The organism is Serratia sp. 201, from assembly GCF_037027545.1.
Classification (GTDB): domain Bacteria; phylum Pseudomonadota; class Gammaproteobacteria; order Enterobacterales; family Enterobacteriaceae; genus Serratia; species Serratia bockelmannii.
In genome coordinates this window covers 457,975-513,324 of the sequence record NZ_JAXCHC010000003.1, presented here as the reverse complement: position 1 = coordinate 513,324, position 55,350 = coordinate 457,975, and the positions used below count along the sequence as shown (strand labels likewise).

Sequence of the window (55,350 nt, the reverse complement as noted above, 5' to 3'; positions counted from 1 at the left end):
CGGCGCTCAGATAGAAACCGATCAGCCCGCTGCAGGCGATGCTGGCCGCCAGATAAGCGAGAGCGAATCCCAGGTGTTCGGAGAAGGCCAGCAAAATCAGGTAGAACAACACCAGCGCCGCGCCGACCAGCAGGTACTGAATCGGGTGCACCCGCAGCCCGGTCAGGGTTTCGAACAGGAAAAACGCCATAAACGTCAGCCCGATAAACAGCAGCGCGTATTTGACCGCGCGCTCGGTCAGCTGATAGTGATCGACCGGTTCGACCAGGCTGGCGCTGAAGGCCGGCAGCTTGTCCTCGTCGATAATGGCATCGTCGTAATAGAACGCACTGTTGATGTTGTTGGCAAACCAGGTGCTGCGCCAGCGAGCGCTAAACCCTTGCTCCGTCACCTTGCGTTCGTCCGGCAGGAAGTTGCCGAGGAAATTCGGGTGCGGCCAGTTGCTTTGCAGCTGCAGCTCGCTGCTGCGCCCCAGCGGCACCAGCGACAGGCTACTGGTGCCCGCCAACGTCAGGGTGAAGTCGGCGTTCAGCCCCTCTTTTTGTTGCAGCATCGCCAGCGTCAGCGGGGCGTGGATCCCCTGGCGCAACGAGCCCACGCCGGTGCCCGGCTCAAACGCCACCGGCTGCGGCATTGCCAGCGGGGAAATGCGCTTGATGCCGCGAGAGTCGCTCAGCGCCACCAGCAGGAACGGCTGGCCGACGGTCACGTTGGCGCGTTGCAAATCCGTCAGCTCCGGCTGGCCGAAACGCACCTTGAAGTTCAGCGGCCCCTGGTAAACCTGCGTCTGATAAATGCCCAACTTGCGCACCTCCACATTCGGTGCGCCCTGTACCTGAAGCGACTCCGGCAGCAAATAGCGGTAATGCTGCACCCGCTGCACTACCGTTTGTCCTTTCTCGTCTTTCTTCTCTTCGCGTTCGACATAGGGAATGACAATCAACGGACCGAGCACGCGCTGCGCCCCGCTGGTGCTTTCGCTCACCTGCCCGACCACGCTTTGCCGATAGCCGCTGCGTTCGTCGATCACGCTCATCAGCTGGGCGATGGGGATCAACATCACCACCATCAATCCCAGCAGCGTGGTTATTTTCCAGAAAAGTACCGATTTCATCATGCTCGCTCCTCGTAGGTAATAAGGCCACGATAAAACCCGCAGGTGAAATCAGAATGTGGTTATGTGAAGGGAAGGTGAAGTCACAGCGATAACATGAAAGTCGCTTCCACCCCGTGCGGCCGGCGGTTGCGCAGGTGAATGCCGCCATGATGCAGACGGGCGACTTCCTGCACGAAGTTCAGGCCCAGCCCGCTGCTTTTCGGCCGTTCGGCGCGCGGCAGCGAATAAAAACGTTCGAACACTTTATCGAGGGCGTAGTCAGGAATGCCGCTGCCGTCGTCACAGACGCTGATGCAGTAATGCTGTTCCCGCCGTTCGCCTCGCACGCTGACGCACCCGCCCGACGGGGTAAAGTCGATCGCGTTGTCCAGCAGGTTGGTCAACGCCTGGCTGATCAGCAACGCATCGCCGTTCAGCGTCACCTCCGCCAACGCCTCCAGTTGCAATCTGACGCCGCGCTGCATCGCCTGCGCCTCTTTGCCCGCCATCGTCTGGCTGACCAGCGCCGCGATCGCGATGGGCGCGGTCTCCATGTCTGGCCGGCTCTCCAGCCGCGCCTGCACCAGCAGTTTGTCCACCAGCTGCTGGATGCGTGCGCTTTGCTGCTCGATGTTGGTGAGAAAACGCCGGGCGGTATCCGGCGGTGGCAGCTCCTGCAACAGCTCCGCCGCGCCCCTGATCGCCGCCAGTGGGCTTTTCAGCTCATGCGTCAGGGTATGTGCATACTGTTCGATATAAGCTTTACCTTCCAGCTTCAGTCGCATGCTCTCCAACGCCTGCGCCAGCTGCGTCAATTCCCGCCCGCCCACTTTGGGCAGCGGCGCGCTTTCCCCTTGCGCCACCCCGTCGGCATAACGCACCAGCCGGCCTATCGAACGGTTGATCCACCAGACGAATACCACGCCGATCAGCAACGCAATCCCCAGCAGCAACGCGCCGGCCCATAGAATGCGCCGTTCGCTGCGTTTGATCACCGGCGCCATGGTGCTGTTGGGTTTGCCCACGGTGAGCACGCCGATAATACGCCCTTGTTCTATCACCGGCGCGGCCACATACATCACCGAACTGTTTTCATCTTCTGGATCGCTACGGGTGCTGCGGGCGCCGTACTGGCCGCGCAGCGTCCGATAAACGTCATTCCAGCGCGAGTAGTCTTGCCCCTGCGCGCGGCCGGCAGAATCGAAAATGACCCGGCCCTGGGCATCGGTAAGATAGACGTGGTATTCACTGCGATCCTTGCGGATGCCGGAGATATTGGCGCCGATCGGCCGCTGGTTCAGCTGCGTGAACGCCTGCGCCAGTTGGCCATGCGCCGCATCGCCGCGCTGCATGTCCTGACGGGCGATTTGCGCCAACAGGTTGGCGGTGTCCACCAGCGTGCCTTCGGTAGCGCGCCGCACGCCGGGCTTCACTTCCTGGACGAAAATGCTCAGCACGAAGTACCCGGCCACCGCCACGATCAGAAAATATCCCAGCAGCAGGCGCAGGCCAATTTTCATGGCTGGCGGCTCACGCTGTAGCCCAATCCGCGGTGGGTGTGGATGGGCGGCTCACCGGGCTCAACCGCACGCAGCTTGGCGCGCAGCGTCTTGATGTGGGTATCGACGGTGCGATCCAGGCTTTCTTCCGCCTGCGCCCAAACGCTTTCCATCAGTTGCTGCCGCGAGAACACCCGTCCAGGCGCCAACAACAGCGTCTTCAGCAGCAAGTATTCGTAACGGGTCAGCGGCAGCGGCCGCTGATGGTAGGAGATGGTGGCCGCGTCTTCGTCAAGCGTGAAAGCGCCGAAATGGTAGCGCGCGCTCTGTTGCAGGCGCTGCTGCTTATGCAGGCGGCGCAAAATGGTGCGCACCCGGGCGCTGACCTCGCGAGGGGAGAACGGCTTGGCGACATAGTCGTCGGCGCCGATCTCCAGCCCGATCAGGCGATCCACTTCATCACTGCGGGCGGTAAGAAACAGAATCGGCAGGTCAGCCGCCTGAGCCAGCAGGCGGCGACACAATTCAAAACCGTTGATATCCGGCAAACCGACATCGAGGATAGCGAGCGCGGGCGCGCCTTGCGCCAGCGCCTGCAACGCCGGTTCCGCACGTTCGAACCAGCGTACTTCGAAGCCTTCGCTCTCCAGCGTGTAAACCAGCGTATCGGCAATGCTGGGTTCATCCTCCACCAACCAGAGCACGGGTTTCATCAGGGTTCCTCGCCGTTACCCGCCGGCGGATACAGCAACAGCTGCCGCAGGTGGCGCCACTCCTCTTTGCTCATGCAGTCGGAAGCCAGCCACAGCCGGCGGCGCTTTTTGCCTTCCATCGGCTGCAGCGTCAGCAGCAGGCCGTAGCCCGGCATCCAGGGCTTTTTCGCCAGCCGCCATTCTCGGCCGTGCCAGCTGAAACGCCGGTCCGCCAGCAGCCGCAGCTCGCCCTGCACTGCGGCGATGCGCTTCTGGCTACGAATGCACTGAAACACCACCAGCGTCAGCAGCACCAGCCAAAGCGGGCCATAACCTTCCGGCCAGGGCGAAATCAGGATCAGCAAGATCAGAACGCCATGAGTCAACAGGGAAAAAAGCTGGGTGCGCCAGGAAATGCGGATATCACATCGCCACTGGGCCACGGTCTTTATTTCGCGTTTGGATCAGGGTCACCATTCTCTGCAGCTCGCCGTCCTGCGGCGCGCCATGATTCATCAGCCAGTTGAACAGATCGGGATCGTCACACTCCAGCAGGCGGATAAACAGCGCCTTGTCCGCGTCATTCAGGCTGTCGTATTCGTATTCGAAGAACGGCATGATGGAGATGTCCAGCTCGCGCATGCCACGACGGCAAGCCCAGTGAATACGTGCTTTGTTGTTAATATCCATGTTGTTATGACTCACCTCTTTTCAGCGCGGCAGCGCCAGCGCAGGGTTCAAATGACACACTGTATGGCAACGCCGTCGCAATATAATTCCATCAGCCGGGGATCTGTCTGCAAGGGTGCCCTGGCCGCAAGCCTATAGAGTAACAATTTGACATACACGCCGGGAAGGCGCTTTGCTGCGGAAAACGTAATAAAGCGCAAAATGCCAAAAAAAGCGCCCCCCGGTCCCACGGCGCGAATAACAGTTTGCAAAGCCCGCCGCCTCTTTTACCATGGGTTCAATACCCTTCAGGTAAGCTAAACGTTGAGCAGGAACTTACTATGGCGCATAACATTCCATTCCCACCCCGTCAGCCCTCCGCTTCCACCCATCTCCCCCTGACGCTGATCTCGCTGGAAGATTGGGCGCTGGTGACGTTGAACGGGCCGGACACAGTGAAATATCTTCAGGGCCAGGTGACGGCGGACATCGACGCGCTGGCGGCCGATCAGCACGTGCTGTGCGCCCACTGTGACGCCAAGGGCAAAATGTGGAGCAACCTGCGTCTGTTCCACCGTGGCGAAGGCTTCGCCTATCTGGAACGCCGCAGCGTGCTGGACAGCCAGCTGGCTGAAATCAAAAAATACGCGGTGTTCTCCAAAGTCACTATCGCCGCCGATAATGACGCGGTGTTGCTGGGCGTCGCCGGTTTCCAGGCGCGCGCCGCGCTGACGGGCCTGTTCGCCACGTTGCCGGACGCTGAGCACCCGGTGGTGCAGGACGGCGAGACCACGATTCTGCACTTCGCTACGCCGGCGGAACGTTTTCTGCTGGTGACCCGCGCCGCCGTGGCCGAACAGCTGATCGGCAAGCTGCATGACCAGGCAGAGCTGAATGACAGCAGCCAATGGCTGGCGCTGGAGATCGAAGCCGGTTATCCGGTTATCGACGCTGCCAACAGCGCACAGCTGATCCCGCAGGCTACCAACCTGCAGGCGCTGGAAGGCATCAGCTTCAGCAAGGGCTGCTATACCGGTCAGGAGATGGTGGCGCGCGCCAAATTCCGCGGTGCCAACAAGCGGGCGCTCTACTGGCTGGAAGGTAAAGCGGCCCGCGCCCCGCAGGCGGCGGAAGATCTGGAGCTCCAACTGGGTGAAAACTGGCGCCGCACCGGCACCGTATTGGCGTCGAGCCAACTGGCCGACGGCACGCTGTGGGTACAGGTGGTGATGAACAACGATTTGGATGCCGACAGCCAGCTGCGGGTGCGCGACGATGCCGCCAGCCAACTGGCGATCAAACCGTTGCCCTACTCGCTGGCCGAAGAGAAATAATCCGTCGGCCGCAGGCGCCCTGCCTGCGGCCATCTTCATTACTCGTCCAATTCCCCGTCGCGCTGCACCAGATAAATCAGCACCAGAATGATGGTGACGAAGAAGCGAAACGCATCCGGCACGCCGTTCCACTGCTTCGACATCCACATGCCAAACCACTCGCCCCCAATCGACATAAAGCCGACCTGCCAGGTAAGGAAGCCCAGCGTCAGCCCCACTACCGCCAGCTTTTTCCGACCGTTAAAGGCGTGCGCAGGCAGTTTCAGGCCGCCCAACAAACGCAGGCCGCCAATCCAGCACAGCAGCGCGGTCAGGCTTTCCAGCGCGATGATGAAAATATAACCGGCGTGATGCAGCCACGGCGTCTGTATCGAGCGGTATCCGATGGTGGCGTCGGGGAAAATCGTGTCCATCATAAAGACGTGGCGCACGAAGGCGAAGTTGGAACCGTAGTCGGTGATGTTGCCGAAGGCGACCAGCGAAGCGAACAAGGCGATAGCGCAGACCAGCAGCGCTTTGGATAAGCGAACGATCATCTTGGTGAGTCCTGAACAGAGGTTAAAGAAACGGTATGCGGGCTCAGAAATGAAGGAACGGGCTTGCTGGATACCCGAAAGAAGCAAGCGCCTCTTTTTTAAAACAAAAGAGGCGCCAGTTCAATACGTATTCATACGTAGCGGGAACGCTTAGACGTAGAGGTAGATCGCCATGAAATGGCAGGCGCTGCCGCCGAGCACGAAGGCGTGCCAGATGGCGTGGCCAAAGCGAATGCGCTTGGAGGCGTAGAAAATCACGCCCAGGGTATAGACCACCCCGCCGATCGCCAGCAGCGTGACGCCGCCGGCCTCCAGCCGCGTAACCAACTGATAAATTACGATCAGCGACAGCCAGCCCATCGTCAGGTAGGTCACCAGCGACAGGGCTTCAAAACGGTGGGCGAAGGCCAGCTTGAACAGCACGCCGAGCAGCGCCAATCCCCAGATTACCGCCATCAGGCCCTTCGCCAGCGGCGAATCCAGCCCCACGAGTAAAAACGGGGTATAAGTGCCGGCAATCAGGAGATAAATGGCACAGTGGTCAAATTTTTTCAGCCAATGCTTGGCCTTCTGATGCGGGATCGCATGGTAGAGCGTGGAAGCGAGAAACAGCAGGATCATGCTGCCGCCGTACAGGCTGTAACTGGTGATGGCCGTCGCATCGGCGCCGGTATTCACCGCCTGCACCAACAGCAATACCAGGCCGACGATGCCGAACACCAGCCCGATGCCGTGGCTGATGCTGTTGGCGATCTCTTCCGCCCACGGATAAGCCGCGGCGACAATCTTATTGCTCCCGGCTTTCACTACGTCCGTTTTCCCCATAACGCGCAACCCCTCAAAATGCCCTGCTTTGTTCGAAATTAACGCAAAGCAGCTTAACTGAGAATAATTCCAGTGTACACGTGTACGCTAAAATAAAAATGTGAACGCGTGTAACCATCGAAATCCCCCGCCCGGTGGTCTACAATCGTCAGGCTTCAACCCACCCACCTTGAGGTTTACACCATGTCATCCGCTGTACCCGCGTTAGATTTCGGCTCAATGACCCAAGTCATCCAATTCCTGATGGAAATCGATAAGTTGAAAGGTGTTCAACGCCGCACCAAAGTGCTGGGCACCCAGCGCCAGGAAAACTCCGCCGAACACAGTTGGCACTTCGCCATCGCCGCCATGAGCCTGGCGCCCTACGCCGGTGATGACGTAGACATTCAGCGCGTGATCCAGATGGCGCTGCTGCATGACATCGTAGAAATCGACGCCGGCGACGTGCTGGTCTACGATCTGGCGGCCCGCGCAGCGATCCACGATCAGGAAGTGGCGGCGGCACGTCGTCTGTTCGGCATGTTGCCGGAGGCTCAGCGCGAGTATTTCACCGCTTTATGGCAGGAGTATGAAGATGGCGAAAGCGCCGATGCACGCTTCGCTCTGCTGCTGGATCGCACCATGCCGATGCTGATGAACCTGCACAATGAAGGCCAGAGCTGGGTGGAAAACGGCATCAGCCTGGAGCAGGTGCTGGCGCGCAATGCATCGATCGCCGACGTACACCCCGAGCTGTGGCACCATATGGAGCAACACCTGCGGGATGCGCAGCGCAAAGGCTGGTTGAAGTAAGGGACCGGGCTGCCGCTTCTTGGCCGCAGCCCGTCTTCGTCAAGCGAACGCCTGCTGGCGTTCCAACGCCTCCTCATAGCTCGGCATCGATCCCGCCGCCCCGGCCCGTTCCACGCAGACCGATGCGTAGGCGGCGGCAAAGCGCACCGCATCGGCTAACGGCACCTGATTTGCCAGCTGCGCCGCCAGGGCGCCGTTAAACGCATCGCCCGCGCCGGTGGTGTCTTTCGGCTGCGCCGGAAACGCCGGGATCAGCTCGCTGTTTTCCCCGTCCGAGAACAACGCCCCCTGCGTGCCCAACGTCACGATCAGCAAACGAATGCCCTTAGCGTGCAACACCTGCGCCGCCTGGCGCGCCGAAGCCACATCGCGCACCGGCACGCCGGTCAGCAACGTGCACTCGGTGGCGTTGGGCGTCAGCAGATCGACCTGCGCCAACAGGCTGTCCGGCACCGGCTGAAACGGCGCCGGGTTGAGTATGATGAACGTTTGCGCTTCGCGGGCGATGGCGATCACCTGCTCAATCGCCGGCAGGTTGTTCTCCAACTGGGTCAACAGAATATCCGCCGCGGCGATCGCCGGGCGGCACTGGCGCACCTCGTCTTCGCTGACCGTCAGGTTGGCGCCGGGATCGACGGCGATCATATTCTCCGCCTCCTCGCCGGCAACATAGATAAGCGCATTGCCGGTCGGGCAATCGCCGGTCGAAAACAGCGTCACCGCATCGAAACCGGCGGCGGCGAGGTGGCGCCGGGCGAAGGTGCCGAAGTCGTCGCGCCCCACCTTGCCGATATAATGCACCCGCGCCCCGGCGCGCAGCGCGGCGGTGGCCTGGTTGGCGCCCTTACCGCCCGCGCCCATCATGCTGTTGCGGGCGATCAGCGATTCACCGGGCTGCGGAAAGCGCGCCATGCCGGCGACGATATCTAGGTTGAACGAACCGAACACGCAGACTTTGCCTTTCATTGCGGGTACTCCCTGCTCAATTGGAGGTGGCGCCGGGCGGCCAGGCAGGCGCCTTTGCTGCCGGTTTCATCGGTCAGGCGGCTGACGGAGATCGCCAGCCCCTGCGCCGGCTGCGGCCCGCGTAAATGACGGCGGATCTCTTGCTCAAGGTGCGCCAACGGGAAACCGCTCATGGCGATCACGCCGCCGCCCAGGATCAGCCGCTGGGGATCGAGCACGTTCATTTCGATGGCGATGGTCTGCGCCAATCGTTCGACGAAGCGCCGCAGATCCGGATGATCGCCGTGGCGCTCAAACAGCCGGTCGAACGGCGTTTGTGCCGCGTTGGCGCGCGCCCAGCCGGTCAGCCAATGGCCGGAGGTCAAACTCTCGACGCAGCCCCGTTTACCGCACGGGCACTCGCCCTGATGGCCGGGCCAGGGAATGTGCCCCAGCTCGCCGGCGGCGCCGTGCGCCCCGTGATAAAAGTCGCCGTTCAGCCACAGGCTGTTGCCCATGCCGGTGCCCAGATACAGCCCCACCGCCACCTGCGGCAGCGCCGGCAGCTGCTGCAAATCCCACCACAGCAGATGGTTGACGTCCTTGTCCATTCGCACCGGCAACGCCAACAAATCGGCCAACAGCGCCGCCACCGGCTGGGCGTCCAGCGCCGGGATAAACGGCAGCGACAGCACCCGCGAGCGATCGCGACTGAGGATCCCCGGCAGCCCCAGCATCACCTGCGCCACCTGACGATCCTCGCAATGCCCGGCGATCAGGCGGCCCAACGCCGCCAGCGGATCGGCCTGCTGCGCCCAGTCGGCGGTCGCTATCTTGCGGTACCCGCTGAACTCGCCGTCATCATTCATCAACAACAGGCGGGTATTGGTGCCGCCGACGTCAACGCCAAGAAAATGCCGCATCATGTCCCCCGCCTCAGGCCGCCTGCCGCATTTGATCCAGCATTTTTTCCCATGCCGTCTCCAGATCCGGATCGAGGTTGAACAACCCGGAGCTGCCGACGATCAACACCTCCGCGCCGGCGCCCATCAGATCGCGGTAGGTCCGCTGATTGCAGGATCCGTCGATCTCGATCAGATAGCGCAGATTTTGCTGGCGTTTCAGATCGCGCAACTGACGGATCTTTTCCAGCATTTCGGGAATGAACGGCTGCCCGGCATAGCCCGGATCGACGGTCATCACGGTGACCTTGTCCAGCAGGTGAAGGTAGTGGCGGATAAACTCCACCGGCGTGGCCGGGTTCAGCACCACCCCCACTTTTTTGCCCAGCGCGCGGATTTGATTGATCACCCGAAACGCGTCGCGGTTGATGGTTTCGGCGTGCGGGCAGATAAAGTCCGCGCCGGCGCGGGCGATCGGGTCGATGAAATCGGTCGGGTTCTCCACCATCAGATGCACATCCAGCAACAACGGGGTGTGCGGGCGGATCTGTTCGATAAAGAACGGCGACAGCGTGATGTTTTTAACGTAGTGCCCGTCCATGATGTCGATATGCAGCATATCGGCGCGGCGATTCAGCACCGCCAATTGCTGGCGGATATCCATCAGGTTCATGCACATCAGTGAAGGTGAAATCTGGTATTTCATTAGCGTTATCCTGCGCAAAAGGGAAAAGGGATCAGTGGCCCGCCGCGGTTCTGGCCTGGGCCGCGCTGCGGCGCATCGCCCGCCGCTGCCGATAGCGATGCCGGAAAAACTTCATCGCCAGCACCGCGATCAGCACCGCGCCCCACATCGCCAGACTGAAATGCGGGCTGACGTTCATCAGGTTCAAACCGGTCGCGATCACCTGCAGCACGATCAGCGCCAATACCACGCCGCTGACCCGACCAAAACCGCCGAATGGATCGGTGCCACCCAGAATGATCGCCAGCACCGTCAGCAGCAGGTAAGAGTCGCCGTAGCCCATGCGCGCCGAGTTGAAGCGCGCCATCATCACCAGCCCGGCAATGACGCACAGCAGGCTGGAGAGGGTGTAAATGGCGATCAGTACTCGATGGGTATTCACGCCGCTGAAGTGGGTAGCGTTGATGTTGCTGCCGCTCATGTAGATGCATTTGCCGAGCCGGGTTTTCTGCAAGAACAGCGCCAGCAACGCGGCGACCACCAGGAAGATCCACAGCGGTACCGGCACGCCCAGCACGCTCTCAGCGCCGATAAACCGCACGATCTCCGGCATGCCGCTTAGGGCCGCGCCGCGCGTCAGGTAGATGCCGATACCGTTGACCGTGGTCATGGTGGCCAGCGTCACCAGAATCGGATGTGCACCGACGTACGCCACCAGTGCGCCGGTCGCCGCGCCGATAAGCCCGGCCAACAGCATCGCCGCCGCCAGTGCCAACACCAGCCACAGCGCCTGCAAGCCCAGCCCGGCGTCCGCCGGCAGATAGCTGATGAACAGCCAGGCCATCAGCAGGCTGGTCAGGTTGGCGCTGGCGATAATGCACAGGTTCAGGCCGCCGCTGAGGATCGGGATGAACATCGCCAGCGTCAGCAGGCCCAGCTCCGGCAACTGGAAGGCCACGCTGGTGAAGGTGGCGCCGCTGAAGAAGCGCCCCGGCATCAGCAGGCTGAAGGCCAGCACCACCGCCAACAGCAAGGCCAGCAAACCGACGGCGGCCCCGTCTGGACGAAATTTCAGGTTGTTGCCCATCAGGTGCTCCTCAGGCGAAACCGACGTCGGTTTCTTTGCGTTTCTTGTAGTGAGTGACGGTGATCGCCGCGACGATCACCAGACCGATCACCACGTTCATGAAGTAGCTGGACACGCCGATCAGGTTGAGGCCGTTTTTCAGCACGCCGATCAGGAACACGCCCATCAGCGTGCCGACAACGCTGCCCTTGCCGCCGTTCAGGCTGGCGCCGCCCAGCACCGCCGCCGCCAGCACGTCGAGCTCGCCGCCCACCAGCGCGTTGGGCACCACCTCCCCCATGCGGTACACCTGCACCAGGCCGCCGATCGCCGCCATCGCGCCCAGATAGCCATAGGCGAACAGATGCAGCAGGCCGACGCGGATGCCGATGCGCCGCGCCGATTCCGCATCGCCACCGACGGCAAACAGCTGGCGCCCGAGGTGCGTTTTGTTCAGCAGCAGCCAAGTCAACAGCGCCACCGCCAGCATCACCAGCGTCGGCAAACCGAGCTGATAGCTCTGCTCACCCAGTTGGAACGGCAGCACGCTGCGCGGCAGCGTCCACCAGTCCGGCAAGGCGTACAGACTGCGGCCGTTGGTCAGCCACATCAGCATGCCGAACAAGAACGCCTGCATGCTGATGGTGACAATGATCGAGACGATGCGAAGGCAGTAGATCAGCAGCGCGTTGACCATGCCCAGCGCGGCGCCGATCGCCAACGCCAGCAAAATGCTGCCCGCCGGGCTGGCCAGGCCGTAATGCGTCGCCAGCGTGGCGATCAGGTACTGCACCACCGAGGCGACTGCGGCGAAGGAGATATCGATGCCGCCGGTCACCAGCACCACGAACAGGCCGAGGGCGAAAATGCCGCTCACCGCGTAGCTTTCACTAAGATCGAGCAGGTTCTGCACCGTCAAAAACCGATCGCTGAGCAGCGAAAAGACGATGACCGTCAGCAGCAGTACCCAGGCCAGATAGCCTTCGTTGCCGCGCGGTTTCAGACTGAATCTACGCATTGACCGCCTCCGCCAGCTGCTGCTGGCTCACCTGCCCCGGCAGGTATTCGCCGATCACGCTGCCGCCGCTGAAGTGCAGCACCCGATCGCAGTTGTAATACACCTCCGGCACTTCATCGGAGATCAGCAGAATGGCGATCCCTTCCTGCGCCAACAGATGGATCAGTTGGTAGATGCTGGCCTTGGCGCCAACGTCGACGCCAACGGTCGGCGAATCGAGGATCAGGATCCGCGGCTGGGTCAGCACCCACTTGGCCAGCACGATCTTTTGCTGATTACCGCCAGACAGCGTCGAAACCGCCTGATCCGGATCCGCCACCCGCACGCCGAGTTTGGCAATCCACTCCGCGACGATGCGATTCTTGCGGTAATCGTCGATCAGGCGAAAACGCCCGCGCAGCTTATCGAGAATGGTCAGCACCGCGTTATCCGCCACCGACTGTTGCTGCACCAGCCCCAGCGTCAGGCGATCCTCCGAGACGTAACCGATGCCGGCCTTGATGGCGTCCTCATGGCCGCGAAAGCGTACCGGTTTGCTGTCGAGATAAAGCTTGCCGCTGTCCGGGCGGGTCATGCCGAACAGGCTCAGCGCCAGCTCGGTACGCCCGGAGCCGAGCAGTCCGCACAGCCCGAGCACCTCGCCCTGATGCAGGCGGAAGCTCACGTCCTGATACTGCCCGGCGCGGCTGAGACGATCCGCCTCCAGCATCACCCGGTCCTTATTCATGCTCGGTGACTTCAGGCGATAATCCAGCTTCAAGCCGGTCATCAACTCGGTCAGGCGATCGCCGGTGATCTCCGCCGCCGGCCAGGTGCCGATCTTGTTGCCATCGCGGATCACCGTGACGCGATCCGAGATCTCCAGCACCTCGTCCAGCCGGTGGCTGACGAACACCACGCAGATGCCTTTCGCTTTCAGGTAATCCACCGTGCGCAGTAGCTGATTGACCTCGGTGCGGGTCAGTGAGGCGGTCGGTTCATCCATGATCACCAGCCGCGCTTCCGCCACCAGCGCGCGACAGATTGCCACCTGCTGGCGCTGGGCAATCGGCAGCTCCGCCACCCGTTTGTCGAGATCGAGATTAAAACTCAGCTCCTGCAGCAGGCGCTCGGCGGTGCGCCGCAGCCGCGCCGGCCGGTGCCACCCCAACAGCCCGCGCAGGTTGTGCTCGAAGGCGATGTTTTCCGCCACCGTCAGGTTGGGAAACAGCGACAGATCCTGATAGATCACCTGAATGCCGAAGGCGCGCGCCTGATCCGGCGACAGCCGGCCGAAGGTTTGCCCATCGAGGGTAATGCGGCTGCCGTCATCCGGTTGATACACACCGGCGATCGCCTTGATCAGCGTGCTCTTGCCGCAGCCGTTAGTACCGGCCAGGCAGTGCACCTCCCCCGGCATCAGCGCCAGTGAGATATCGTTCAGCGCTCGCTGCCCGCCAAAAGTCATCGACAGCTGTTGCAACGAGATCAGCGGTGCACCCTGCGTTGCCGTATTGCCGGAAATCGCCATGATTACAGCCCCATTTTCACCAGCTTCGGCAGGTTTTGCTTATCCAGGCTTTCGGTGGCGTTGCCGAGAATGGTGTGCTGCTGCGCATCCACCTGCACCTTGCCCATGCCCTCGATGGTCATGCCATCGGTGATTTTTTCTCCTTTGTGCATCATGTCGGCGATGCGCACGAACACTTCGCCGGCCACCATCGGATTCCAGATATAACCGCCCTTGATGGCGCCGCGATTGACCAGCGAAGCGCCCTGGCCTGGGCTGAACGGCCCAATGACGCAGATATCGTTGCTTTTGCCGCGGTTGAGCACCGCGCGCCCGGCGCCGATCGGCCCCTGCGAACCGAACGCCAGCACGCCTTTCAGATCGGGATATTTGGCCATCAGATCGTTGGTAGTGCGCACACTGTCATCCAGCGATTCCCCCACGCCGAACTTGTCGCCCACCAGCTGCATGTTCGGGTAGTGCTGCTTCTGGTAGTTGATGGCCGAGTCCGACCAGGTGATGTGCAGCGGCACCGTCAGGCTGCCGACATACACCGCATACTTGCCCTGCTCTTTCATGCAGGCGGCCAGCGCTTTCATGTGGTTGACCCCGTGCTGCGAGGCGTCCACCAGCTCAAAATCCCAGTCGGCGTACTTCTGTCCGGGAGATTCGTGCACGATCACCTTGATGCCCGCCTCCTGCGCGCGCTTGAGCACCGGCTCCAGCACCCGGGCGTCGTTCGGCACCACGCCGATGATGTCCACCTTCTGCGCGATCAGATCTTCGATGGCGCGCACCTGCAGCGCCGGATCCGCCGCCGTCGGCCCGACCATCCAGGCGTCGATGCCGCGTTTGGCGCTCTCGCTTTTGATGCCGGCCTCCATGGCGTTGAACCAGGGAATGCCGCCGATCTTCACCACCACGCCCATTTTCAGCTTGTCCGCCGCCTGCGCGGAGACCGACAGCAGCAGCGAGGCAAACAGACCGACCAGTACGGATTTTTTCATTGTTCTCTCTCCACAAGTGTTGGCTGTAATAAAAGGTTTTCGTTGTTGTTATCGCGCCGCCCTTTTCGCGGCGGGTGAAACTTCAATCACATCGACGTTGTTCCAGGCCAATTCCTGACGAAACTCGTCGTCGCCAAGCCTGTCGGTGATCAGCGTATCTATTTCCCGGTAATGGCAAATGCGAGCGAACGAGCGGCGGCCGAACTTGTTGCTGTCCACCAGCAGGAACTTGCGCTCCGAGGCCAGCAGCATCTGTTGCTTCAGCCGCGCATGGTGCTCATTGCTCTCGCGGATGCCGCCGTCCTGGCAAATGCCGTGACAGGAGAAAAACAGCTTGTTGATCACGAACTCTTTCAGCATCTGCTCCGCCAGCACGCCGATAAAATCCTCGTACTTGGCGGAATACTCGCCCCCCAGCCCGATGGTGCGCACGTTGGCCTTGCAGGCCAGCGTCTGGATGATGTGCAGCGAGTTGGTCAGCACCACCAGCGAAATATCCGGCAGCTGGCGCGCCAAAAACCAACTGGTGGAGCTGCTGTCCAGCAACAGGCAATCCCCCGGCGCGATAAACCCCAGCGCGCGTTTGGCGATACGCGTCTTCTGCTCCGGCGACTCATTGCTGCGCTGGCGGAAGGACTCTCCCTGGTCTATCTCGGCGGGCACATAGGTTTTTTCCACCGCCGGCGGCTCGACGAACACCGCGCCGCCGTGGCTGCGCAGCAGCAGGCCGCGCCGTTCAAGCAGGGCCAGATCACGCCGCGCCGTCTCGATAGAGATCTGGCACAGCTGCGCCACCTCCTGCACCATCACGCGGCCGCGCTGGCTCAAGACTTCGGTAATAAAGCGATGACGTTCTACAGGCAGCATGTTTCTTTTCTCCTCCACGACGATGATTACGATATCGATTTGCCGCGCCGCGTTTTGCGCGCAGACGCAAAGCGCATCGCCCCGCGGTCGGTCAACGATCGCGCTGTGATAGTTGTCAAAAAAATCGGGAAGGAAATGAAATGAATAATTACGAAAGTGTGGAGTAACAGACAGTTATGATGCGCGAGCGCCTGAGGCAGACAGGAGAGAAACGGTAAACGGTCACAATTCCACGTTCCGCAGCATGACCGTTAATGACCGTTTGTGTGGTTTTGACCGAGCGCCGGCCCCAAAGTAGCCCGGCGTTCTATTTACAGCGGCTTATGCGCCGTTTCCCGCGCCGCCCATATCGCCCAAAGTGTGATAAGCAGAGCCAACGCAACATAGGCGGAAATCGCCAGCGTGCTGTCGTAAGATTTAAACAGAGAAGTGATGATCAGCGGGGCAAAGCCGCCACCGATAATCCCCGCCAAGGTATAGGCTAACGAAGAGCCGGCATAACGCACCCGTGTCGGGAACTGTTCCGTGATGAATGCCGCCTGTGGCCCATACATCGCCGCATGGATCAACAGCCCAATCACCACAGCCATGCAGATCAACACCGGTTGACTGCTGTCGAGCAGGACGAAGAACGCAAACGCCCACACTATCGCCGCCAATGCACCGCCGATATACACCGGACGACGGCCGAAGCGATCCGACAATGCGCCAAACAGCGGTACTGCGACGGCGTTGCCTATCGCCCCCAGCATGGTGGCACCCAGCGCCAGCGGGCGCGGCAGATTCAGCACGGTGGTGACGTAGGTCAACGTGAACACGACCACCAACGCATAGAGCACGTCAGAGCCGATACGCGATCCGCCGGCGATCAGCAGCGGACGCATGTGCTGCGTGAAGACTTCGCGCACCGGCGACTGCGTAACATCTTTCGACGCCTCCAGTTGCAAAAATGCCGGCGTCTCACCCACACCCCGACGCAGCCACAAACCGAAGATGACCAGCACCAGACTCAGCAGGAACGGAATCCGCCAGCCCCATTGCTGAAAATCGTCCGCCGACATCGCCAACGTCACCAGCGTAATGAGGCCTGTGCCGATCAACGAACCGCAGGACGGCCCTACCTGAGCAAAGGACGCGTTGCGCCCGCGCTGATGCGGCTTACCGTGTTCCATCGACAACAGTACCGCACCCGCCCATTCTCCGCCCAGCGCAATGCCCTGAATAAAGCGCAGCGTCACCAGCAGCAGTGGGCTCCAAATCCCCCAGCTAGCGTAGCCGGGCAGCAATCCCATCAACGCCGTGGTCACGCCCATGATCACCAGCGTGGTGACCAGTACAAAGCGCCGTCCCAACACATCGCCAAGGTGGCCGAATACGATGCCACCGATCGGCCGGGAAACATAGCCCACCGCGTAAGTGGAGAAAGCCAGAATCGTGCCCACCAGCGGATCGAACGATGGGAAGAATACATGGTTGAAAATCAACGCGGCCATGATGTTGTAGACGGTGAAATCGTACCATTCCAGCGCCGTACCGATCGAGCTGGCCGCCGCAAGTTTGCCGGTATTGGGCGTTGCGGCGGCACTTTCTGCGGCCGGTGCGGCAACCTGTGCCGTTTCAGTGGTGTATGCATTCATGATGTCAGCTCCTGTGCAGTCAGTTGCCAGCCAAGGGCATAATGCCAGGCATCGGCGGCGGGCATGTTCAGCGCTTCAGCGGCCTGCTCGCTTAAACGCAGGCCGGCTTCGGCGTCGCTGCTTTCGATCAATAGCATCGGCAACATTCGGCGGTTTTCTCGCGATTCTTTCGGCAGCGGGGAACTGAGTTCGGCATCCGGCGTCAACAGGCTGCTGCGCACGAATCCAGGCTGTTCAGCCAGCTGCGCGCCCAGTTGCAAGATGCGGGCATGCAGCGCTTCCGATGCCACCGACGGCAGCACGAAGATACAGAGATGACTGCCGCACCCTTGGCCAGTGACCGCCTCCACCGCACACACTCTGCGCATTGGATCTCGCATTTTCTCCAGGCTCGCCACCGACCATGGCGTTTGGTGTTGAAACGCGGCGCGATAGGCTTCGGAGGTAAAACTGGCCAACGATTCGGTTTTATACAACCCCAAATATTGACGCCCCCCCTGCAATGCCCGATAGCGTGTGCCGGATAAAAAGCCGGGCACCCGCACTCGCTCCTCCACATGTTCGCGGTCATACCAGCGATTAAAATCCGCATCATCCTGCGTGGCGACATCCGTCGCGACAAACAGCATTCCGTTCTGGGAATCGTTCATGAATATTCTCCTGGTCATCTCAAAAGGCAGGCCTGCGCCCACCGGAAAATCACGCGTCGGCGAGGCAGCGCTCGATCGCCAGCGCCCACCCCAACAACACCTCATCACGCATCGGCAACCCAGCCAGCATCAGTCCGACCGGCGCCTCTCCAGGCTGTTGGCAAGGCAAGGACAACGCGCAACCGTCGAGGAAATTGATGATCGCGGGATTGCGCAGCATCAGTCCGTTGCAACGGAAGTAGGCATCATCCGCCGCCAGCTCGCCGATAGTTGGCGCAATCAGCGGCACGGTCGGCATCAGCAAAGCGTCAAAACTCTGCAGCGCCGCCGTAACTCGCCGCTGCCAGTCGGCACGTTGTCGCTGCAACAGCTGCAGCTCAGCATCGCCCAAGGATGCACCGCGGCGAATGCGCGACAGCACCCTTGGGTCATAGCCATCGGCCCGTTCAGCGATCAACGCTTGATGCCAGCGCCAGGACTCCAGCGCGGTGAAACCGCCATCGGCATTGATCGCCGCCAGCTCGGCGAACGCCGTGGCGGGGATCAATTCAATACGTGCGCCTGCCTGACTCAGGCATTGCAGGCTGCGCTGGAACGCCCCGGCAACTTCCGGCTGCAGTTCATCCAGCACCACCGCTTGCGGCACGGCAAAATGCGCCTGCGCCAACGTTTTTTGCGGCACCCGCAGCGGACAGTCGGCAATCAGTGCATCCAGCGCAATACAGCTGGCGACGTCATGAGCGATCACGCCGATCGAATCCAGCGAAGGCGACAGCGGCAGTAAGCCAGCGTCATTGATGCGCCGTGCAGTGGGTTTATAACCGGTCAACCCGCACAGCGCGGCGGGAATGCGTACCGACCCGCCGGTATCGCTGCCAATCGCGCCCAGGCACATGCCGTCGGCCACCGCCACCGCCGCACCGGAAGAGGAGCCGCCGGGAATGCGCGCCGCCTGGCGCTCCCAAGGATTGGCCGGCGTCCCGTAATGCGGATTGATGCCCAGACCGGAATAGGCGAACTCCGTCATCGTCGTTTTGCCAACCACCACCGCGCCGGCTTGCAACAGCCGTTCCACTACCGCAGCGTGTTTTTCAGCGGCTGGCGCGTCCGCTAATACGCGCGAACCGGCCGTGGTCACCTCACCGGCCACGTCAAACAGATCCTTGACCGAGATCGGCACGCCATCCAGCGCCGACAGAGGCGAGCCGGCGGCGCGTCGCCGATCGGAGGCCTGCGCTTGCCGTTGCGCCCACTCGGTGTATGTTCGCGTAAACGCGCGCCCCCCCTCTCCCCGCTCATCGACGATCTGCGCCAAAGCGGCGGTGGTGAGTTGCACTGCGGTGAACTCACCGCTAGCCAGCCCGGCGGTGGCCTGCATCAAAGTCAGCTTTTTCATTACGCCACCACCGGCAGTTCGATGCTGCGGTAGCGATGACTGATGGTTCGCCCGAGCACGTCGTCCACCAGTTCCATGCGAAACTCGCCAGCCGGTCGAATGCCGCCGATCGCCGCCACCGTGCCGCAAGTCATCGCCAACCCGTCGGGCGTTTGCGGCTGCGCCAGCCCGCACTCCGGCGGCTGCATACCGGTGAAGTAACGTTCCAGCAAATCACCGGGCGTACGCAACGCGGCAAGGCAGCCCTGTTGATACAATCGCCATTCGCCCTCTTCCCTGATCCACGAACGCAAGATCAAACTGTCCCAATGTTCCAACACCTCCTGGAGCGGCCAGGCGGCTCGCGCCACCGGTTTAACGCAAATCTGTTTCGACAGCGCCACGCTGTGCGCTTCGAGTTGACGATCGGTGTGATCGGACGCCAATGACACGAACAGTTCGCCGCGGTGGGCAAAAATCAGCGGTTCCACTTCGCCGGACGTCGCGTTGCCAATGACTTCAATGGTCTCTTGCTGGCTCAACTGATTGGCGGCAACGCGGTAAAACAGGGGAATTGCACTGGGCTGGGGCACGCCCAGCTCGGCCAATTCACGAATATGGTGCAAGATCGCCTCGCGATCGCGTCCGGTCCAACCGGCGATCACCAGATGATCAATCTCAACATTCAACGTCGCCGCGCCGCAGGATTCAGGTAAAGTGAAGGTCAGTCTCATGGCAGTTTCGCCCCTTTTGTTAAAACACTGTGAAATTTCACTATATCTTTAGTTACCAAATAAGCGATTTCCATGCCATGTTTTTGTGTACTATGTCTAAAAACTTTCTTCTTGCAGGAGCAAAACGTGAAGACTGTTGACGCAGAAAGCCCGCAGCGCCCGATGACGGAAGAAGCCGGCGTGTCACTGAACGAGCTGGCCTACCGGCGTTTCAAACAGGCGCTGGTCACACTCAGCTACAAGCCGGGCGAATATCTCAATACCGCGCAGGTGATGAACGACCTGGATATGGGGAGAACGCCGATCAATCAGGCAATCCACCGCTTGGCCAACGAGGGGTTATTGCAGGTCATCCCGCGCAAGGGCGTGATGGTTTCACCGTTGTCGATGGACGATGCGTTGGAATTGATCGAAGTAAGGCTGGCTAACGAGATGCTGTGTATGCGGCTGGCAAGCCAGAAGATTACCGAGAGGCAGATAGCAACGCTGACCGAACTCAATCGGCAAATCGAAGCCGCGAGCCAGGAGCGAGATAGGGTGCGCATGATGACACTCGATCATGAATTTCACCAGGAACTGGCGCAGATCGCCGGCAATAACATGCTGGCGGATATCCTGAGTGTACTGCACGCCAGGGCGCAGCGTTTTTGGGCCAGCACCCTGTCGCGGGAAGGGCATATGCGCGAAGTGATCGACGAACACCGGGCAATTATCGCCGCGCTGGCCGCACAAGACAGCGCCGCCGCCGCCGAGGCCGCGCAGGCGCATATCCTGTCATTCCGCACTGCGCTGCTGCACGACGGGTAACCCCGCGGCGCAGGATATTACCGGGAATAGTTATGATGACCCTGTTCTGCCGATGAGCAGGAGATAAACGGTAAACGGTCACATTTCACGCTCCGCGGAATGACCGTTTTTATAGTTTTGATCGAGCTCCATCGAGAGGTGGCCGACGTTGGTAGGCGTTGCCTTAAAAAACAGCAAAAAAATCCGGTGAGAACCTCACCGGACCGTTACCCGTCTGACACGACTTATTCCTCGTGCTCATGCTCTTTCAACATCGCCTCACGCAACACGGCGTTCAGGCGTTTCTGATAGCCTTTGCCTGGCCGCTGAAGCCAAGCCAACACATCCGCATCGATTCGGATGGTTTTTGATACTTTCATCGGCTTATAAAAACGCCCCTGAACCGCAGTCTGCCACGTTTCTTCCCCCAGCGCCGGCGCATCGGCATAATCGATGTCCTCGTCCGGCAACGCATTCAGTGAAGCAATTTGCGCTTTCTGCTCCTCCGTCAACGGCGGGAGTACGCTATGGGCCAGATTTTTGGCGGAATTTTTGCGCTTCATATCTTCCCCTCTCTTTGGCATCGGCCTTGCGTGCTGAAATGATACGCACGATCTCGACGGTATCGCCTTCGACATCCGTTTCGATCGTCGTATGTGCCACCAGCAACAGCAAACAGGATCCGACCATACCGATCGTTTGCCAACGTTCTTCTCCATCCTCGATCCTTTCCAGCACAGCCAAATGGTTGGGATCCAGAAAAACCCGTTGCGCTATCTCAAAACTGACACGGTGTTTACGCTGGTTGCTGTGATTTTTATCCTGATTCCATTCAAAATAAACATACATTTTTGTAACTACATTTTGATTGTTATTTAATCAAAATACACTCCACACGACGGGATGTCAAAAACCCCCTCATGCATTCAACGCCCGCCTGCTGCCTCGATAAAAGTACCGGTCACGTAAGACGCAGCGTCAGACAGCAGCCAAGCGATCGCCTCCGCCACTTCCTGCGGCTGCCCGCCGCGCTGCATCGGTAAACTGTCCTTCACGCGATCCACCCGGCCGGGCTCGCCGCCGCTGGCGTGCATCTCGGTATAGATGAATCCGGGCCGTACGCCGTTGACGCGGATGCCCTGCGCCGCCACCTCGCGCGATAACCCGATGGTCAGGGTATCGACGGCGCCTTTCGAGGCGGCGTAATCGACGTATTCTCCCGCGGCCCCCAACCGGGACGCCGCGGAGGAAACGTTGACGATAGCGCCGCCCTGCCCGCCATGGCGCTGCGCCATGCGTTTCACCGCCTCGCGGCAACACAGGAAGTAACCGGTGACGTTGGTGCCGAGCACCTGATTGATGCGCTCGGCGGTCAACTGTTCAATGTTCGCCTGCTGGAACAGAATGCCGGCGTTGTTGACCAGCGCGCTGAGCGTGCCCAGCCCGGCATCCAGCGCCCTGAACATCGCCATCACCTGCGCTTCATCGGCCACGTCGGCCTGCAGCGCCAGCGCCTTACCGCCCTGCGCCTCGATCTCCGCCACCACCTGGCGCGCCGCATTTTCGTCACGCAGGTAATTCACACCCACCGCATAGCCCTGCCGGGCCAGCAGCAAGGCGGTCGCGCGGCCAATCCCCCGGCTTGCGCCGGTCACCAATGCCACTTTCGTCATACTGTTTTTTCTCTGGTTAGCGATATCAACACAGCGGCCTGCGCGCAGGCGCCCCGTATGCCCGTCAGAGTATAGAACGGCTCCCTAAAAACCGCTTCAAAGCTGAGCCAGGCGGCGCAGCTGCTTTTTAATGCGCGACTTGGCGCAGCCGTAAGCATCCGTCGCCGCCGCCTGATGCACCCGCTGCAAAGCGGAAGCATGATGGCCGCCGTGGCTATGGCTCTGCGCATCGCCGCGAAAAGACAACAGCAACAGAACGAGCAGCGTCGCCACGCCTACATACATCAGCCGCCGCGAGGCGCCCGCGTTCGGGAAACCTTCAGTCTGCATGTTTTGCTCCCCCAGCCATAATTTCGAATGGCAGCAAAATAACTGAAATTCCCCCCCGCTCCCTTAACGCGAGATTAAAGCCAGATTAAGGTTTGCTTAAGAACGCGCAGGCAGAGCGGTTTTCCCCGTTGTCTTCCCGTCAGCGTTATAGTTAGATAAGCGCGACTCAAGGCTCTCAGCGGAAATAACGTGAACATACTGTTGGTGGAAGACGACCTGCAATTAGGCAAGGCGCTGTGCCGCGCATTGGAGCTGGCCGGCTTTAATTTGTGCTGGGTGCGCCTGCTCACCGACGCGGAAAATAAACTTTCACCCGGCGGGTTCGATTTGATGCTGTTGGATCTCACGCTGCCGGACGGCGACGGTTTGCAGAAGCTGATCGCTTGGCGCGCCGCCGGGCAAAATATTCCGATCATCATCCTGACCGCTCGCGACCGCATTGAAAGCTTGGTGAACAGCCTCGACTCCGGCGCGGACGACTTTCTGGCCAAACCCTTTGCGCTGCCCGAACTCATCTCGCGCGTCAAAGCGGTTAACCGGCGCATGGCGGGCTTCGCTTCTCAAACCTGGAGCCTCGGCGCGCTGTATCTCGATCCGGTCAACCATCAGGTCATGCTGGATAACGAACTGCTGATGCTGTCGAAAAAAGAGTATCACCTGCTGCACGAACTGATGCGCTGCGCCGGCACCGTGGTGCGCAAAGCGGTGTTGGAACAGCGGCTGTTCGGCCACGGCGACAGCGACAGCGTGGAAAGTAACTCGCTGGAAGTGCACATGCATAATTTACGGCGCAAAATCGGTAAAGAAAGAGTGATTACCGTACGCGGCATTGGCTATTTGCTGAAGAAAGAGTAGCGGAATGATCGGTTTCAAATCCTTCTTTATGCGTACCATTATTTTTCAGGTGCTGGCCATTTTATTATTGTGGGGGATCCTCGTCGCCTGGGTGAAATATTGGTATTACCCCGACATGGAGAAATATTTCGATAACCAGCAACGCATCGTCGCTGCAGGCATCGCCAATATTCTCGACGAAACCGGCACTGACAATATCGATTACCGCGGCATCATCAAGACCATTGAAGGCATGTACATTGATTCCATCAATAACGGCATGCAGGATGAAATCGACTATCACCCGCTGTTTGTGGTTTACGATCGGGACAGCCGGGTGCTTTACAGTTCGCAAACGCAGGGAGAACCGCTGCGCCTGCCGCCTTCGGTGCTGTCCGGCTCCGTCAATTACGCCGGTGCCAACTGGCATCTCGCCGGCAGCTGGAGCGAAAAGCACCAGTACCGGGTGATCGTCGGCGAATCGTTCAACGATCGCACCACGCTGTTCGGCAACCCGGCGGAGAGCACCGCCGTACCGCTGCTGGGCATTCTGGCAGCCATCATCGTTACCTTGCTGTTCACCGCCTATTTCAGCCTGCGGCCGCTGCGCCAGATCGCCCGCACCATCTCCGATCGCCAGCCTGGCAACCTGTCGCCGATCAACGTCAGCGAGCAGTATCAGGAAATCCGGCCGGTGGTGGTGGAGGTCAACAAGCTGATGGCGCGCATCGACGCCGCCAATCAGCGCGAGAAGCGCTTTATGGCCGATGCGGCGCACGAGCTGCGCACGCCGATCGCCGCCGTGCTGGCACAGCTGCACCTGCTGACCCAGGTCGGCGAGCAGCAGGAGCGCCGGGAGATCATCGGCGACATGCAGCAAGGGCTAGATCGCGCGGCATCGCTGTCGCGCCAGCTGATCAACCTGGCCAAGCTGGAGGCGGAAGATTTTCCACTGAAAATTGAGGCGGTGGACATCTACGCAGAGATCGGCAAATGCATCGCGCAGCACGTCCCCTATGCGCTGGAAAAGGATGTGGAACTCTCGCTCGACGGCAGCGAGGACGTGGTGGTGAGTACCGATCGCCATGCGCTGATCGCCATCTTCACCAACCTGCTGGACAATGCGCTCAAGTACGCGCCCCCCGGCAGCCGTATCGAAGCCAATATCCGCTCGCTGGCGCCGCTCGGCTGCTATATTACGTTGCGCGACAACGGCCCGGGGGTGAGCGAAGAACACCGTTCCCGCCTGTTTGAGCGCTTTTACCGCGTGCCCGGCACGCAGCAAACCGGCAGCGGGCTCGGCTTGGCCATCGCCCGAAACCTGGCCGACAAAATCGGCGCGCAGCTGCGCGTCACCGAAGGCCTTGACGATCGCGGCATCGGCTTCATCATCGATTTGCCGGAAAGTTATCGGCCGCAGACTGAGAGGGAACAACGACCATGATCGCCCCTGTTCTGCTGCAACGGCAGCAACTCGACCGGCTATGGGATATCGACCGCAGCGAAATTATCGACACTCTGTATCGCCTGCAGGACGGCAAGCTGCAAGCCTACCCGGACTACTACGACGTGCGCGGCTGGGATCCGCACGATCGGGAAACCTATACGCCGATCCACGAAGCCTGCTTCGATCGCGGCGGCGCGTTCTTCGCGCTGTTCGAAGGCGAGGAGATCGTGGCAGCGGCGGCGCTGGACACCGAACCGCGCGGCCCACAGCGGGATCTGCGCCAGCTGCTGTTCTTTTACGTCAGCGCGCACAAACGCGGCCAGGGGTTAGGCAAGCAGCTGTTCCAACTCTGCCTGCGTCAGGCGGCGCAAGACGGCGCCGCCGGGCTGTATGTCTCCTCCATTCCCAACAAAAGCACCGTAGACTTCTATCTGGCGCAGGGTTGCCGGCTCATCGAACAACCGGATACCGAATTGTTCGCCCGTGAGCCGGAAGACATTCATCTGGTCTGCCCTTGCCGCTAGCGGCCGGGGTTAACGGGCGATGCGCATCACCGAACGCACGTCGCTTTTCTTGTTCAGATCCCACACCTCGGCGATCTCCGCCAACGCGTGCTCCTGCGTCTCGATAGTGAGCGCTCCGGTCGCCGCCAGCGCCAAAATCTCGATCGCGTAGCGCTGCATCTCCGGGATCGGCGGGAAGTTGCCGGTGCCGCTGCCGAGGATCTGCAGCTGGTTGCTGCGCAGCACCGCCGCCGGCAGCCGGATGTCCGGCGCGGCCATCGAACCGACGTTGACCAGGCGAATGCCGCGTCCGCCGGCGTAAGACGAGAGATCGTGATTATTGAGCGTCGCGAGCAGCGCTTCGGTCGCCGGCCCCCAGATGTAATCGACGATCACCTGATAACCGCCCGGCCCCGCCGCTGCCGCGAAGGCCTGCGTCAGCGCCTCGCCCTGCAGGCTCAGATCCACCGTGGCATCCACGCCCAATGCCTCCAGCACGCTCAGCCGACGGCCGGCGGCAACGATACGCCCAGCCCCTGCCTGACGCGCCGCGGCAACCGCCAGTTTGCCTGAGGTGCCGGTGGCGCCGATGATCAGCACCGTTTCACCGGGCTGCAGATCCGCTCGCCAGCGCAACGGCAGCCAGGCGGCGAAGGCCGGATTGATCAGCGCTGCCGCCGTGGCGTCATCCACCGCCTCCGGTACCGGCACCGTCCATGACGCGACGCTGCGCTCAGCCATCGCACCGTAAGGACGGCGGAAGGAGGCAAAGTACACCCGTTTTCCGTCCGCCGTACGGCCCACGCCGTCGGTACCGGGCACAATTGGCAATTGCTTCGGGCTGGAATAGTGGGTGCCGGCGACGGTGGCGCGATCCAGCTGTTTGATGCCGGCCGCCAGAACGTCGATCGGCACTTCATTCGCCTGCGCCTGGGGCTCCTCAAAAGTGCCGAAAACCGGGGCTTGCCCCAGCGCTGTTACGATTGCCGCTTGCATGGTGACTCCTTAAATCGTGGGAACGTACAGGAAAGAATAGGCCGCTATAAAATAAAAAGGGACACCGCATGATGCGGTGTCCCCCAAACACAAACTTTGCCGAACGTGTTATTCGTAATCGCTCATCGGCACGCAAGAGCAGAACAGGTTACGGTCGCCGTACACGTCGTCCAGACGCTTAACGCTCGGCCAGTACTTGTTCTCGCGCACGCCGGCCACCGGGAACACCGCCAGCTCGCGGCTGTACGGGTGCTGCCAGTCGTTGACCAGCTCCGCCTGCACGTGCGGCGCATTCACCAGCGGGTTGTCTTCCAGCGGCCATTCGCCTTTGGCGACGCGGTCGATCTCGCTGCGGATCGCCAGCATCGCATCGATAAAGCGATCCAGCTCCACTTTGCTTTCCGACTCGGTCGGCTCGACCATCAGCGTGCCCGCTACCGGGAACGACATGGTCGGCGCGTGGAAGCCGAAGTCGATCAGGCGCTTGGCGATGTCCATTTCGCTGATGCCGGTCTCTTCCTTCAGCGGACGAATATCGAGGATACATTCGTGCGCCACGCGGTGATCGCGGCCGGTATACAGAATCGGATACGCGTCTTTCAGACGGGTTGCGATGTAGTTGGCATTCAGGATTGCCATCTGGCTGGCCTGCTTCAGGCCTTCCGCGCCCATCATGCGGATGTACATCCAGCTGATAGGCAGGATGGAGGCGCTGCCGAACGGCGCCGCGGAGACCGCGCCCTGCTGGGTGGTTACGCCGTCGATCTGCACGACGCTGTGGCCCGGTACGAACGGCGCCAGGTGCGCTTTCACGCCGATAGGGCCCATGCCCGGGCCGCCGCCGCCGTGCGGGATGCAGAAGGTTTTATGCAGGTTGAGGTGCGAAACGTCCGCGCCGATGTAGCCTGGCGTGGTGATGCCCACCTGGGCGTTCATGTTGGCGCCGTCCAGATATACCTGACCGCCGAACTGATGCACGATCTGGCACACTTCACGGATGGTTTCTTCATACACGCCGTGGGTCGACGGGTAGGTCACCATGATGCAAGAGAGTTCTTCACCTGCCTGCTCTGCCTTGACGCGCAGATCGTGCAGATCGATGTTGCCGTTCTTGTCGCAAGCGACCACGACCACACTCATGCCCGCCATTTGGGCAGAGGCCGGGTTGGTGCCGTGCGCCGAGCTCGGGATCAGGCAGACGTGGCGGCCCGCTTCGTTGCGGCTTTCGTGGTAGCGACGGATAGCCAGCAGGCCGGCGTATTCGCCCTGCGCGCCGGAGTTCGGCTGCATGCATACCGCGTCATAGCCGGTCAGCTGCACCAGCCACTGAGACAGTTGGCCGATCATCTGTTGGTAACCGGCAGCCTGCTCCGGCGGGCAGAACGGGTGCAGTTCGGAGAATTCAGGCCAGGTGATCGGGATCATTTCCGCCGCAGCGTTCAATTTCATGGTGCAAGAGCCCAGTGGGATCATTGCCTGGTTCAGCGCCAGATCCTTACGCTCCAGACGATGCATGTAACGCATCATCTCGGTTTCGCTGTGATAGCGGTTGAATACCGGGTGGGTCAGGATCGGGTCCTGGCGCAACATGGCGGCCGGGATCGATGCGCTGTTCTTGCTCACCGCCGCGTCCAGCGCGTCGATGTCCTGGCCGTGGTTGTCGCCGGCCAACAGTGCAAACAGCGTTTGCACGTCTTCACGCGAGGTGGCTTCATCCAGCGTGATGCCCACGGCGCCGTGAATGTCGGTACGCAGGTTGATGCCGAAGCTCAGCGCACGTTCCAGCACGGCAGCCTTGTCTTTCACTTCAACGGTCAGGGTGTCGAACCAGGTGTTGTGACGCAGCGTCAGGCCGGCCTTCTGCAGCCCGGCGGCCAGAATGTCGGTCAGGCGGTGGATACGCCCGGCGATGCGCTGCAGCCCTTGCGGGCCATGGTACACCGCGTACAGGCTGGCGATGTTGGCCAACAGCACCTGCGAGGTACAGATATTCGAGTTGGCCTTCTCGCGGCGGATATGCTGCTCGCGGGTCTGCATCGCCATACGCAGCGCGGTGTTGCCGGCGGCATCGCGGGAAACGCCGATGATGCGGCCCGGCATCGAACGCTTGAACTCGTCGCGGCAGGCGAAGAAGGCAGCGTGCGGGCCGCCGTAGCCCATCGGCACGCCGAAGCGCTGCGCGGAGCCAAACACCACGTCGGCGCCCTGCTTGCCCGGCGCGGTCAGCAGCACCAGGGCCATGATGTCGGCGGCCACGCTGGTGATGATTTTGCGCGATTTCAGTTCGGCCAGCAGCGCGCTGTAGTCGTGCAGCTCGCCGGTGGTGCCCACCTGCTGCAGCAACACGCCGAACACGCCGTCCAGCTCCAGCACTTTTTCCGCTTTATCGACGATGACGTCGAAGCCGAAGGTTTCGGCGCGGGTGCGCACTACGTCCAGCGTCTGCGGATGCACGTCGTCAGCCACGAAGAAGCGGTTGGCGTCTTTCAGTTTGCTGGCGCGTTTGGCCAACGCCATCGCTTCGGCGGCGGCGGTCGCTTCATCCAACAGCGACGCGGAGGCCAGATCCAGGCCGGTCAGATCGAGGGTCACGGTCTGGAAGTTCAGCAGCGCTTCCAGGCGGCCCTGCGACACTTCCGGCTGATAAGGGGTATAAGCGGTGTACCAGCCCGGGTTTTCTAGCATGTTGCGCAGGATCACCGGCGGCGTCAGCACGGCGCTGTAGCCCATGCCGATATAGGATTTGTAGCGCTGATTTTGCGAGGCGATCGCCTTCAGCTCAGCCAGCGCCTGGTGTTCGGTCGCCGCGTCGCCGACCGGCGGCGGCCCCGGCAGCTGAATATCCGCCGGCACGATCTGTTGGATCAGCGCGCTGAGCGAGCGAGCGCCCACCGCTGCCAGCAACTCCTGGCGTTGTTCCGCAGAAGAGCCGATGTGGCGTTCGATGAACGCTTCGCTGTGTTCGAGTTGGCTGAGTGTCTGAGTCATTGCTACAAATTCCTGAATGCTTGCGTGATACGGGATATAGCTTGAACGGTAACTAAAACGCCCCGGCCGAGAGGCCTGGGGCGCGGTCACGATTACTCGTCGATCGAGGCCTGATAAGCCGCGGCGTCCAGCAGGTTCGCCAGCTCGCCTTCGTCGGAGGCTTTAATCTGGAACAGGAAGCCGTCACCGTAAGGTTCGCTGTTCACCAGCTCCGGGGAGCTTTCCAGCTCGCTGTTCACCGCCACGATTTCGCCGCTGATTGGCGCGTAAATGTCCGACGCCGCCTTGACGGATTCCGCCACGGCGCAATCTTCACCGGCGGCGACGCTGCGGCCCACTTCCGGCAGATCGACAAACACCATATCGCCCAGCAGTTCCTGCGCGTGTTCGGTGATGCCTACGGTGTAAACGCCGTTACCTTCTGCACGAACCCACTCGTGGGAGGATGCGTATTTCAATTCTGTTGGCACATTGCTCATCGCCGGTTACTCCTTCGAAGAAATAAAAGAATCAATCAATAAAAAATCAATTTGTCAGCGGCTTGCCGGCGCGAACGAAACCGGGCTTGGTCACTTTGACCGGCATTTCACGGTTGCGGATCTGCACGATAGCCTGCTCGCCGATGCCTACCGGCACGCGCGCCAGCGCGATGCTGAAGCCCAGCGTCGGAGAGAACGAGCCGCTGGTGATCACGCCTTCGTGGGTTTGCCCCGCCGCGTCGGTGAAACGCACCGGCAGCTCATTACGTAATACGCCTTTTTCCGTCATGATCAAGCCGACCAGTTGCTCGGTGCCCTGCTCGCGCTGTTGCTCCAGCGCTTCGCGGCCGATGAAACGGCGATCTTCCGGCTGCCAGGCGATGGTCCAGCCCATGTTGGCGGCCAGCGGCGAAACGCCTTCATCCATCTCTTGCCCGTAGAGGTTCATGCCCGCTTCCAGACGCAGCGTGTCGCGCGCGCCCAGACCGGCCGGCTTGACGCCCGCGGCCAGCAATTTTTGCCAGAAATCCGCCGCCTGCTCTTTCGGCAGCGCGATCTCATAGCCGGCCTCGCCGGTGTAACCGGTGGTGGCGATGAACAGCTCGCCGGCCTGCACGCCGAAGAATGGCTTCATGCCTTCGACCGCGCTTTTTTGTTCCGGGGTGAACAGGGTACCGGCACGCTCTTTGGCCTGCGGGCCCTGCACTGCGATCAGCGCCAGATCGTCGCGCACCGTCAGCGCGACGCCATACGGCGCGGCGTGCTCTTCGATCCAGGCCAGGTCTTTGTCGCGGGTGGCGGAGTTCACCACCAGGCGGAAATAGTCTTCAGTGAGGAAATAAACGATCAGGTCGTCGATCACGCCGCCGGAGGCATTCAGCATGCCGGTGTACAGCGCTTTGCCGGGTTGGGTCAGTTTGGCGACGTCGTTCGCCAGCAGGTAGCGCAGGAACTCGCGGGTGCGGGCGCCGTGCAGATCTACAATGGTCATGTGAGACACGTCGAACATGCCGGCATCCTGACGCACCGCGTGGTGCTCATCGAGCTGCGAGCCGTAGTGCAGCGGCATCATCCAGCCGTGAAAGTCTACCATGCGCGCACCGCACGCCACGTGCTGGTCGTACAGTGGGGTTTGCTTTGCCATCTTTTCCCTCTTTCCACTCGTCGCTAGAAGTTAGGGTGCTGCCACGCAATGCGGCGGAGCCTGGCTCGCGGCCCGATCGCCATGGCGCACTGACTGCTCAACACAAATGCTGCGCCGTGACGGGCGGAAACTGCGTGTAACCGCCGTGACGCAAACGATACCTTTCCCTCGAACTTATCATCGAACGACCACATTAACCATAAGTTAAAATAGGCTCATCGCCGTTCCCGGGCGGTAAAATGCCGGGGTAGTGTGCAGAGTTTTTCACTGGAAAAATGCGCCTTAAGGCACAAAATTAACAATTAAAGCGGTAAAACGCCGAAGTTATATAACAAACAGATGGCCGCGCATGGGATCCCGACTTTTGATAACCGAACATGGAATTAGAAAAAGTAATGATAAAAAGCGGCTGAAATTAGATTATTTCAAATGAAGGGTTATATAAGGAAAAGCGATGGAATAAGGCGAGAAGCGCGAGCCCGGTGCGGGCCCGCAGAAGGAAGGGATCAGGCAAGCCACTCGGGCAGATCGTTCAGGCCCATCGCCTGACGCACCAGCTTAGGCTTGACGCCCGGCAGGCTGTCCGCCAGCCGCAGGCCCACGTCGCGCAGCAGCTTTTTGGCCGGGTGGTTGCCGTCAAACAGTTCGCGGAAACCCTGCATGCTGGCCAGCATCACCGCCGCGCCATGTTTGCGGCGGCGCTCATAGCGGCGCAGATAGAGGTGCTGGCCGATATCCTTGCCCTGCCGCTGCAGGCGGCGCAGTTCGGAAATCAGCTCGGCGGCATCCATAAAGCCCAGGTTCACGCCCTGCCCGGCAAGCGGGTGCACGGTATGCGCCGCATCGCCCACCAGCGCCAGGCGGTGCGCGGCGAAGCTGCGCGCATAGCGGCCGGTCAACGGGAACGCCAGCCGTTCGCTTTCCAGGCTGCAAGCCCCCAGGCGCATGTCGAAGGTCATCGCCAGTTCGCGGTTGAATTGCTCCGGTTCCAGCCGTTTGAGCCGTTCGGCTTCTTCCGGCGTCACCGACCAGACGATAGAGCTCAAATGCGGATCGCTGAACGGCAGGAACGCCAGAATGCCGTCGCCGTGGAAAATTTGCCGCGCCGTCGCCTGATGCGGTTCTTCGGTGCGAACGGTGGCCACCAGCGCGTGGTGACGGTAATCCCAGAAGGTGAGCGGGATATCGGCATGCTGGCGCAGCCACGACTGGGCGCCGTCGGCGCCGATCACCAACCGGGCGGTCAGCATGCGCCCGTCCTCCAGCGTGACGAAGGCGTCATTTTCGCCCCATGCTACCTGCTTGAGCGCGGCCGGGGTAATCAGCGTGATGTCCGACAGGCTTTCGGCGCGTTTCCACAGCGCCTGCTGGATCACCGAATTTTCGATGATGTGGCCGAGGTGGCTGAAGCCGCACTCGTCGCCGCGGAAAGCAATCTTGCCGAAGCTGTCGCGATCCCACACTTCCATCGCATTGTAGGCGCTGGCGCGCAGCTGGAGAATGTCGTCCCACACGCCGATGTGCTGCAGCAAACGCTCGCTGGCGGCATTGATGGCGGAGACGCGCAGGGCCGGCTGTTCCGACGGCGGCGCCATCTCCGGCTGGCGCTGCTCCAGCACCGCCACGCGCAGCCCGCTGCCCTGCAGGCCGCAGGCCAACGCCAGCCCCACCATACCGCCACCGGCGATAATCACGTCAAATGATTGCATGCTGCTCGATTTCCTTAAATAACGCGCGACGCCTTGCCGCGCCGCGCTTTGGGCGCGTTAAAGCGCCCGACCATGTCTCTAACGTTCCACCCAGCCCAGCGTACGCTTGGCGAAGGCATCGCGTATCGCCGGCAAACGTTCCATCGCCATCAGCCCCAGATTGCGCCCAATCACCAGCGGGCCATAACGGTTGGCGAACAGATGAATCAACCCGTCGGTCACGCCGATCGTCGCCTGTTGATCGTTTTGCCGCCGCTGCTGATAACGGCTCAGCAGTGCGTAACCGCCGGCGTCTTCGCCGCTGTCTGCCGCTTCCGCCAGCGTTTCCGCCAGCGACATCACGTCGCGCAGGCCAAGGTTGAACCCCTGCCCGGCGATAGGATGCAGCGTTTGCGCCGCGTTGCCCACCAGCGCCAGCCGGTGGCTGACATGGCGATCGGCGGTCAGCAGCCCGAGTGGATAACTGTGCCGTTTACCGGCCTTGAGGATACGCCCCAGCCGCCAGCCGAAAGCTTGTTGCAGCTCGGCGATAAAGCGCTCGTCGTCCCAGGCATCCACCTGGGCGCGATCTTCACGCGCATGGCACCACACCAGTGAACTGCGCCCTTGCGACATCGGCAACAGCGCCAGCGGCCCATAGCGGGTAAAGCGCTCAAAGGCGCGCCCCTGCGGATCTTCCGCCGTGGTGACGTTGGCGATGGTGGCGAACTGCGGATAGTCCTCCTGCCGCCACTGCACGTTGCAGGCCTGCGCCAGCGCAGAGCGCGAACCGTCGGCCGCCACCAGCAGCTGCCCGCGCAGACGCTGGCCGTTGTCCAGCAGCACTTCCGCCCGCTCTGCGGTGCGGATCACGTCCACCACCCGCGCCGGGCAGTGCAGCGTGACACCCGGCGCCTTGGCCAGCAGCGCGAACAGCCGCTGCCCGGCGTCGTGCAGTTCGATCACCTGGCCGAGCGCATCGACCTGATAATCTTGCGCCTGCAGATTCACGAAGCCGGCGTGCCCGCGATCGCTGACGTGCACCTGAGTGATCGGCGTAGCGCAATCGCGCAGCGCCGGCCAAACGCCGATGCGCGCCAGCTGTTGGCAGGTACCCTGCGCCAATGCGATGGCGCGGGCGTCAAAACCTGGGTGGCTGCGGTCATCCGGCCGGGTCGCCTCGACCAGATCCACCGCCATTCTTCCCTGAGTGAGCGACGAAATGGCCAGCGCCAACGTCGCGCCCGCCATACCGCCGCCAACGATAATAACGCTCATGCTACGACCTTGCCGCCGCCATCAAGGCCTCGATGGCATCGGCGTCTTTCACCACGGTGGCGGTCAGGTTTTCATTGCCGTCGGCGGTGATCACGATATCGTCCTCGATGCGGATGCCGATGCCGCGGTACTCCGCCGGCACGTCCGCATCCGGCGCGATGTACAGCCCCGGCTCCACGGTCAGCACCATGCCCGGCTCCAGCAGCCGATCGCGGCTCGGCGTGCCGTAGTGGCCAACGTCGTGCACATCGAGACCCAGCCAGTGGCTCAGCCCGTGCATGAAGAACTGACGGTGCGCCTGCTCGGCGATCAGCGAGTCGACTTCACCTTTCAATACGCCCAGCTCCACCAGCCCGACCACCATGATGCGCACCACTTCGTCATTGACTTCGCGAATGCTGGTGCCGGGTTTGAACAGTTCCAAAGCGCGCTGCAGCGACGCCAGCACAATGTCGTACACCGCGCGCTGCGGCCGGCTGAACTTGCCGTTGACCGGGAAGGTGCGGGTGATGTCGCCGGCGTACCCCTGGTACTCGCAGCCGGCGTCGATCAGCACCAGATCGCCGTCGCGCATCTGGCTCTCGTTCTCGGTGTAGTGCAGGATACAGCCGTTTTCGCCGCTGCCGACGATGGTGTTGTAAGACGGGTAACGGGCGCCGAGGCGGGTGAATTCATGATGAATTTCCGCTTCCAGCTGGTATTCGAACATGCCCGGGCGGCATTTTTCCATCGCGCGGGTATGCGCCAGCGCGCTGATCTCACCGGCGCGGCGCATCACCGCCAGCTCTTCCGGCGACTTGAACAGCCGCATGTCATGCAGCCACGGCCGCCAGTCGGTAACGGTGGCCGGCGCCTGCAGGCTCTGGCGGAACCCCTTGCGCAGCTTGTCCAGCGCGCCGAACAGGATCTGATCGGCATAGGCGTATTCGCCCTGCGCGTGGTAGACCACGTCCAGGCCGTTGAGCAGCAGGTGCAGCTGGTCATTGATTTCATCGAACGGCAGCGCGCGATCCACGCCCAGCTTCGCCGGCGCGGCGTCTTGCCCCAGGCGGCGGCCAAACCAGATTTCCGCCGTCAGATCGCGCACCCGGTTGAACAACACGCTGTGGTTGTGCGTTTCATCGCTTTTAATCAGCACCAGCACCGCTTCCGGCTCATTGAAGCCGGTCAGGTACCAAAAATCGCTGTTCTGCCGATAGGGATAGTCTGAATCTGCACTGCGCGTCGTTTCCGGCGCAGAGAAAATAACCGCCGCGCTGGCCGGCGCCATTTTCGCCAACAGCGCCTGGCGGCGGTTGTTGAATTCCTGCTGAGTCATTACCTTCTCCTGAAATCATGCCATCCGCACCGCCGGCGGAGGGGCGATAGAACGTTTAGTGCAGCGTCGGTTTGATATTTTCCGGCGCCGTCGGTTTTTGACGGGTGAATTCGCCGTGGCACATGATGGCGGCAACCCGCACATACTCCGCTACTTCTTCCAACGACTGTTCCAATTCTTCCTGATCTTCGTCTTCGTCGTAGCCCAGCTGCGCGATGTTGCGCAGATCGTCGATCGCTTCACCGACCTCGTCTTTCACCTGAGCCAGCTTCGGCTGCATCATGCCCAGCCCGAGCAGGAAGTGGTTGACCCAACCGCCCAGCGCGTCGGCGCGATCGAACACGCTGACGATCTCCCCTTCAGGCAGCATCAGTTGGAACAGGAATTCGTCATCTTCCAGCGTGTCACGCGTCACTTCATACAGCTGCTGCAGCGGTTGGCTAAGCGCCTGCGGGAAGGCGACGCCTTCGTTGGTCAGATCGTGCACCAGCGCCTGCCAGCCGGCGTCACGGCTGCCGCCGCACAGCAGGCCGCTGATCAGGCCGTGCATTTCTGCCGCGGTCAGCGCCACCGACTGCTGGTTGAGGGCCACGGTCAAAGATTGGTAACTTGGAAATGTATTCTGTATAGACATGCGCATTCGTCATCGTTGGCAGGATAAGTTCGTGTTATGCTACCACCAAGGTCCGTCGCTATACCAGATAAGCGCGACACCTCAGTGGCTAGTTATAATCGCGATGTGGCAGGTTTCACACTGCGCCGGCGGGTGACGAAAGTGCGGTAAATACGCATTTTGAAACCCTTTTTTGACTGGCAATGTGCGCCACAGTAGATTACAACCAGGTACTGAAAAAGGGGTTGTATCTTGGTACCGAGGTATATATAGTGGCGCCCGCTTTGACGGCCCGGCCAGGGCGGACAAGGCTGGCGCGAAATTTAGGCAGGAAGGTGGCATGTCTGCACAACCGGTAGATATTCAAATTTTTGGCCGCTCGTTAAGAGTCAATTGCCCGCCAGAACAACAAGATGCGTTGAATATGGCGGCGGACGATCTTAACCAACGGTTGCAAGATCTTAAAGTTCGCACTAGAGTCTCCAATACTGAGCAACTGGTTTTCATCGCGGCATTGAACGTCTGTCACGAACTTGCTCAAGAACGGTTGAAAACCCGTGACTATGCGTCCAATATGGAACAACGCATACGGATGCTGCAGCAGACCATTGAACAAGCGCTGCTTGAACAAGGTCGCATCTCTGAACGTCAGGATGCACAATTCGAATAACTTAAGTTGTTGAAATCAAAGTTTCAGCAACGAGTACAAAATTTCTCTGAGATGTTCGCCAGCGGGCCAGTCCCCTGAGCCGATATTTAGTACAAACAGAATGTGTTGCTCCGCGATCGGTGAGCACGCTCGGTGCGCCGAGAAGCCTTAAGATTGCGACGGCACGTTCACCTTGAACCATGGGTTCAAGGGTTACAGCCTGCGACGGCATCTCGGAGATTCCCCTTCTCAGCGGTTTATGTGTGCTGAACGCCACACTGAGCAAGCCTGATACGATGCCTTTTCACCCTCAATTCGCGCAGCAGCGCCAAGCCATTCGTCAACTCATTCGCCAACGTCGGCGCGAGCTTACGCCGGGCCAGCAACGCTTTGCCGCAGACAAGATAACCGAACGCCTCGTCGCGCACACACGTATTCAGGCCGCGCACAACATCGCGGTATTTTTGTCGTTTGACGGCGAACTCGACACCGGGCCGCTGATCGAGCAACTGTGGACGCTCGGCAAACAGGTTTACCTGCCGGTACTGCATCCGTTCAGTTCAGGACACCTGCTGTTTCTGCGCTATGCGCCGGAAACACCGCTGGTGCGCAACCGCTTCAATATTCTCGAGCCGCGGCTCGATGTGCGCCAGGTGTTACCGCTGGGCGAACTGGAGGTGGTGCTGACACCGCTGGTGGCATTCGATCATACCGGACAGCGTCTGGGCATGGGCGGCGGTTTTTACGATCGCACCCTGCAAAACTGGCGCAGCGGCGGCCCCTATCCCATCGGCCTGGCCCATGATTGCCAGCAGGTGGAGCACCTGCCGACCGAGCACTGGGATATCCCGCTGCCGGAAATCCTCACCCCGCTCTGCAGCTGGGCGTGGCACGAGCCCAAATAGCAAAAGGCCGGATCGCTCCGGCCTTTTTCGTTGCGGCGAGCCGACGAATCAGAACAGCAGACGGGCGCGAATGGTGCCGTCGATGGCCTTCATACGCTGCAGCGCGGCGTCGGCGCGCGCGGTTTCCGCTTCGATGTCGATCACCACGTAGCCGATTTCCGGCCCGGTTTGCAGATACTGCGCGGCGATGTTAACCCCCTCTTCGGCGAAGATCTGGTTAATCTGCGTCAGCACGCCCGGACGGTTTTCGTGGATGTGCAGCAGGCGGCTGGCGTTCGGACCATGCGCCGGCAGCGACACTTCCGGGAAGTTGACGGCGGACAGAGTCGAACCGTTGTCGGAGTATTTCGCCAGCTTGCCGGCCACTTCGTCGCCGATGTTCTCCTGCGCTTCCTGCGTGGAACCGCCGATGTGCGGCGTCAGCAGCACGTTATCGAACTCACACAGCGGCGAGTTGAACGGATCGCTGTTGGTCGCCGGCTCTTCCGGGAAGACGTCGATCGCCGCACCCGCCAGGTGATTGCTGGCCAGCGCGTCGCACAGCGCGGGAATATCCACCACGGTGCCGCGCGAGGCGTTGATCAGAATGGCGCCCGGCTTCATCAGCGCCAGCTCTTCCGCCCCCATCATGTTCTTGGTGGCCAGTGTTTCCGGCACGTGCAGCGTCACCACGTCGCTCATATTGAGCAGATCGGACAGATGACGCACCTGCTGCGCGTTGCCTAACGGCAGTTTGTTCTCGATATCGTAGAAGAACACCTTCATGCCCAGCCCTTCGGCCAGAATGCCCAGCTGGGTGCCGATGTGGCCGTAGCCGATGATGCCCAGCTTTTTGCCGCGCGCCTCATAAGAGCCCACGGCCAATTTGTGCCACACGCCGCGGTGCGCCTTGGCGTTGGCGGCCGGAATGCCGCGCAGCATCAACAGCAGCTCGCCCAGCACCATTTCGGCCACGGATCGGGTATTGGAGAAGGGGGCGTTGAAGACCGGAATACCGCGTTTGGTCGCCGCTTTCAGATCAACCTGGTTGGTGCCGATGCAGAAGCAGCCCACCGCCACCAGTTTTTCTGCGGCGGCGAACACCTCTTCGGTCAGATGCGTACGCGATCGGATGCCGACGAAGTGTGCATCGCGGATGGATGCCTTCAGCGATTCGGTGTCTAACGCACCCTTGTGGTATTCGATGTTGGTATAACCGGCGGCACGTAAATTATCGACCGTGCTCTGATGAACCCCTTCCACCAACAGGAATTTAATCCTGTCTTTCTCCAATGATACTTTTGCCATTTACCCGACCCTATGTTCAGACTTCAGAAGCGGCTGTGACGACACAGCTCCCATCCAACATAACAAAAATAACGCGGGCGGCAATACAAACGATTGCCTGCCCGGCAGGACAAGGCGCAGCGTTGATGGCGGTTTACGGCAGAAAATGCCATAGGGAAAGTTTTCAGCAGAAGCTTTGGGGAGTCAGCTTTCACAATGTGACATAAGTCACCAAATTTGCCGTTTTTCAGAAAAGATATTTTAACCGAAGAATTATGCGGCCCGGCACTACCGGGCCACAGACGGCAGAGGCTTATTTGACTACTTTCACGCCTTCCGGGGTGCCGACCAGCGCCACGTCCGCGCCGCGGTTGGCGAACAGCCCCACGGTCACCACGCCGGCGATGCCGTTGATCTTGTTCTCCAGCGCGATGGCGTCGGTGATGCTCAGGTTATGCACATCGAGGATCACGTTGCCGTTGTCGGTCACCACGTTCTGGCGATACTCCGGCAGGCCGCCGAGTTTCACCAGCTCGCGCGCCACGTAAGAGCGAGCCATCGGGATCACTTCCACCGGCAGCGGGAACTTGCCCAGCACGTCCACCTGCTTGCTGGCGTCGACGATGCAGATAAATTTCTTGGCGATGGCGGCGATGATCTTCTCGCGCGTCAGCGCCGCGCCGCCGCCCTTGATCATCTGCATATGGCCGTTGATTTCGTCCGCGCCGTCCACATAGATATCGAGCGAGTCCACTTCGTTGCTGTCGAACACGTGGATGCCGAGGCTTTTCAACTTGGCGGTGGAGGCGTCTGAGCTGGACACCGCGCCTTCGATCTGGTGCTTGATGGAGCCCAGCGCGTCAATAAAGTGGGCGGCGGTAGAGCCGGTGCCAACCCCGACGATGGTGCCCGGCGTCACGTATTCCAGCGCCGCCCAGCCCACCGCTTTTTTCAGTTCATCCTGCGTCATAATATGTCCCTTGCCTCTGTACGAAAACGTGTGCGTATTATAGGGTAAAACGCTGTTTTTCACGCCGGCAGGATCACACTTATTTACCGCAGCCCGCATTTTTACCCGCTTGGCGGCGAGCTGGGGGCGTGATTTTTCCACCTGCGCCGCACGCAAAATGTGGCATAGTGCCGGTATCATTCTAATTTAAGGGATATCTTTCCGATGAAACGCCCAGACTATCGTACGCTGCAAGCGCTGGACGCGGTGATCCGTGAGCGCGGCTTCGAGCGCGCCGCGCAAAAACTCTGTATCACGCAATCGGCGGTATCCCAACGCATCAAACAGCTGGAAAACCTGTTCGGCCAACCGCTGCTGGTTCGTACCGTGCCGCCGCGCCCAACCGAACAAGGGCAAAAGCTGCTGGCGCTGCTGCATCAGGTGGAGCTGCTGGAAGAAGAGTGGCTCGGCAATGACACCGGCGTCGATACGCCGCTGCTGCTGTCGCTGGCGGTCAACGCCGACAGTCTGGCAACCTGGCTGCTGCCGGCGCTGAAGCCGGTGCTGGCGGACTCCCCCATTCGCCTGAATCTGCAGGTGGAAGATGAAACCCGCACCCAGGAGCGGCTGCGCCGCGGTGAGGTGGTGGGCGCGGTGAGTATTCAGCCGCAGCCGCTGCCGAGCTGCCTGGTGGATCGGCTGGGAGCGCTGGACTACCTGTTCGTGGCCTCCAGCGGCTTCGCCGAGCGCTACTTCCCGAACGGCGTCACCCGTTCCGCGCTGTTGAAAGCGCCGGCGGTGGCCTTCGATCATCTCGACGACATGCATCAGGCATTCCTGCAGCAGAACTTCGATCTGTCGCCGGGCAGCGTGCCCTGCCACATCGTGAACTCATCGGAAGCCTTCGTGCAGCTGGCGCGTCAGGGCACCACCTGCTGTATGATCCCGCATCTGCAGATCGAAAAGGAGCTGGCATCCGGTGAACTGATCGATCTGACGCCCGGGCTATACCAGCGCCGCATGCTGTACTGGCACCGTTTCGCGCCGGAAAGCCGCATGATGCGCAAAGTGACCGACGCGCTGCTGGAACACGGTCATCTGGTGCTGCGTCAGGATTAAAACGAAAAAAGGTTCGCCGCAGCGAACCTTTTCTTCAATACGATAACCTTACTGCGCGGCGTTACGCTGCAGCTCGAACACCACGTCCACCTGATCGTCGAAGTGAATGCTTTGCTGTTCATAGGTTTGCGCCGCGTCGCTTTCCGCCGCCGCACCGGCCGCTTTATACATCCGCGCCACCGGCATCGGCTGGTAGTTGGCGACCCGGTAGCGAATGCTGTACACCGGCCCCAGCTTGGCGTGGAAGCCTTTGGCCAGGGATTCGGCCTGCTGAGTCGCGTTCTCGATCGCTTTTTGCCGCGCCTGCTCGCGATACACGTCCGGCTTGGCGACGCCCAGCTCCACCGCGCGGATCTCGTTCAGGCCGGATTTCAGCGCGCCGTCCAGCAGCTCGTTCAGCTTGTCCAGCTGACGCAGAGTCACCTGCACCTGGCGCACCGCCCGGTAGCCCTTCAACACCGACTCACCGGTTTTTAGGTAATCGTATTCCGGCTGGGTGCGCAGGTTGGCGGCGCTGATGTCTTTCTTCTCGATGTTGTTTTTCTGCAGGAAATCAAAGTACTGCGCCACGCGCTCGTCTACCTGCTTCTTCGCCTGGGCGGCGTCTTTGGAGGAGACGCTCACTTCGATCGCCAGGGTGGCGATATCCGGCGTGGCGTCCACGCTGGCGGTGCCGGAGGTGACGACGTGCGGCCCTTCAGGCACTTCAGCCGCCTGCAGCGCCATCGGTAACGTCCCTAATCCGACCATTGCGGCCATAGCCAATGCTTTTAGCTTCACAGTGTCTCCTTAATGACAGGCTGTCTCTGATCGCCGGCTTTTCCCTGTGAGAACCGCCGGTTTCCTGGCATCAAACGTAGCATATCGCGCGGCGTTTTGAATTCGGATTAGTGACAAATTCTTATAAATTTGCCCCCTGCCAGGCCAGCTGCAGCGCGATGCCCCACATCACCAGCCCGACCAGCGCGTTGATGATGCGCTGCGCCCGCTGCGTGTTCAGCCACGGCGCCAGCCAGGAGGCCAGCAGCGCCAACCCGAAGAACCACACCGCCGACGCGCTGACCGCGCCAAGCGCGAACCAGGAACGCACGTCCGCCGTCAGCTGCCCGCCCAGGCTGCCGAGCACCACAAAGGTATCCAGATAGACGTGCGGGTTCAGCCAGGTGACCGCCAGCATGGTGACCACGAGGCGCCAGCGGCTCTGCGCCAGCTCCTGCGCCGCGGCCTGCGCAGGTTGCGGGCTGAAGGCGGAACGGAACGCGCCCCAGCCGTACCACAGCAGAAACGCCACCCCGCCCCAGGTGACCAGCGCCAGCAGCAACGGCGAGCGGGTCAGCAATGCGCTGCCGCCGAAAATACCGGCGCAGATCAGCACGATATCGCTCAACGCGCACAACGAGGCAATCATCAAATGATACTGGCGGCGAATGCCCTGGTTCATCACGAATACGTTCTGCGGGCCCAGCGGCAGGATCATGGCGGCGCTCAGGGCAAAGCCCTGCAGGAAGACGGCTAACATGGGGATTCCTCGAATGATAAAAGGCGCCGGACGAGGGCGCGTGTCGGTCAACACGCGCATCATACGAGGAAGCGATCATTAGGTGAAATTGATGTTTCTAATCCAGTATCAGAGACGCTAATACTTAAATCGGCGTGACGAACCCCAGCTCCTGAGAGATGCGTTGCGCGGTGGCCAGCACCGGTTTAATCAGGCTTTTGACGCCGATCTGCTGCAGCTTGGCGGTCGGCAGAGAAACCGACACCGCATAAGGCACGCGCTGTTGAATATCGAACACCGGTGCCGCCACGCAGGAGACCCCCAGCTCGTTTTCCTCGCGATCCATCGCCATGCCGCGCTGGCGAATATCGGCCAGTTCCTCATACATCTTCGGCAGCTCGGTAATGGTATTGCGCGTCAGCGTCTGAATCTCTTGCTGGTGAGTCTGCCAGTAGTGAGCCGGGTAATCATCGTTGCCGTAAGCCATGAAGATTTTACCCATCGCCGAACAGTACAGCGGCATATGCTGGCCGATATAGGCGCGGGTGCGCATCATGCCGGTGGTCGGCTCCAGCTTGTAGATCAGGATGACGTGGTCGTCTTCGCGGCTGGAGAAGTTGACCGTCTCCCCCACTTCCAGATTCAGCTGTTCCAAATGCGGCGCGGCCACGTGAATGATGTTGAGTGACGACAGCGCCTTCTGGCCGATGGAAATGAACTTGGTGGTCAGGCGGTAGCTGCCCGGCGACGGCGCCTGGGTCACATAGCCGCTGGTGTGCAACCCTTGCAGCAGGCGGTGCACCGTGCTCTTGTTCATGCCGGCCAGCTCGGACAAATGCGCCAGCGGACATCCGTTGGGGAAATTACTCAGGATCTCAATCAACTGCAAACCGCGGAACAGGCTTTGGCTGCCCAGCGGTTTGTCTTTCTTGTCATCTTTCTCGTCGACGGCTTTCAGGCTCATAGCGAAAATCTCTCCAGTGTCGAACCGCCAACCGGCGCTGCGGCAAAGTCAGCAGGCTCTTTGCCGGGCATGTTACCCCAAGGCCCGCAACAGGTGAAGACGGAACGCCGTTTCATTGTCCGCAGCGGGATAAAAATCCGCAATATTTCCCCCGTGTTGAAGTGAGCCATCGGTCACACTTCCGCAAAGTAAAAAATAACTCATTGTTTAATAACAATAATTAAAACCTCACCGCCTTTGATTTAGCGCAACGAACGTCATATTATTTTTGAAATTGAATTTCGCATATTGAAATTTAAAGACCAGATACTCACCAGTAGTTTGGCTAATTTGCCCGACATCTTCGCACGGGCACGACACCAGGGGCGCATCACATGACTATGGATAATGCGGCACAACCCATCCTTACCCTCAGCCACATCGTCAAACGATTTGGCGGCAACGTGGCGGTCAACGACGTCAGCCTGCAGGTGATGCCGGGCGAAGTTCTGGCGTTGCTGGGCGAAAATGGCGCCGGCAAATCGACGCTGATCAAAGTGCTGGCGGGCGTCTACCCGCGCGACGGCGGCGATATTCGCTTTCAGGGCGCAAGCATCGCCTCCGCCGCCGCGATAAAAAGCACCAGCCGCCAGCCGATCGCCTTTATTCATCAGGATCTCGGCCTGATCGAATGGATGACGGTGGCGGAGAACATGGCGCTGGTGATGGGGTTTCCCCGCCGCTTTGGGCTGATCGACTGGCGCGCCATTCGCCGCCGGGCGGCGCAGGCGCTGCAAGACGTCGGCATCGCGCTCGATCCCGATGCGCGCGTCTTCGAACTGTCGCGCACCGAAAAATCGCTGCTGGCGATCGCTCGCGCGGTGGCGGTCAACGCCGAGCTGCTGGTGCTGGATGAACCGACCGCCTCCCTGCCCGCCAACGACGTGCGTCATCTGTTCGCCGTGATCAACCGGCTGCGCGCCAAAAAGGTCGGCATGATTTATGTCACCCACCGTCTGGACGAAGTGATCGAAATCGCCGATCGGATCTGCGTGATGCGCGACGGGCGCTATGTCGCCGGCGGTCGCACCGCCGACTACTCGCTGCGCGATCTGGTGCAAACCATCGTCGGCGAAGCGATGGCGGACGATCAGCGCGAACCGCTGCCGGAACATCGTCCGCCGGTGCTGCAGCTCGATAGCGTCACGGTGGGCGACATCGGCCCGGTGAGCTTCGACTTGCAGCCGGGCGAGATGCTGGCGCTGGCCGGCCTGCGCGGGGCCGGGCAAGAAGAGATTGGCCGGCTGCTGTTCGGGTTGCGCCAGGCCGACGGCGGCGCGATTCGATTTCGCGATCGGCCCTATCAGGCGAGCACCCCGCAGAAGGCGATGGCCTGCGGCGTTTCGCTGGTGGCGGGCGATCGCACCGGCGAAAGCCTGGTGATGTCGATGAGCGTGCGTGAAAACCTGTTTATCAACCCCTGCGCCAGCGGCCACCGGCTGCTCTCCCGCTACGGGCGGCGAGCGGAGATCGGCGCCAGTTGGTGGAAGGTGCAGCTGTTCGACGTACGCCCCAAGGACGTCAATATCGATATCAGCGCGCTGTCCGGCGGCAACCAGCAAAAGGTGGTGATGGCGCGCTGGATGCATCTGGGGGCGCCGCTGCTGATCCTGGAAGATCCCACCGCCGGCGTGGACGTCGGCGCGCGCGCGGAAATCTACCATCTGCTGAATAAATCCCTGGCGGAAGACGTGGCAGTGCTGGTTATCTCCAACGATTTCGAGGAGATCGCCCATATTTGCAACCGCGCACTGGTATTCAACCGCGGGAAAGTGGTCGGCGAGCTGAAAAATCAGCAGGTGTCATTCGCCAATTTATTGGAGCTGGCCTCTGCCAGCACTGGGGAAAACGTCGCAATCACGTCAGAATCCGAGGTAGGCCATGTCTAAAACATCCGTTAAATCAACCGCACTGGAGCAGCGCGTCAGCCTGGCGCAGGACGGCGCCGGCCCGTGGCTGATGCAGGTTCTCACCCGCTATGGCCTGCTGCTGCTGTGCATCGCGCTGGTCGTGCTGTTCTCACTGCTCACCCCCTCCTTCGCATCAATGCTGACGCTTCAGGCTATCTTGTCGAGCAAGGCCAAAATCGCCCTGTTGGCGCTGGCGGCGACCATCCCGATGATCGTGGGCAAGATCGATCTTAACGTCGGTTTCGGCATTGTGCTGTGGCACATTCTGGCGATCACGCTGCAGGTGGAATACGGCTTCTCCTGGCAGATGGCGGTGCTGACGGTGCTGGCGATCTCGGCGCTGTACGGGTTGCTGAACGGCATTCTGGTGGCGCTGGCCGATATCGACAGCTTCGTCGCCACCCTCGGCTCCGGCACCGTACTGTACGCCATTGCCCTGTGGCACTCCGGCGGGCGGCAGATCGTCGGCGACTTGCCGGATGCCTTCATCGCGCTGCACCACACCGAGATCGCCGGCATTCCGATCGTGGCATTTTACGTGCTGATCGTCGCGGTGGTGCTGTGGCTCATCACCGAACACACCCCGCTCGGCCGCTGCATGTATGCGGTGGGCGGCAACCCGGCGGCGGCGCGCCTGAACGGCATCTCGGTCAACCGCTTTACCATCGGCGCCTTCATCGCCTCCAGCGTGCTCACCGGTTTCAGCGGCGTGTTGATCGCCGCCGAACAGGGCGTCGGCCAGGCCAGCGTCGGCATGGACTATCTGCTGCCAGCGCTGGTCGGCGCCTTCCTCGGCAGCACCACCATTCGCCCAGGGCGCGTCAACGTCTGGGGCACCGTGGTCGGCATCGCCATTCTGGCTATCGGCATCGCCGGCATCCAGCAGTTCGGCGGCGAATTCTGGGTCGAGCCGCTGTTCAACGGCGCGACGCTGTTGCTGTCGATCACTCTGGCCGGCTATGCCCAACGCCGCCGGCTGCTCAATCAGAAAGCGGTACAACGCAGCCAGGCGACGCCGGCTGACAACAACAATCAGACAGCGACTCACCCTTAAACCAGGAGCACACCATGAAACGCATTTGGCTGTTACCGGGGTTCACCACATTCTTGCTCGCCGCATCGCCGGTCTGGGCCGACGCCTATCTCGATCAGGCCACCGCCGCCGTGGCGAAGGCTACCGCCAGCGCCACCCAGTGGGACGGCCCCACCAGCGGCCCGCAGTTGCAGGCCAACAAGAAGATCATTTTTATCGCCTCCGACATGAAGAACGGCGGCGTGCAAGGGGTGCAACAGGGGCTGAGCGAAGCGGCGAAAGCCGCCGGCTGGAAGCTGGAAACGCTCGACGGCGGCGGCTCGGTGAAAGATCAGCTGGCATCGCTCAATCAGGCCATCGCCCAAAAACCGGACGGCATCGTGATCGGCGGCTGGAACCCTAACGTCGCCAAGATCCCGCTGAAAAAGGCCGTACAGCAGGGCATCGTGCTGACCGCCTGGCATGCGGTGCCGGAACCGGGCCCCATCGCCAAATACAATGTGTTCTATAACGTCACGTCGGATTCCAACGAAGTGGCGCGCATCGCCGCGCAATACGCGGTGGTGCAGTCCGGCGGCAAGGCGAGCGTGTTGATCTTCACCGACTCGCTGTACCAAATCGCCTTGGACAAGGCCAACGTCATGAAAGAAGAGATCGCCAAATGCAGCGGCTGTACGCTGCTGGAATTCATCGACACGCCGCTGGCAGATACCGCCAACCGCATGCCGGCAATGACCTTCAGCCTGCTGCAGAAGTACGGCGACAAATTCCAATATGCGCTGGCGATCAACGATCTGTACTTCGACTTTATGGCGCCGGCGCTGAAAACCGCCGGCAAAGGCGGCAAGAACGCGCCTTACAACGTGTCGGCCGGCGACGGTTCAATCTCCGCTTACCAGCGTATCCGCTCGGGCGACAGCCAGTCGGCGACGGTGCCGGAGCCCTTGAAGCTGCACGGTTGGCAACTGCTGGACGAATTCAACCGCGCCTTCGCCAAGCAGCCGCCTTCCGGCTACGTCACCCCGGCGCATCTGGTCACCCGCGACAATATCGCCGCCGACGGCGGCGCCAATAACCTGTATGACCCGCAAAACGATTACCAGGGCCATTACAAAGCGATCTGGGGCGTGAAGTGAACGGCGGCATTCGGCATTCATTGCGCACGCACGCTCAGCTCGAGCGCTTGTGCTCACCGGCGATTTGGGCCGAAGGGCCGGTCTGGCTGCCGCAAGAGGATGCGGTGGTGTTCAGCGACGTGAAAGGCAATCGCATGTTCCGCTGGTCGCGCCGGGGTGAGCTAAGCCTATACCGCTCGCCGTCGCACTACGCCAACGGCAATGCGCGCGACGGCGAGGGGCGTGTGGTCAGCTGTGAACACGGGCGGCGCGGCATCAGCCGCACCGAAAGCGATGGCGAAGTGCGCCTGTTGATCGACCGCGTCGACGGCAAGCGCTTTAACTCGCCGAACGACGTGGCGGTGTGTTCCGACGGCACCCTGTGGTTCACCGATCCGCCCTACGGCATCATCGGCGACGAAGAGGGTTACAAATCGGAAAGCCAGGTGATCGGCTGCTATCTCTACAGCTTCGATCCGCGCGACGGTTCGCTGACCATCGCCGCCTGCGACCTGCAGCGCCCGAACGGCCTGGCGTTTTCACCGGATGAAAAATGGCTGTACGTGGCGGACATGTCGATCGTGGATTTTCCGACGCTGGGCCGCCGCGAGCTGCGCGTCTATGCGGTCAACGGTCGCGAGCTGGAAGCCGGCCGCCGTTTTGCAACCGTGGAACCCGGTTTCCCGGACGGCTTCTGCGTCGATCGGGCCGGCAATCTGTTTTGCAGCTGCGCCGACGGCGTGCTGGTCTTCGATCCAGAGGGGCGACAGATCGACAAAATCAACGTGCCGGAACGCGTCTCCAATTGTACCTTCGGCGGCCCGAACGGCGATGAACTCTATATCACCGCCACCACCTCGCTCTACCGCATGGTGCTGAACACCCGCGGTTAACCGGGGTCCCGCAAGACGCAGGGTGGGTTTTGATCCGCCCTGCTTTGTCACGTCTGAAGCACGCCATCTCCACCAAAACGTGGCGGCGATCACAAAATCACCACTCAATTTTAACGTCATGTTTTTCATGAATAATTTTACTCCCCCTTGCTTTGACTTCCCTGAATCGCCGGGATAGCATTTATTTGAAATGCAATTTCGCATATTGAAATTTAGCGAACCAAAAACAGACGATTCGCACAGGCGGAGAACCGGCATGAGAGTGAGTTACAGCGAGTTAAAACAGCAATTCAAACGCGTGCTGCTGGCGCGCGGCGTGGCGGAACCTATCGCCGACGACTGCGCCGGCATGTTCGCCGACACCACCGCCAGCGGCGTTTACTCCCACGGCGTTAACCGCTTTCCGCGCTTTATTCAGCAGCTGGACGCCGGCGATATCGTGCCGGACGCCGAACCCAGCAAACTGTTGTCTCTGGGGGCGATCGAGCAATGGGATGCGCACCAGGGCATCGGCAACCTTACCGCCCGCCGCATGATGGATCGCGCCATGCAGTTAGCCGACGAGCATGGCATCGGCCTGGTGGCGCTGCGCAACGCCAACCATTGGATGCGCGGCGGCGGTTACGGCTGGCAGGCGGCGGAGAAAGGCTATATCGGCATTTGCTGGACCAACTCGATCGCCGTGATGCCACCGTGGGGCGCCAAAACGTGCCGTATCGGCACCAACCCGCTGATCGTCGCCGTGCCCGGCAACCCGATCACCATGGTGGACATGTCGATGTCGATGTTTTCCTACGGCGCGCTGGAGCTGAACCGGCTGGCGGGCAAAACCCTGCCGGTGGACGGCGGCTTCGACAACGACGGCCGCCTGACCCGCGATCCGGCCACCATCGAAGAGAACCGGCGCATTTTGCCGATGGGGTATTGGAAGGGATCGGCACTGTCGATCGTGCTGGACATGATCGCCACCCTGCTGTCCGGCGGCGCCTCGGTGGCGGAAGTGACGGAAGATCACCGCGACGAATACGGCGTCTCGCAGGTGTTCATCGCAATTGAGATAGATCGGTTGATCGACGGCGACAGCCGCGATCAAAAACTGCAGCGCATCATGGATTACGTCACCAGCGCCGAACGGGACAACCCCGACGTCGCCATTCGCCTGCCGGGCCACAAGTTCCCGCGCATTCTGGAAGAAAACCTGCGCGACGGCATTCCGGTTGACGAACGAGTCTGGGCGCGCATTCAGGCGCTGTAACGGGAGGATCATCATGATATTCGGCCACATCGCCAACACCGCGCCCGAGCAGTACCCGACGCCGGTCGCCAACGCCGTCGCCTATTTGCAGCGCACCGATTTCAGCGTCTTGCCCGCAGGGCGCTATGAAGATCCCGCCACCGGCTACGTGGTGCAAGTGCTGGATCTGCATACCCAACCACCGGATGCGCTACGCCCGGAAGTCCACCGGCAAAACGTCGACGTGCAGTTTCTGGTCAGCGGTACCGAGCTTATCGGCGTAGCGGCGGACAACGGCGACAACGTCATTCATCAGGAGCTGCTGGCGCAGCGCGACATCCTGTTTTATCAGGACGTGGCCGACGAATCCTGGCTCACGATGCGCCCCGGCAACTTCGCGGTATTTTTTCCGCAGGACGTGCATCGCCCGGCCTGCATTAACCAACGCCCCTGCGCGATACGCAAGGTGGTGGTGAAGATACCGCTGGCGTCGTTTAGCGCCCGATAGACGCAGCACCCGTAACGATAACAACACCGGTCCATGAGGCCTGTGCGGGCGCCCTTGCGCCCAAATTAAGCAAAACAATAACGCCCGACCCTACAAAAAAGTGAACATCGAAAGAGGTCCTTATGAATACAGCCTCCGTTTCCGTCAGCCAAAGCCAGGCTATTCCCAAGCTCCGCTGGCTGAGGATCGTGCCGCCGATCCTCATCACCTGCATCATTTCTTACATGGATCGGGTCAACATCGCCTTCGCCATGCCCGGCGGCATGGATGACGAACTCGGCATCACCGCCTCGATGGCCGGGCTGGCCGGCGGCATCTTCTTTATCGGTTACCTGTTTCTGCAGGTGCCCGGCGGCAAGCTGGCGGTATACGGCAACGGCAAGAAATTCATCGGCTGGTCACTGTTGGCCTGGGCGGTGATCTCGGTGCTGACCGGGCTGGTCACCAATCAGTACCAGCTGCTGTTCCTGCGCTTCGCCCTCGGCGTTTCCGAAGGCGGCATGCTGCCGGTGGTGCTGACCATGATCAGCAACTGGTTCCCGGATAAGGAGCGCGGCCGCGCCAACGCCATCGTCATCATGTTCGTGCCGATCGCCGGGATTCTCACCGCCCCGCTGTCGGGTTGGATCATCACCGCCTGGGACTGGCGCATGCTGTTTCTGGTGGAGGGCGCTCTGTCGCTGGTAGTCATGGCGCTGTGGTACTTCACCATCAGCAACCGGCCGCAGGAAGCCAAATGGATCTCGCAGGCGGAAAAAGAGTATCTGGTAAAGACCCTGCACGACGAACAGCTGCTGATCAAAGGAAAAACGGTGCGCAACGCCTCGCTGCGCCGGGTGCTGGGCGACCGGATCATGTGGCAGCTGATCCTGGTGAATTTTTTCTACCAGACCGGTATCTACGGCTACACCCTGTGGCTGCCGACCATTTTGAAAGGGCTGACCCACGGCGATATGGAGCAAGTGGGCCTGCTGGCTATCTTGCCCTATATCGGCGCCATCTTCGGCATGCTGATCATCTCCACCCTCTCCGATCGCACCGGTAAGCGCAAAGTCTTCGTCGCCCTGCCGCTGGCCTGCTTTGCCGCCTGCATGGCGCTGTCGGTGCTGCTGAAGGAGCACATCTGGTGGTCTTACGCTGCGCTGGTCGGCTGCGGCGTATTCATTCAGGCGGCGGCCGGGGTGTTCTGGACCATCCCGCCCAAATTGTTCAACGCCGAAGTGGCCGGCGGCGCACGTGGCGTGATCAATGCGCTGGGCAACCTCGGCGGCTTTTGCGGCCCGTATATGGTCGGCGTCCTGATCAGCCTGTTCAACAAGGATGTCGGCGTCTACAGCCTGGCAGCCTCGCTGGCGATCGCCTCCGTGCTGGCGTTGATGCTGCCCAATAAATGCGACCACAGCGCGAGGAGCGAATGATGGAATATTGGCTGGGGCTCGACTGCGGCGGTACCTTCATCAAGGCGGGATTATACGACCGCAGCGGCCATGAACACGGCGTTGCGCGGCGCAATCTAGCGATCGTCGCGCCGCAGCCCGGCTGGGCCGAGCGCGATATGGCATCGCTGTGGCGCACCGCCGCCGACGTGATCCGTGAAGTGCTGTCCGCTAGCGGCGTCGCCGCCGGCGCCATCCAGGCCATCGGCATCTCGGCGCAGGGTAAGGGGGCGTTTCTGCTGGATAAGCAGGGGCAGCCGCTGGGCAACGCCATGCTCTCTTCCGATCAGCGCGCGCTGGCGCTGGTGCAGGAATGGCAGCGACAGGGCGTGCCGCAGGCGCTGTATCCGCAAACGCGCCAAACGCTGTGGACCGGGCACCCGGTCTCGCTGCTGCGCTGGCTGAAGCGGCATCAGCCGGAACGTTACGCCCGCATCGGGAGCGTGCTGATGGCGCACGACTACCTGCGCTATTGCCTGACCGGCGAGCTGGCCTGCGAAGAAACCAATATCTCCGAATCCAACCTGTATCAGATGCGCAGCGGACGCTATGACCCGGCGCTGGCGCAGCTGCTGGGTATCGGCGACATCATGCCCGCCCTGCCGACGATCGTCGGTTCGGCCGAGATCGCCGGGCGCGTCGAGGCAAACGCCGCGGCCATCACCGGCCTGCAAACCGGCACTCCGGTGGTCGGCGGGTTGTTCGACGTGGTGTCCACCGCGTTGTGCGCCGGCCTGCAGGACGAAACCCGGCTCAACGCGGTGATGGGGACCTGGTCGGTCACCAGCGGCATCACCGACGCCATCATCGAGGGTTTCGATCATCCCTTTGTCTATGGCCGCCACGCCGAAAACGGCCAATACATCGTGCACGAAGCCAGCCCCACTTCCGCCGCCAACCTGGAGTGGTTCTGTCACCAATGGGGGCTGCAGGACTACGACCAGCTTAACCGCTGGGTCGCCGCCCTGCCGAAAGCCGCCGGCGATCTGCTGTTCGCCCCTTTCCTGTATGGCTCCAACGCCGGCCTGGGGCTGAGCGCCAGCTTCTACGGCCTGCAGGCCTTCCACCAGCGCGAGCACCTGGTGCAGGCGATCTACGAAGGCGTGGTGTTCTGCCACATGACGCACCTTAACCGTATGCGCCGGCGTTTCCCTGAGGCGCAGGCGCTGCGCGTGACCGGCGGCCCCGCCAAATCCCGCCCCTGGATGCAAATGTTCGCCGACGTCAGCGGCCTGCCGGTTGAGCTGCCGCAGGTGGAAGAAACCGGCTGTCTGGGCGCGGCGATGGCGGCCATGGTCGGCAGCGGCGTCTTCAACGATTTCACCGCCGCCCAGCACCGGCTGGCGCCGCGTATCGAGCGGCTGCTGCCTGATGCGGCCGCCGCCGAAGCTTACGACCACAAACACCAACGTTATCAGGCGCTGATTGCTGCATTGCAAAATCTGCAGCCCGCCAACAAGGAGGCCCCATGAGCACGAAACCGCGCCTGCAGCTGGCGCTCGATCAAACCCGTTTGGATACGGCGCTGCGCACCGCCGAGACCCTCAGCCCCCATGTGGACATCATCGAGGCCGGTACCATTTTGTGCATCAGCGCCGGTATTCAGGCGGTTAGCGCGCTGCGTGAACGCTGTCCGCAGCACACGCTGGTGGCCGATCTCAAGGTGGCCGACGCCGGTGCGACGCTGGCCGATCAGGCCTTCGGCCAGGGTGCGGACTGGATGACGGTGATCTGCGCCGCGCCGTTGGCCACCATGGCCAGCGCGCGGGAGGTCGCCGAGCGTCACGGCGGTGAAATCCAGATCGAACTGTTCGGCCGCTGGACATTGGAGGATGCGCGGCAATGGCGCGGCCTCGGCATTCGTCAGGCGATCTATCACCGCGGCCGCGACGCGCAGGCCAGCGGGCAAACCTGGGGCCGGCAGGATCTGGATCGGATGAAGGCGCTGTCCGATCTGGGCATCGAGCTGTCGGTGACCGGCGGCATCACGCCCGCCGACCTGCAGCTGTTTAAAGAAATCGCCGTCACCGCCTTTATCGCCGGCCGCGCGCTGGCCGAGGCCGGCGATCCGCCGGCCGCCGCCAGGCAGTTCCGCACCGCCATCGATGACATCTGGAGATCATGATATGCGTCAGCACCCGTTGGGAATTTACGAGAAAGCGCTGCCGAAACACCTGAGCTGGCCCGAACGCCTGGCGCTGGCCAAGGCCTGCGGCTTCGACTTCGTCGAAATGTCGGTGGACGAAAGCGATGAACGTCTGGCGCGCCTGAGCTGGAGCAAGGCGCAGCGCCTGGCGCTGGTGGACGCCATGCTGGAAACCGGCATCCGCATTCCGTCGATGTGCCTCTCCGGCCACCGGCGCTTTCCGTTTGGCAGCCACGATCCGGCGCTGCGACAGCGCGCCTTCGACGTGATGGAACAGGCCATTCAGCTGGCCAAAGATGTCGGTATCCGGACGATCCAGCTGGCCGGCTACGACGTGTATTACGAAGAGCAGGACGAGGGGACGCTGGCGCGCTTTAGCGAAGGCATGCAGTGGGCGGTAGACCGTGCCGCCGCCGCCCAGGTGATGCTGGCGGTGGAAATTATGGACACCGCCTTTATGAACTCGATCGCTAAATGGAAAGCCTGGGACGCCCTGCTGGCCTCGCCGTGGTTCTCGGTGTATCCAGACGTCGGCAACCTCAGCGCCTGGGGCAATGACGTGCCGCGCGAGCTGGAGCTGGGCATCGATCGCATCGCCGCCATTCACCTGAAAGACACCTACCCGGTCACCGCCACTTCGCCGGGGCAATTCCGCGACGTGCCGTTTGGCGAAGGCTGCGTCGACTTCGTCGAGGTGTTTCGCACGCTGCAGCGCCTCAATTACCGCGGCGCATTCCTGATTGAGATGTGGACCGAAAAAGCCGAGGAGCCGGTGGCCGAGATCGTTCAGGCCCGCCGCTGGATCGAACAGAAAATGCAACAAGGGGGCATAACATGCTGACTCAGTTAAAACAACAGGTGCTGGAGGCCAATCTCGATCTGCCGCGCCATAAGCTGGTGACCTTTACCTGGGGCAACGTCAGCGCGGTGGATCGCGAACGCGGTCTGGTGGTGATCAAGCCTTCCGGCGTTGAATACGAGCATATGACGGCGGAGGATATGGTGGTGGTCGATCTGGCCAGCGGCCGCACCGTCGAGGGGGCAAAAAAACCGTCGTCGGACACCGCCACCCATCTGGCGCTGTACCGCGAATTTGCCGATATCGGCGGCATCGTCCACACCCATTCGCGCCACGCCACCATCTGGGCGCAGGCCGGGCTGGACATCCCCGCCTGGGGAACCACCCACGCCGACTATTTTTATGGCGCTATCCCCTGCACTCGCCTGATGACCCAGGATGAAATTGAGCACGATTACGAACTGGAAACCGGCAACGTGATTATCGAAACCTTCCGCCAGCGCGATATCAATCCCAACGCGATCCCGGCGGTACTGGTCAATGCCCACGGCCCCTTCGCCTGGGGCAAAGACGCCCACAACGCGGTGCATAATGCGGTGGTGCTGGAAGAGATCGCCTACATGGGCATTTTCTCGCGCCAGCTGACGCCGGGCATTCACAGCATGCAGCGCGAGCTGTTGGACAAACACTACCTGCGCAAACACGGCCAAAACGCCTACTACGGGCAGTAGAGCGCCGGGGACTTAACCGTGGCACCCGATGCTTTGCCGCATCGGGTGCCAACGGGCATGAGCCGCAGTGTAACGAAAACCGCATTCGCTCATCGACGCGAAATTCGCTATCATCCGCCCCCACCCACCAGCCGGCCGCCCGATGTCTACGATCACCGATACCTTTATTGCCCCGCCATGCCATGACCCAATAGAGATCCTCTATCAGGACGATCATCTGGCGCTGATCAATAAGCCGGCCGGGCTGCTCAGCCTCTCGGG

Annotated in this window: 57 protein-coding genes and 1 other RNA gene (2 of these 58 cut by a window edge); 22 read left to right on the top strand and 36 right to left on the bottom strand. The window is 61.2% G+C overall.

The features are described from left to right. The 5 genes from creD to sdhE form a co-directional block, all read right to left on the bottom strand. A protein-coding gene (gene creD / locus WA302_RS18040; protein ID WP_025304120.1) for a cell envelope integrity protein CreD crosses the window boundary here: on the bottom strand, positions 1–1,117 show its 5' portion. The gene continues 248 nt to the left of window position 1, outside the view; only the first 1,117 of its 1,365 coding nucleotides appear in the window; its start codon is at positions 1,115–1,117; the stop codon falls past the left edge of the window. An 80-nt stretch (positions 1,118–1,197) separates the two neighbouring features. Further along, complete coding sequence (gene creC / locus WA302_RS18035; RefSeq protein WP_089181251.1) at positions 1,198–2,616, bottom strand: two-component system sensor histidine kinase CreC; 1,419 nt, start codon at positions 2,614–2,616, stop codon at positions 1,198–1,200. Further along, positions 2,613–3,308 carry a two-component system response regulator CreB gene (gene creB, locus WA302_RS18030; RefSeq protein WP_025304122.1) on the bottom strand — a complete coding sequence of 232 codons (696 nt, stop codon included), beginning with the start codon at positions 3,306–3,308 and terminating at the stop codon, positions 2,613–2,615. Before creB ends, creC begins: the two co-directional genes overlap by 4 nt. Further along, the gene (locus tag WA302_RS18025) at positions 3,308–3,730 is read right to left on the bottom strand and encodes a protein YgfX (RefSeq protein WP_025304123.1); all 423 of its coding nucleotides are present in this window, start codon (positions 3,728–3,730) and stop codon (positions 3,308–3,310) included. The genes creB and WA302_RS18025 overlap by 1 nt, the downstream gene beginning before the upstream one ends. Beyond that, positions 3,711–3,977: an FAD assembly factor SdhE gene (gene sdhE / locus WA302_RS18020; protein ID WP_004931679.1), complete on the bottom strand. Its 267-nt coding sequence runs from the start codon at positions 3,975–3,977 to the stop codon at positions 3,711–3,713. The genes WA302_RS18025 and sdhE overlap by 20 nt, the downstream gene beginning before the upstream one ends. Positions 3,978–4,297: 320 nt before the next feature. On the opposite strand from sdhE, the gene ygfZ reads away from it, so the two are divergent. Then, positions 4,298–5,290, top strand: coding sequence for a tRNA-modifying protein YgfZ (gene ygfZ, locus WA302_RS18015; RefSeq protein WP_025304124.1), 993 nt, complete (start codon positions 4,298–4,300; stop codon positions 5,288–5,290). 38 nt (positions 5,291–5,328) lie between these two features. Here the strand turns inward: ygfZ and WA302_RS18010 are convergent, their stop codons facing one another. After that, positions 5,329–5,826, bottom strand: coding sequence for a DUF2165 family protein (locus tag WA302_RS18010; RefSeq protein WP_025304125.1), 498 nt, complete (start codon positions 5,824–5,826; stop codon positions 5,329–5,331). A 150-nt stretch (positions 5,827–5,976) separates the two neighbouring features. Beyond that, a complete protein-coding gene (gene trhA / locus WA302_RS18005) occupies positions 5,977–6,651 on the bottom strand; it encodes a PAQR family membrane homeostasis protein TrhA (protein WP_033639467.1) in 675 nt (224 codons plus the stop codon). Positions 6,652–6,834: 183 nt separating this feature from the next. Between trhA and WA302_RS18000 the strand changes: the two genes are divergently transcribed. Further along, positions 6,835–7,443 carry an HD domain-containing protein gene (locus WA302_RS18000; protein ID WP_025304127.1) on the top strand — a complete coding sequence of 203 codons (609 nt, stop codon included), beginning with the start codon at positions 6,835–6,837 and terminating at the stop codon, positions 7,441–7,443. A gap of 39 nt (positions 7,444–7,482) precedes the next feature. On the opposite strand, the gene rbsK is transcribed toward WA302_RS18000, so the two are convergent. From rbsK to WA302_RS17940, 12 genes are all read right to left on the bottom strand, one after another. Next, entirely contained in the window at positions 7,483–8,409 is a 927-nt protein-coding gene (gene rbsK, locus WA302_RS17995) for a ribokinase (RefSeq protein ID WP_025304128.1), read from the bottom strand. Beyond that, positions 8,406–9,314: an allose kinase gene (gene alsK / locus WA302_RS17990; RefSeq protein WP_025304129.1), complete on the bottom strand. Its 909-nt coding sequence runs from the start codon at positions 9,312–9,314 to the stop codon at positions 8,406–8,408. Before alsK ends, rbsK begins: the two co-directional genes overlap by 4 nt. A 10-nt stretch (positions 9,315–9,324) precedes the next feature. Then, positions 9,325–9,996 carry a D-allulose 6-phosphate 3-epimerase gene (gene alsE / locus WA302_RS17985; RefSeq protein ID WP_025304130.1) on the bottom strand — a complete coding sequence of 224 codons (672 nt, stop codon included), beginning with the start codon at positions 9,994–9,996 and terminating at the stop codon, positions 9,325–9,327. Positions 9,997–10,027: 31 nt separating this feature from the next. Next, on the bottom strand, positions 10,028–11,062 hold the full coding sequence (locus tag WA302_RS17980) for an ABC transporter permease (RefSeq protein ID WP_025304131.1): 1,035 nt from the start codon (positions 11,060–11,062) through the stop codon (positions 10,028–10,030). Between the two features lie 10 nt (positions 11,063–11,072). Then, positions 11,073–12,059, bottom strand: a complete 987-nt coding sequence (locus WA302_RS17975; protein WP_049208215.1) for an ABC transporter permease — start codon at positions 12,057–12,059, stop codon at positions 11,073–11,075. Continuing rightward, on the bottom strand, positions 12,052–13,569 hold the full coding sequence (locus WA302_RS17970) for a sugar ABC transporter ATP-binding protein (protein ID WP_197833621.1): 1,518 nt from the start codon (positions 13,567–13,569) through the stop codon (positions 12,052–12,054). Before WA302_RS17970 ends, WA302_RS17975 begins: the two co-directional genes overlap by 8 nt. 2 nt (positions 13,570–13,571) lie before the next feature. Then, a complete protein-coding gene (locus WA302_RS17965; protein WP_025304134.1) occupies positions 13,572–14,555 on the bottom strand; it encodes a substrate-binding domain-containing protein in 984 nt (327 codons plus the stop codon). Positions 14,556–14,603: 48 nt separating this feature from the next. Further along, on the bottom strand, positions 14,604–15,422 hold the full coding sequence (locus tag WA302_RS17960; RefSeq protein ID WP_025304135.1) for a DeoR/GlpR family DNA-binding transcription regulator: 819 nt from the start codon (positions 15,420–15,422) through the stop codon (positions 14,604–14,606). 311 nt (positions 15,423–15,733) lie between these two features. After that, the gene (locus WA302_RS17955; protein ID WP_336064649.1) at positions 15,734–17,059 is read right to left on the bottom strand and encodes an MFS transporter; all 1,326 of its coding nucleotides are present in this window, start codon (positions 17,057–17,059) and stop codon (positions 15,734–15,736) included. Then, positions 17,056–17,709, bottom strand: a complete 654-nt coding sequence (locus WA302_RS17950; RefSeq protein ID WP_336064648.1) for a hypothetical protein — start codon at positions 17,707–17,709, stop codon at positions 17,056–17,058. The genes WA302_RS17955 and WA302_RS17950 overlap by 4 nt, the downstream gene beginning before the upstream one ends. Before the next feature lie 49 nt (positions 17,710–17,758). Next, entirely contained in the window at positions 17,759–19,105 is a 1,347-nt protein-coding gene (locus tag WA302_RS17945; protein WP_197832469.1) for an amidase, read from the bottom strand. Beyond that, positions 19,105–19,818 (bottom strand): DUF2848 domain-containing protein, encoded by a 714-nt coding sequence (locus WA302_RS17940; RefSeq protein ID WP_025304139.1) that lies wholly within the window; start codon positions 19,816–19,818, stop codon positions 19,105–19,107. The genes WA302_RS17945 and WA302_RS17940 overlap by 1 nt, the downstream gene beginning before the upstream one ends. 162 nt (positions 19,819–19,980) lie before the next feature. Here WA302_RS17940 and WA302_RS17935 point away from each other — a divergent pair, with 162 nt between their 5' ends. Beyond that, the gene (locus WA302_RS17935; RefSeq protein WP_169540627.1) at positions 19,981–20,625 is read left to right on the top strand and encodes a GntR family transcriptional regulator; all 645 of its coding nucleotides are present in this window, start codon (positions 19,981–19,983) and stop codon (positions 20,623–20,625) included. Positions 20,626–20,849: 224 nt separating this feature from the next. Here WA302_RS17935 and WA302_RS17930 read toward each other — a convergent pair whose 3' ends face one another. The 4 genes from WA302_RS17930 to WA302_RS17915 form a co-directional block, all read right to left on the bottom strand. Then, entirely contained in the window at positions 20,850–21,167 is a 318-nt protein-coding gene (locus tag WA302_RS17930) for a BrnA antitoxin family protein (RefSeq protein WP_033639455.1), read from the bottom strand. Continuing rightward, the gene (locus WA302_RS17925) at positions 21,130–21,453 is read right to left on the bottom strand and encodes a BrnT family toxin (RefSeq protein WP_071845113.1); all 324 of its coding nucleotides are present in this window, start codon (positions 21,451–21,453) and stop codon (positions 21,130–21,132) included. Before WA302_RS17925 ends, WA302_RS17930 begins: the two co-directional genes overlap by 38 nt. Positions 21,454–21,530: 77 nt before the next feature. Then, on the bottom strand, positions 21,531–22,277 hold the full coding sequence (locus WA302_RS17920; RefSeq protein WP_025304143.1) for an SDR family oxidoreductase: 747 nt from the start codon (positions 22,275–22,277) through the stop codon (positions 21,531–21,533). A gap of 96 nt (positions 22,278–22,373) precedes the next feature. Beyond that, complete coding sequence (locus WA302_RS17915; RefSeq protein ID WP_025304144.1) at positions 22,374–22,607, bottom strand: hypothetical protein; 234 nt, start codon at positions 22,605–22,607, stop codon at positions 22,374–22,376. A gap of 189 nt (positions 22,608–22,796) precedes the next feature. On the opposite strand from WA302_RS17915, the gene WA302_RS17910 reads away from it, so the two are divergent. From WA302_RS17910 to WA302_RS17900, 3 genes are read left to right on the top strand one after another with little or no spacing between them, the layout of a single operon-like run. Beyond that, positions 22,797–23,462 (top strand): response regulator, encoded by a 666-nt coding sequence (locus WA302_RS17910; protein WP_336064647.1) that lies wholly within the window; start codon positions 22,797–22,799, stop codon positions 23,460–23,462. A gap of 4 nt (positions 23,463–23,466) precedes the next feature. Continuing rightward, the gene (locus tag WA302_RS17905; RefSeq protein ID WP_197791410.1) at positions 23,467–24,885 is read left to right on the top strand and encodes an ATP-binding protein; all 1,419 of its coding nucleotides are present in this window, start codon (positions 23,467–23,469) and stop codon (positions 24,883–24,885) included. Beyond that, entirely contained in the window at positions 24,885–25,412 is a 528-nt protein-coding gene (locus WA302_RS17900) for a GNAT family N-acetyltransferase (RefSeq protein WP_227257845.1), read from the top strand. Before WA302_RS17905 ends, WA302_RS17900 begins: the two co-directional genes overlap by 1 nt. 9 nt (positions 25,413–25,421) lie before the next feature. On the opposite strand, the gene WA302_RS17895 is transcribed toward WA302_RS17900, so the two are convergent. The 8 genes from WA302_RS17895 to WA302_RS17860 all read right to left on the bottom strand — a co-directional run bounded on the left by WA302_RS17895 (position 25,422) and on the right by WA302_RS17860 (position 35,916). Continuing rightward, positions 25,422–26,387: a quinone oxidoreductase family protein gene (locus tag WA302_RS17895; protein WP_016930002.1), complete on the bottom strand. Its 966-nt coding sequence runs from the start codon at positions 26,385–26,387 to the stop codon at positions 25,422–25,424. Positions 26,388–26,495: 108 nt separating this feature from the next. After that, complete coding sequence (gcvP, locus tag WA302_RS17890) at positions 26,496–29,375, bottom strand: aminomethyl-transferring glycine dehydrogenase (RefSeq protein WP_043142647.1); 2,880 nt, start codon at positions 29,373–29,375, stop codon at positions 26,496–26,498. Positions 29,376–29,467: 92 nt separating this feature from the next. Further along, a complete protein-coding gene (gene gcvH / locus WA302_RS17885) occupies positions 29,468–29,854 on the bottom strand; it encodes a glycine cleavage system protein GcvH (RefSeq protein ID WP_099817444.1) in 387 nt (128 codons plus the stop codon). 46 nt (positions 29,855–29,900) lie between these two features. Continuing rightward, on the bottom strand, positions 29,901–30,998 hold the full coding sequence (gene gcvT, locus WA302_RS17880; RefSeq protein ID WP_336064646.1) for a glycine cleavage system aminomethyltransferase GcvT: 1,098 nt from the start codon (positions 30,996–30,998) through the stop codon (positions 29,901–29,903). A 506-nt stretch (positions 30,999–31,504) separates the two neighbouring features. Continuing rightward, positions 31,505–32,707, bottom strand: a complete 1,203-nt coding sequence (gene ubiI, locus WA302_RS17875) for an FAD-dependent 2-octaprenylphenol hydroxylase (RefSeq protein WP_025304151.1) — start codon at positions 32,705–32,707, stop codon at positions 31,505–31,507. Positions 32,708–32,785: 78 nt separating this feature from the next. Then, positions 32,786–33,964 carry a 2-octaprenyl-6-methoxyphenyl hydroxylase gene (gene ubiH / locus WA302_RS17870; protein WP_049206143.1) on the bottom strand — a complete coding sequence of 393 codons (1,179 nt, stop codon included), beginning with the start codon at positions 33,962–33,964 and terminating at the stop codon, positions 32,786–32,788. 1 nt (position 33,965) lies between these two features. After that, a complete protein-coding gene (pepP, locus tag WA302_RS17865; RefSeq protein WP_025304153.1) occupies positions 33,966–35,282 on the bottom strand; it encodes a Xaa-Pro aminopeptidase in 1,317 nt (438 codons plus the stop codon). A gap of 55 nt (positions 35,283–35,337) precedes the next feature. Continuing rightward, positions 35,338–35,916 carry a YecA/YgfB family protein gene (locus tag WA302_RS17860; RefSeq protein ID WP_025304154.1) on the bottom strand — a complete coding sequence of 193 codons (579 nt, stop codon included), beginning with the start codon at positions 35,914–35,916 and terminating at the stop codon, positions 35,338–35,340. 319 nt (positions 35,917–36,235) lie between these two features. On the opposite strand from WA302_RS17860, the gene zapA reads away from it, so the two are divergent. The 3 genes from zapA (at position 36,236) to WA302_RS17845 (ending at position 37,449) form a co-directional block, all read left to right on the top strand. Next, positions 36,236–36,565 carry a cell division protein ZapA gene (gene zapA / locus WA302_RS17855; protein ID WP_004931621.1) on the top strand — a complete coding sequence of 110 codons (330 nt, stop codon included), beginning with the start codon at positions 36,236–36,238 and terminating at the stop codon, positions 36,563–36,565. A 40-nt stretch (positions 36,566–36,605) separates the two neighbouring features. Next, a non-coding RNA gene (gene ssrS / locus WA302_RS17850) (6S RNA) lies at positions 36,606–36,788 on the top strand. 52 nt (positions 36,789–36,840) lie between these two features. Next, entirely contained in the window at positions 36,841–37,449 is a 609-nt protein-coding gene (locus WA302_RS17845) for a 5-formyltetrahydrofolate cyclo-ligase (RefSeq protein ID WP_049208251.1), read from the top strand. Between the two features lie 48 nt (positions 37,450–37,497). Here WA302_RS17845 and serA read toward each other — a convergent pair whose 3' ends face one another. After that, on the bottom strand, positions 37,498–38,736 hold the full coding sequence (gene serA, locus WA302_RS17840) for a phosphoglycerate dehydrogenase (RefSeq protein WP_025304156.1): 1,239 nt from the start codon (positions 38,734–38,736) through the stop codon (positions 37,498–37,500). 292 nt (positions 38,737–39,028) lie between these two features. Beyond that, positions 39,029–39,685 (bottom strand): ribose-5-phosphate isomerase RpiA, encoded by a 657-nt coding sequence (gene rpiA / locus WA302_RS17835; protein WP_025304157.1) that lies wholly within the window; start codon positions 39,683–39,685, stop codon positions 39,029–39,031. Positions 39,686–39,889: 204 nt separating this feature from the next. Between rpiA and WA302_RS17830 the strand changes: the two genes are divergently transcribed. Further along, entirely contained in the window at positions 39,890–40,783 is an 894-nt protein-coding gene (locus WA302_RS17830; protein WP_141966758.1) for a LysR family transcriptional regulator ArgP, read from the top strand. 48 nt (positions 40,784–40,831) lie between these two features. Here WA302_RS17830 and WA302_RS17825 read toward each other — a convergent pair whose 3' ends face one another. From WA302_RS17825 to WA302_RS17815, 3 genes are all read right to left on the bottom strand, one after another. Continuing rightward, positions 40,832–41,563 (bottom strand): oxidative stress defense protein, encoded by a 732-nt coding sequence (locus WA302_RS17825; RefSeq protein ID WP_025160209.1) that lies wholly within the window; start codon positions 41,561–41,563, stop codon positions 40,832–40,834. A gap of 121 nt (positions 41,564–41,684) precedes the next feature. Beyond that, positions 41,685–42,302, bottom strand: coding sequence for an arginine exporter ArgO (argO, locus tag WA302_RS17820; protein ID WP_025304159.1), 618 nt, complete (start codon positions 42,300–42,302; stop codon positions 41,685–41,687). Between the two features lie 124 nt (positions 42,303–42,426). Then, positions 42,427–43,245: an IclR family transcriptional regulator gene (locus WA302_RS17815; protein ID WP_025304160.1), complete on the bottom strand. Its 819-nt coding sequence runs from the start codon at positions 43,243–43,245 to the stop codon at positions 42,427–42,429. 374 nt (positions 43,246–43,619) lie between these two features. Here WA302_RS17815 and WA302_RS17810 point away from each other — a divergent pair, with 374 nt between their 5' ends. The 12 genes from WA302_RS17810 to WA302_RS17755 form a co-directional block, all read left to right on the top strand. Next, positions 43,620–45,173, top strand: coding sequence for a sugar ABC transporter ATP-binding protein (locus WA302_RS17810; RefSeq protein ID WP_043142665.1), 1,554 nt, complete (start codon positions 43,620–43,622; stop codon positions 45,171–45,173). After that, the gene (locus WA302_RS17805) at positions 45,166–46,248 is read left to right on the top strand and encodes an ABC transporter permease (protein ID WP_016930014.1); all 1,083 of its coding nucleotides are present in this window, start codon (positions 45,166–45,168) and stop codon (positions 46,246–46,248) included. The genes WA302_RS17810 and WA302_RS17805 overlap by 8 nt, the downstream gene beginning before the upstream one ends. Positions 46,249–46,262: 14 nt before the next feature. Further along, positions 46,263–47,363: an ABC transporter substrate-binding protein gene (locus WA302_RS17800; RefSeq protein ID WP_043142668.1), complete on the top strand. Its 1,101-nt coding sequence runs from the start codon at positions 46,263–46,265 to the stop codon at positions 47,361–47,363. Continuing rightward, the gene (locus tag WA302_RS17795) at positions 47,360–48,235 is read left to right on the top strand and encodes an SMP-30/gluconolactonase/LRE family protein (RefSeq protein WP_025304164.1); all 876 of its coding nucleotides are present in this window, start codon (positions 47,360–47,362) and stop codon (positions 48,233–48,235) included. The genes WA302_RS17800 and WA302_RS17795 overlap by 4 nt, the downstream gene beginning before the upstream one ends. Before the next feature lie 256 nt (positions 48,236–48,491). After that, positions 48,492–49,490 carry a 3-dehydro-L-gulonate 2-dehydrogenase gene (gene yiaK, locus WA302_RS17790; protein WP_043142670.1) on the top strand — a complete coding sequence of 333 codons (999 nt, stop codon included), beginning with the start codon at positions 48,492–48,494 and terminating at the stop codon, positions 49,488–49,490. A gap of 13 nt (positions 49,491–49,503) precedes the next feature. Then, the gene (locus tag WA302_RS17785) at positions 49,504–49,977 is read left to right on the top strand and encodes a YhcH/YjgK/YiaL family protein (protein ID WP_025304166.1); all 474 of its coding nucleotides are present in this window, start codon (positions 49,504–49,506) and stop codon (positions 49,975–49,977) included. Between the two features lie 122 nt (positions 49,978–50,099). Next, positions 50,100–51,395 (top strand): MFS transporter, encoded by a 1,296-nt coding sequence (locus WA302_RS17780; RefSeq protein ID WP_089181258.1) that lies wholly within the window; start codon positions 50,100–50,102, stop codon positions 51,393–51,395. After that, a complete protein-coding gene (locus WA302_RS17775) occupies positions 51,395–52,885 on the top strand; it encodes an FGGY-family carbohydrate kinase (RefSeq protein WP_089181259.1) in 1,491 nt (496 codons plus the stop codon). The genes WA302_RS17780 and WA302_RS17775 overlap by 1 nt, the downstream gene beginning before the upstream one ends. Further along, on the top strand, positions 52,882–53,538 hold the full coding sequence (ulaD, locus tag WA302_RS17770) for a 3-keto-L-gulonate-6-phosphate decarboxylase UlaD (protein WP_043142675.1): 657 nt from the start codon (positions 52,882–52,884) through the stop codon (positions 53,536–53,538). The genes WA302_RS17775 and ulaD overlap by 4 nt, the downstream gene beginning before the upstream one ends. Position 53,539: 1 nt before the next feature. Beyond that, positions 53,540–54,400: an L-ribulose-5-phosphate 3-epimerase gene (locus WA302_RS17765; protein ID WP_336064645.1), complete on the top strand. Its 861-nt coding sequence runs from the start codon at positions 53,540–53,542 to the stop codon at positions 54,398–54,400. Then, positions 54,394–55,089, top strand: a complete 696-nt coding sequence (araD, locus tag WA302_RS17760) for an L-ribulose-5-phosphate 4-epimerase (RefSeq protein ID WP_025304171.1) — start codon at positions 54,394–54,396, stop codon at positions 55,087–55,089. The genes WA302_RS17765 and araD overlap by 7 nt, the downstream gene beginning before the upstream one ends. A 142-nt stretch (positions 55,090–55,231) precedes the next feature. Continuing rightward, a protein-coding gene (locus tag WA302_RS17755) for an RluA family pseudouridine synthase (protein ID WP_167324589.1) crosses the window boundary here: on the top strand, positions 55,232–55,350 show its beginning. Its footprint extends 580 nt past the window's final position; the window shows 119 of its 699 coding nt (coding positions 1–119); it begins with the start codon at positions 55,232–55,234; its stop codon lies beyond the right edge, outside the window.

Excerpts from the sequence above, each read along its gene's own strand:
- ulaD (WP_043142675.1), top strand. The coding sequence starts at position 52,882 with ATGAGCACGAAACCGCGCCTGCAGCTGGCGCTCGATCAAACCCGTTTG.
- WA302_RS17945 (WP_197832469.1), bottom strand. The coding sequence starts at position 19,105 with ATGAAAAAGCTGACTTTGATGCAGGCCACCGCCGGGCTGGCTAGCGGT.
- WA302_RS17970 (WP_197833621.1), bottom strand. The coding sequence starts at position 13,569 with ATGGCGATTTCCGGCAATACGGCAACGCAGGGTGCACCGCTGATCTCG.
- WA302_RS17805 (WP_016930014.1), top strand. The coding sequence starts at position 45,166 with ATGTCTAAAACATCCGTTAAATCAACCGCACTGGAGCAGCGCGTCAGC.
- WA302_RS17800 (WP_043142668.1), top strand. The coding sequence starts at position 46,263 with ATGAAACGCATTTGGCTGTTACCGGGGTTCACCACATTCTTGCTCGCC.
- WA302_RS17975 (WP_049208215.1), bottom strand. The coding sequence starts at position 12,059 with ATGCGTAGATTCAGTCTGAAACCGCGCGGCAACGAAGGCTATCTGGCC.
- gcvP (WP_043142647.1), bottom strand. The coding sequence starts at position 29,375 with ATGACTCAGACACTCAGCCAACTCGAACACAGCGAAGCGTTCATCGAA.
- yiaK (WP_043142670.1), top strand. The coding sequence starts at position 48,492 with ATGAGAGTGAGTTACAGCGAGTTAAAACAGCAATTCAAACGCGTGCTG.
- WA302_RS17775 (WP_089181259.1), top strand. The coding sequence starts at position 51,395 with ATGGAATATTGGCTGGGGCTCGACTGCGGCGGTACCTTCATCAAGGCG.
- WA302_RS17935 (WP_169540627.1), top strand. The coding sequence starts at position 19,981 with ATGACGGAAGAAGCCGGCGTGTCACTGAACGAGCTGGCCTACCGGCGT.
- WA302_RS17950 (WP_336064648.1), bottom strand. The coding sequence starts at position 17,709 with ATGAACGATTCCCAGAACGGAATGCTGTTTGTCGCGACGGATGTCGCC.
- gcvH (WP_099817444.1), bottom strand. The coding sequence starts at position 29,854 with ATGAGCAATGTGCCAACAGAATTGAAATACGCATCCTCCCACGAGTGG.
- WA302_RS17920 (WP_025304143.1), bottom strand. The coding sequence starts at position 22,277 with ATGACGAAAGTGGCATTGGTGACCGGCGCAAGCCGGGGGATTGGCCGC.
- WA302_RS17785 (WP_025304166.1), top strand. The coding sequence starts at position 49,504 with ATGATATTCGGCCACATCGCCAACACCGCGCCCGAGCAGTACCCGACG.
- WA302_RS17845 (WP_049208251.1), top strand. The coding sequence starts at position 36,841 with ATGCCTTTTCACCCTCAATTCGCGCAGCAGCGCCAAGCCATTCGTCAA.
- gcvT (WP_336064646.1), bottom strand. The coding sequence starts at position 30,998 with ATGGCAAAGCAAACCCCACTGTACGACCAGCACGTGGCGTGCGGTGCG.
- ubiH (WP_049206143.1), bottom strand. The coding sequence starts at position 33,964 with ATGAGCGTTATTATCGTTGGCGGCGGTATGGCGGGCGCGACGTTGGCG.
- WA302_RS17925 (WP_071845113.1), bottom strand. The coding sequence starts at position 21,453 with ATGTATGTTTATTTTGAATGGAATCAGGATAAAAATCACAGCAACCAG.
- creC (WP_089181251.1), bottom strand. The coding sequence starts at position 2,616 with ATGAAAATTGGCCTGCGCCTGCTGCTGGGATATTTTCTGATCGTGGCG.
- WA302_RS17915 (WP_025304144.1), bottom strand. The coding sequence starts at position 22,607 with ATGCAGACTGAAGGTTTCCCGAACGCGGGCGCCTCGCGGCGGCTGATG.
- ygfZ (WP_025304124.1), top strand. The coding sequence starts at position 4,298 with ATGGCGCATAACATTCCATTCCCACCCCGTCAGCCCTCCGCTTCCACC.
- sdhE (WP_004931679.1), bottom strand. The coding sequence starts at position 3,977 with ATGGATATTAACAACAAAGCACGTATTCACTGGGCTTGCCGTCGTGGC.
- WA302_RS17955 (WP_336064649.1), bottom strand. The coding sequence starts at position 17,059 with ATGAATGCATACACCACTGAAACGGCACAGGTTGCCGCACCGGCCGCA.
- WA302_RS17965 (WP_025304134.1), bottom strand. The coding sequence starts at position 14,555 with ATGAAAAAATCCGTACTGGTCGGTCTGTTTGCCTCGCTGCTGCTGTCG.
- trhA (WP_033639467.1), bottom strand. The coding sequence starts at position 6,651 with ATGGGGAAAACGGACGTAGTGAAAGCCGGGAGCAATAAGATTGTCGCC.
- WA302_RS17930 (WP_033639455.1), bottom strand. The coding sequence starts at position 21,167 with ATGAAGCGCAAAAATTCCGCCAAAAATCTGGCCCATAGCGTACTCCCG.
- araD (WP_025304171.1), top strand. The coding sequence starts at position 54,394 with ATGCTGACTCAGTTAAAACAACAGGTGCTGGAGGCCAATCTCGATCTG.
- WA302_RS17980 (WP_025304131.1), bottom strand. The coding sequence starts at position 11,062 with ATGGGCAACAACCTGAAATTTCGTCCAGACGGGGCCGCCGTCGGTTTG.
- WA302_RS17765 (WP_336064645.1), top strand. The coding sequence starts at position 53,540 with ATGCGTCAGCACCCGTTGGGAATTTACGAGAAAGCGCTGCCGAAACAC.
- rbsK (WP_025304128.1), bottom strand. The coding sequence starts at position 8,409 with ATGAAAGGCAAAGTCTGCGTGTTCGGTTCGTTCAACCTAGATATCGTC.
- argO (WP_025304159.1), bottom strand. The coding sequence starts at position 42,302 with ATGTTAGCCGTCTTCCTGCAGGGCTTTGCCCTGAGCGCCGCCATGATC.
- WA302_RS17830 (WP_141966758.1), top strand. The coding sequence starts at position 39,890 with ATGAAACGCCCAGACTATCGTACGCTGCAAGCGCTGGACGCGGTGATC.
- WA302_RS17780 (WP_089181258.1), top strand. The coding sequence starts at position 50,100 with ATGAATACAGCCTCCGTTTCCGTCAGCCAAAGCCAGGCTATTCCCAAG.
- alsE (WP_025304130.1), bottom strand. The coding sequence starts at position 9,996 with ATGAAATACCAGATTTCACCTTCACTGATGTGCATGAACCTGATGGAT.
- WA302_RS17815 (WP_025304160.1), bottom strand. The coding sequence starts at position 43,245 with ATGAGCCTGAAAGCCGTCGACGAGAAAGATGACAAGAAAGACAAACCG.
- WA302_RS17860 (WP_025304154.1), bottom strand. The coding sequence starts at position 35,916 with ATGTCTATACAGAATACATTTCCAAGTTACCAATCTTTGACCGTGGCC.
- creB (WP_025304122.1), bottom strand. The coding sequence starts at position 3,308 with ATGAAACCCGTGCTCTGGTTGGTGGAGGATGAACCCAGCATTGCCGAT.
- ubiI (WP_025304151.1), bottom strand. The coding sequence starts at position 32,707 with ATGCAATCATTTGACGTGATTATCGCCGGTGGCGGTATGGTGGGGCTG.
- zapA (WP_004931621.1), top strand. The coding sequence starts at position 36,236 with ATGTCTGCACAACCGGTAGATATTCAAATTTTTGGCCGCTCGTTAAGA.
- WA302_RS17905 (WP_197791410.1), top strand. The coding sequence starts at position 23,467 with ATGATCGGTTTCAAATCCTTCTTTATGCGTACCATTATTTTTCAGGTG.
- serA (WP_025304156.1), bottom strand. The coding sequence starts at position 38,736 with ATGGCAAAAGTATCATTGGAGAAAGACAGGATTAAATTCCTGTTGGTG.
- WA302_RS17940 (WP_025304139.1), bottom strand. The coding sequence starts at position 19,818 with ATGAGACTGACCTTCACTTTACCTGAATCCTGCGGCGCGGCGACGTTG.
- WA302_RS18000 (WP_025304127.1), top strand. The coding sequence starts at position 6,835 with ATGTCATCCGCTGTACCCGCGTTAGATTTCGGCTCAATGACCCAAGTC.
- alsK (WP_025304129.1), bottom strand. The coding sequence starts at position 9,314 with ATGATGCGGCATTTTCTTGGCGTTGACGTCGGCGGCACCAATACCCGC.
- WA302_RS17810 (WP_043142665.1), top strand. The coding sequence starts at position 43,620 with ATGACTATGGATAATGCGGCACAACCCATCCTTACCCTCAGCCACATC.
- WA302_RS17960 (WP_025304135.1), bottom strand. The coding sequence starts at position 15,422 with ATGCTGCCTGTAGAACGTCATCGCTTTATTACCGAAGTCTTGAGCCAG.
- WA302_RS18010 (WP_025304125.1), bottom strand. The coding sequence starts at position 5,826 with ATGATCGTTCGCTTATCCAAAGCGCTGCTGGTCTGCGCTATCGCCTTG.
- WA302_RS17895 (WP_016930002.1), bottom strand. The coding sequence starts at position 26,387 with ATGCAAGCGGCAATCGTAACAGCGCTGGGGCAAGCCCCGGTTTTCGGC.
- rpiA (WP_025304157.1), bottom strand. The coding sequence starts at position 39,685 with ATGACGCAGGATGAACTGAAAAAAGCGGTGGGCTGGGCGGCGCTGGAA.
- pepP (WP_025304153.1), bottom strand. The coding sequence starts at position 35,282 with ATGACTCAGCAGGAATTCAACAACCGCCGCCAGGCGCTGTTGGCGAAA.